Source organism: Candidatus Methanoperedens sp. BLZ2, assembly GCF_002487355.1.
Lineage (GTDB): Archaea > Halobacteriota > Methanosarcinia > Methanosarcinales > Methanoperedenaceae > Methanoperedens.
In genome coordinates this window covers 57,672-112,902 of the sequence record NZ_NTMG01000081.1, presented here as the reverse complement: position 1 = coordinate 112,902, position 55,231 = coordinate 57,672, and the positions used below count along the sequence as shown (strand labels likewise).

General features: G+C 39.7%; 69 protein-coding genes and 5 tRNA genes (1 of these 74 running past the window's edge). 32 read left to right on the top strand and 42 right to left on the bottom strand.

The features are described 5' to 3' along the window. Positions 1-56 precede the first annotated feature (56 nt). Positions 57-434 (top strand): hypothetical protein, encoded by a 378-nt coding sequence (locus tag CL181_RS17380; RefSeq protein WP_097300580.1) that lies wholly within the window; start codon positions 57-59, stop codon positions 432-434. A 4-nt stretch (positions 435-438) separates the two neighbouring features. Next, positions 439-786 (top strand): hypothetical protein, encoded by a 348-nt coding sequence (locus CL181_RS17375; protein ID WP_097300579.1) that lies wholly within the window; start codon positions 439-441, stop codon positions 784-786. Here the strand turns inward: CL181_RS17375 and CL181_RS19855 are convergent. From CL181_RS19855 to CL181_RS17355, 5 genes are all read right to left on the bottom strand, one after another. Beyond that, positions 739-969 (bottom strand): hypothetical protein, encoded by a 231-nt coding sequence (locus tag CL181_RS19855; RefSeq protein WP_141398955.1) that lies wholly within the window; start codon positions 967-969, stop codon positions 739-741. The genes CL181_RS17375 and CL181_RS19855 overlap by 48 nt on opposite strands. 88 nt (positions 970-1,057) lie before the next feature. After that, on the bottom strand, positions 1,058-1,546 hold the full coding sequence (locus CL181_RS17370; protein ID WP_097300578.1) for a hypothetical protein: 489 nt from the start codon (positions 1,544-1,546) through the stop codon (positions 1,058-1,060). After that, positions 1,539-1,760 carry a hypothetical protein gene (locus tag CL181_RS17365; protein WP_097300577.1) on the bottom strand — a complete coding sequence of 74 codons (222 nt, stop codon included), beginning with the start codon at positions 1,758-1,760 and terminating at the stop codon, positions 1,539-1,541. The genes CL181_RS17370 and CL181_RS17365 overlap by 8 nt, the downstream gene beginning before the upstream one ends. Positions 1,761-1,856: 96 nt before the next feature. Beyond that, positions 1,857-2,930, bottom strand: a complete 1,074-nt coding sequence (locus CL181_RS17360; RefSeq protein ID WP_176505297.1) for an ABC transporter permease — start codon at positions 2,928-2,930, stop codon at positions 1,857-1,859. After that, positions 2,923-4,770 (bottom strand): ABC transporter permease, encoded by a 1,848-nt coding sequence (locus CL181_RS17355; protein WP_097300575.1) that lies wholly within the window; start codon positions 4,768-4,770, stop codon positions 2,923-2,925. Before CL181_RS17355 ends, CL181_RS17360 begins: the two co-directional genes overlap by 8 nt. 88 nt (positions 4,771-4,858) lie before the next feature. On the opposite strand from CL181_RS17355, the gene CL181_RS17350 reads away from it, so the two are divergent. Next, complete coding sequence (locus CL181_RS17350; protein ID WP_097300574.1) at positions 4,859-5,740, top strand: ABC transporter ATP-binding protein; 882 nt, start codon at positions 4,859-4,861, stop codon at positions 5,738-5,740. A 49-nt stretch (positions 5,741-5,789) separates the two neighbouring features. After that, positions 5,790-6,698, top strand: coding sequence for an NAD(P)H-binding protein (locus tag CL181_RS17345; RefSeq protein WP_176505296.1), 909 nt, complete (start codon positions 5,790-5,792; stop codon positions 6,696-6,698). 234 nt (positions 6,699-6,932) lie between these two features. On the opposite strand, the gene CL181_RS21295 is transcribed toward CL181_RS17345, so the two are convergent. From CL181_RS21295 to CL181_RS17320, 6 genes are read right to left on the bottom strand one after another with little or no spacing between them, the layout of a single operon-like run. Further along, positions 6,933-7,067 carry a hypothetical protein gene (locus tag CL181_RS21295; RefSeq protein ID WP_255251623.1) on the bottom strand — a complete coding sequence of 45 codons (135 nt, stop codon included), beginning with the start codon at positions 7,065-7,067 and terminating at the stop codon, positions 6,933-6,935. Next, on the bottom strand, positions 7,064-7,429 hold the full coding sequence (locus CL181_RS17340) for a DUF86 domain-containing protein (RefSeq protein ID WP_096204417.1): 366 nt from the start codon (positions 7,427-7,429) through the stop codon (positions 7,064-7,066). The genes CL181_RS21295 and CL181_RS17340 overlap by 4 nt, the downstream gene beginning before the upstream one ends. Continuing rightward, entirely contained in the window at positions 7,426-7,722 is a 297-nt protein-coding gene (locus CL181_RS17335; protein WP_096204416.1) for a nucleotidyltransferase family protein, read from the bottom strand. Before CL181_RS17335 ends, CL181_RS17340 begins: the two co-directional genes overlap by 4 nt. Then, positions 7,719-8,039 carry a type I restriction-modification enzyme R subunit C-terminal domain-containing protein gene (locus CL181_RS17330; protein ID WP_097300572.1) on the bottom strand — a complete coding sequence of 107 codons (321 nt, stop codon included), beginning with the start codon at positions 8,037-8,039 and terminating at the stop codon, positions 7,719-7,721. The genes CL181_RS17335 and CL181_RS17330 overlap by 4 nt, the downstream gene beginning before the upstream one ends. 48 nt (positions 8,040-8,087) lie before the next feature. Then, positions 8,088-9,101 (bottom strand): DNA primase regulatory subunit PriL, encoded by a 1,014-nt coding sequence (gene priL / locus CL181_RS17325; RefSeq protein ID WP_097300571.1) that lies wholly within the window; start codon positions 9,099-9,101, stop codon positions 8,088-8,090. A gap of 2 nt (positions 9,102-9,103) precedes the next feature. Next, the gene (locus tag CL181_RS17320) at positions 9,104-9,841 is read right to left on the bottom strand and encodes a DNA polymerase sliding clamp (protein WP_097300570.1); all 738 of its coding nucleotides are present in this window, start codon (positions 9,839-9,841) and stop codon (positions 9,104-9,106) included. Positions 9,842-9,945: 104 nt separating this feature from the next. Here CL181_RS17320 and CL181_RS17315 point away from each other — a divergent pair, with 104 nt between their 5' ends. After that, positions 9,946-10,440, top strand: a complete 495-nt coding sequence (locus CL181_RS17315) for a hypothetical protein (protein ID WP_141398954.1) — start codon at positions 9,946-9,948, stop codon at positions 10,438-10,440. Between the two features lie 6 nt (positions 10,441-10,446). Here the strand turns inward: CL181_RS17315 and CL181_RS17310 are convergent, their stop codons facing one another. The 6 genes from CL181_RS17310 to CL181_RS17285 all read right to left on the bottom strand — a co-directional run bounded on the left by CL181_RS17310 (position 10,447) and on the right by CL181_RS17285 (position 14,335). Continuing rightward, entirely contained in the window at positions 10,447-11,373 is a 927-nt protein-coding gene (locus CL181_RS17310) for an ATPase domain-containing protein (protein WP_097300568.1), read from the bottom strand. Between the two features lie 122 nt (positions 11,374-11,495). Next, a tRNA-Pro gene (locus CL181_RS17305) sits at positions 11,496-11,570 on the bottom strand. A 46-nt stretch (positions 11,571-11,616) separates the two neighbouring features. Then, on the bottom strand, positions 11,617-12,480 hold the full coding sequence (sucD, locus tag CL181_RS17300) for a succinate--CoA ligase subunit alpha (RefSeq protein WP_097300567.1): 864 nt from the start codon (positions 12,478-12,480) through the stop codon (positions 11,617-11,619). After that, positions 12,464-13,567: an ADP-forming succinate--CoA ligase subunit beta gene (gene sucC, locus CL181_RS17295; RefSeq protein WP_097300566.1), complete on the bottom strand. Its 1,104-nt coding sequence runs from the start codon at positions 13,565-13,567 to the stop codon at positions 12,464-12,466. Before sucC ends, sucD begins: the two co-directional genes overlap by 17 nt. Positions 13,568-13,598: 31 nt before the next feature. Beyond that, positions 13,599-14,048 carry a hypothetical protein gene (locus CL181_RS17290; RefSeq protein ID WP_097300565.1) on the bottom strand — a complete coding sequence of 150 codons (450 nt, stop codon included), beginning with the start codon at positions 14,046-14,048 and terminating at the stop codon, positions 13,599-13,601. Then, positions 14,045-14,335: a hypothetical protein gene (locus CL181_RS17285; RefSeq protein ID WP_097300564.1), complete on the bottom strand. Its 291-nt coding sequence runs from the start codon at positions 14,333-14,335 to the stop codon at positions 14,045-14,047. Before CL181_RS17285 ends, CL181_RS17290 begins: the two co-directional genes overlap by 4 nt. Before the next feature lie 102 nt (positions 14,336-14,437). Here CL181_RS17285 and CL181_RS17280 point away from each other — a divergent pair, with 102 nt between their 5' ends. From CL181_RS17280 to CL181_RS17260, 5 genes are all read left to right on the top strand, one after another. Beyond that, positions 14,438-15,400, top strand: coding sequence for a replication factor C small subunit (locus CL181_RS17280; RefSeq protein ID WP_097300563.1), 963 nt, complete (start codon positions 14,438-14,440; stop codon positions 15,398-15,400). Further along, positions 15,397-15,909, top strand: a complete 513-nt coding sequence (locus CL181_RS17275; protein ID WP_097300562.1) for a small multi-drug export protein — start codon at positions 15,397-15,399, stop codon at positions 15,907-15,909. Before CL181_RS17280 ends, CL181_RS17275 begins: the two co-directional genes overlap by 4 nt. Positions 15,910-15,971: 62 nt before the next feature. Then, entirely contained in the window at positions 15,972-16,481 is a 510-nt protein-coding gene (locus CL181_RS17270) for an ArsR family transcriptional regulator (RefSeq protein ID WP_097300561.1), read from the top strand. Continuing rightward, the gene (locus CL181_RS17265) at positions 16,478-17,263 is read left to right on the top strand and encodes a winged helix-turn-helix transcriptional regulator (RefSeq protein WP_097300560.1); all 786 of its coding nucleotides are present in this window, start codon (positions 16,478-16,480) and stop codon (positions 17,261-17,263) included. Before CL181_RS17270 ends, CL181_RS17265 begins: the two co-directional genes overlap by 4 nt. 2 nt (positions 17,264-17,265) lie before the next feature. After that, complete coding sequence (locus CL181_RS17260; protein WP_097300590.1) at positions 17,266-18,588, top strand: DEAD/DEAH box helicase; 1,323 nt, start codon at positions 17,266-17,268, stop codon at positions 18,586-18,588. Between the two features lie 26 nt (positions 18,589-18,614). On the opposite strand, the gene CL181_RS17255 is transcribed toward CL181_RS17260, so the two are convergent. Next, positions 18,615-20,618 (bottom strand): DUF11 domain-containing protein, encoded by a 2,004-nt coding sequence (locus CL181_RS17255; protein ID WP_097300559.1) that lies wholly within the window; start codon positions 20,616-20,618, stop codon positions 18,615-18,617. A gap of 410 nt (positions 20,619-21,028) precedes the next feature. Here CL181_RS17255 and CL181_RS17250 point away from each other — a divergent pair. From CL181_RS17250 to CL181_RS17240, 3 genes are all read left to right on the top strand, one after another. Beyond that, positions 21,029-21,101, top strand: a tRNA-Asn gene (locus tag CL181_RS17250). Between the two features lie 43 nt (positions 21,102-21,144). After that, positions 21,145-21,219, top strand: a tRNA-Ile gene (locus CL181_RS17245). Between the two features lie 191 nt (positions 21,220-21,410). Beyond that, on the top strand, positions 21,411-21,647 hold the full coding sequence (locus tag CL181_RS17240; protein WP_097300558.1) for a ChaB family protein: 237 nt from the start codon (positions 21,411-21,413) through the stop codon (positions 21,645-21,647). 180 nt (positions 21,648-21,827) lie between these two features. On the opposite strand, the gene CL181_RS17235 is transcribed toward CL181_RS17240, so the two are convergent. Next, positions 21,828-22,088: a hypothetical protein gene (locus CL181_RS17235; RefSeq protein ID WP_097300557.1), complete on the bottom strand. Its 261-nt coding sequence runs from the start codon at positions 22,086-22,088 to the stop codon at positions 21,828-21,830. A gap of 145 nt (positions 22,089-22,233) precedes the next feature. On the opposite strand from CL181_RS17235, the gene CL181_RS17230 reads away from it, so the two are divergent. After that, positions 22,234-22,668, top strand: coding sequence for a cbb3-type cytochrome c oxidase subunit I (locus tag CL181_RS17230; RefSeq protein ID WP_097300556.1), 435 nt, complete (start codon positions 22,234-22,236; stop codon positions 22,666-22,668). Positions 22,669-22,707: 39 nt separating this feature from the next. On the opposite strand, the gene CL181_RS17225 is transcribed toward CL181_RS17230, so the two are convergent. Further along, positions 22,708-23,226, bottom strand: a complete 519-nt coding sequence (locus tag CL181_RS17225; RefSeq protein ID WP_097300555.1) for a metal-dependent hydrolase — start codon at positions 23,224-23,226, stop codon at positions 22,708-22,710. 570 nt (positions 23,227-23,796) lie between these two features. Between CL181_RS17225 and CL181_RS20660 the strand changes: the two genes are divergently transcribed. The 6 genes from CL181_RS20660 to CL181_RS20655 all read left to right on the top strand — a co-directional run bounded on the left by CL181_RS20660 (position 23,797) and on the right by CL181_RS20655 (position 25,630). Then, positions 23,797-23,943 carry a hypothetical protein gene (locus CL181_RS20660; RefSeq protein ID WP_176505294.1) on the top strand — a complete coding sequence of 49 codons (147 nt, stop codon included), beginning with the start codon at positions 23,797-23,799 and terminating at the stop codon, positions 23,941-23,943. 27 nt (positions 23,944-23,970) lie between these two features. Further along, positions 23,971-24,207 carry an AbrB/MazE/SpoVT family DNA-binding domain-containing protein gene (locus CL181_RS17220; protein ID WP_097300554.1) on the top strand — a complete coding sequence of 79 codons (237 nt, stop codon included), beginning with the start codon at positions 23,971-23,973 and terminating at the stop codon, positions 24,205-24,207. Further along, positions 24,204-24,581 carry a type II toxin-antitoxin system VapC family toxin gene (locus tag CL181_RS17215; RefSeq protein ID WP_097300553.1) on the top strand — a complete coding sequence of 126 codons (378 nt, stop codon included), beginning with the start codon at positions 24,204-24,206 and terminating at the stop codon, positions 24,579-24,581. Before CL181_RS17220 ends, CL181_RS17215 begins: the two co-directional genes overlap by 4 nt. 17 nt (positions 24,582-24,598) lie before the next feature. Continuing rightward, positions 24,599-24,910: a hypothetical protein gene (locus CL181_RS17210; protein WP_097300552.1), complete on the top strand. Its 312-nt coding sequence runs from the start codon at positions 24,599-24,601 to the stop codon at positions 24,908-24,910. Positions 24,911-24,998: 88 nt separating this feature from the next. Then, complete coding sequence (locus CL181_RS17205; protein ID WP_097300551.1) at positions 24,999-25,454, top strand: acylphosphatase; 456 nt, start codon at positions 24,999-25,001, stop codon at positions 25,452-25,454. Then, the gene (locus CL181_RS20655) at positions 25,454-25,630 is read left to right on the top strand and encodes a hypothetical protein (protein WP_176505293.1); all 177 of its coding nucleotides are present in this window, start codon (positions 25,454-25,456) and stop codon (positions 25,628-25,630) included. The genes CL181_RS17205 and CL181_RS20655 overlap by 1 nt, the downstream gene beginning before the upstream one ends. A gap of 86 nt (positions 25,631-25,716) precedes the next feature. On the opposite strand, the gene CL181_RS17200 is transcribed toward CL181_RS20655, so the two are convergent. Continuing rightward, positions 25,717-25,799 (bottom strand) — tRNA-Leu (locus CL181_RS17200). Between the two features lie 143 nt (positions 25,800-25,942). Between CL181_RS17200 and cca the strand changes: the two genes are divergently transcribed. The 3 genes from cca (at position 25,943) to CL181_RS17185 (ending at position 32,200) form a co-directional block, all read left to right on the top strand. Beyond that, positions 25,943-27,295, top strand: a complete 1,353-nt coding sequence (gene cca / locus CL181_RS17195) for a CCA tRNA nucleotidyltransferase (RefSeq protein WP_097300550.1) — start codon at positions 25,943-25,945, stop codon at positions 27,293-27,295. 20 nt (positions 27,296-27,315) lie between these two features. Continuing rightward, positions 27,316-29,061 (top strand): cytochrome c biogenesis protein CcdA, encoded by a 1,746-nt coding sequence (locus CL181_RS17190; protein WP_097300549.1) that lies wholly within the window; start codon positions 27,316-27,318, stop codon positions 29,059-29,061. Between the two features lie 82 nt (positions 29,062-29,143). Beyond that, entirely contained in the window at positions 29,144-32,200 is a 3,057-nt protein-coding gene (locus CL181_RS17185; RefSeq protein ID WP_097300548.1) for a tetratricopeptide repeat protein, read from the top strand. A gap of 41 nt (positions 32,201-32,241) precedes the next feature. Here CL181_RS17185 and CL181_RS17180 read toward each other — a convergent pair whose 3' ends face one another. Continuing rightward, the gene (locus tag CL181_RS17180; protein ID WP_097300547.1) at positions 32,242-32,901 is read right to left on the bottom strand and encodes a thioredoxin domain-containing protein; all 660 of its coding nucleotides are present in this window, start codon (positions 32,899-32,901) and stop codon (positions 32,242-32,244) included. Between the two features lie 446 nt (positions 32,902-33,347). Continuing rightward, positions 33,348-33,419: transfer RNA gene (locus CL181_RS17175), tRNA-Gly, on the bottom strand. 147 nt (positions 33,420-33,566) lie between these two features. Here CL181_RS17175 and CL181_RS17170 point away from each other — a divergent pair. The 4 genes from CL181_RS17170 to CL181_RS17155 are packed head-to-tail and all read left to right on the top strand — an operon-like array spanning position 33,567 to position 36,147. Further along, positions 33,567-34,955, top strand: coding sequence for an aspartate kinase (locus CL181_RS17170; RefSeq protein WP_255251622.1), 1,389 nt, complete (start codon positions 33,567-33,569; stop codon positions 34,953-34,955). A 21-nt stretch (positions 34,956-34,976) separates the two neighbouring features. Next, the gene (locus CL181_RS20650; RefSeq protein WP_097300545.1) at positions 34,977-35,159 is read left to right on the top strand and encodes a hypothetical protein; all 183 of its coding nucleotides are present in this window, start codon (positions 34,977-34,979) and stop codon (positions 35,157-35,159) included. A 42-nt stretch (positions 35,160-35,201) separates the two neighbouring features. Next, positions 35,202-35,774, top strand: coding sequence for an XTP/dITP diphosphatase (locus CL181_RS17160; protein WP_097300544.1), 573 nt, complete (start codon positions 35,202-35,204; stop codon positions 35,772-35,774). Between the two features lie 25 nt (positions 35,775-35,799). After that, entirely contained in the window at positions 35,800-36,147 is a 348-nt protein-coding gene (locus tag CL181_RS17155; protein WP_097300543.1) for an FAD-dependent oxidoreductase, read from the top strand. 29 nt (positions 36,148-36,176) lie between these two features. Here the strand turns inward: CL181_RS17155 and CL181_RS21390 are convergent, their stop codons facing one another. The 14 genes from CL181_RS21390 to CL181_RS17085 all read right to left on the bottom strand — a co-directional run bounded on the left by CL181_RS21390 (position 36,177) and on the right by CL181_RS17085 (position 48,731). Further along, the gene (locus tag CL181_RS21390) at positions 36,177-38,255 is read right to left on the bottom strand and encodes a HEAT repeat domain-containing protein (protein WP_097300542.1); all 2,079 of its coding nucleotides are present in this window, start codon (positions 38,253-38,255) and stop codon (positions 36,177-36,179) included. Between the two features lie 197 nt (positions 38,256-38,452). Then, the gene (gene fpoO / locus CL181_RS17145) at positions 38,453-38,803 is read right to left on the bottom strand and encodes a F420H2 dehydrogenase subunit FpoO (protein ID WP_097300541.1); all 351 of its coding nucleotides are present in this window, start codon (positions 38,801-38,803) and stop codon (positions 38,453-38,455) included. A 2-nt stretch (positions 38,804-38,805) separates the two neighbouring features. Next, complete coding sequence (locus tag CL181_RS17140) at positions 38,806-40,284, bottom strand: NADH-quinone oxidoreductase subunit N (protein WP_096205846.1); 1,479 nt, start codon at positions 40,282-40,284, stop codon at positions 38,806-38,808. Beyond that, positions 40,281-41,795: a NuoM family protein gene (locus CL181_RS17135; RefSeq protein ID WP_303740881.1), complete on the bottom strand. Its 1,515-nt coding sequence runs from the start codon at positions 41,793-41,795 to the stop codon at positions 40,281-40,283. Before CL181_RS17135 ends, CL181_RS17140 begins: the two co-directional genes overlap by 4 nt. Beyond that, entirely contained in the window at positions 41,795-43,804 is a 2,010-nt protein-coding gene (nuoL, locus tag CL181_RS17130; RefSeq protein WP_097300540.1) for an NADH-quinone oxidoreductase subunit L, read from the bottom strand. Before nuoL ends, CL181_RS17135 begins: the two co-directional genes overlap by 1 nt. A gap of 1 nt (position 43,805) precedes the next feature. Further along, complete coding sequence (gene fpoK / locus CL181_RS17125; protein WP_096205840.1) at positions 43,806-44,105, bottom strand: F420H2 dehydrogenase subunit FpoK; 300 nt, start codon at positions 44,103-44,105, stop codon at positions 43,806-43,808. 1 nt (position 44,106) lies between these two features. Further along, complete coding sequence (locus CL181_RS17120; protein WP_097300539.1) at positions 44,107-44,358, bottom strand: hypothetical protein; 252 nt, start codon at positions 44,356-44,358, stop codon at positions 44,107-44,109. A gap of 1 nt (position 44,359) precedes the next feature. Further along, positions 44,360-44,605, bottom strand: a complete 246-nt coding sequence (locus tag CL181_RS17115) for an NADH-quinone oxidoreductase subunit J (protein ID WP_097300538.1) — start codon at positions 44,603-44,605, stop codon at positions 44,360-44,362. Further along, complete coding sequence (locus CL181_RS17110) at positions 44,602-45,018, bottom strand: NADH-quinone oxidoreductase subunit I (RefSeq protein WP_097300537.1); 417 nt, start codon at positions 45,016-45,018, stop codon at positions 44,602-44,604. The genes CL181_RS17115 and CL181_RS17110 overlap by 4 nt, the downstream gene beginning before the upstream one ends. After that, a complete protein-coding gene (gene nuoH, locus CL181_RS17105) occupies positions 45,018-46,124 on the bottom strand; it encodes an NADH-quinone oxidoreductase subunit NuoH (protein WP_096205855.1) in 1,107 nt (368 codons plus the stop codon). Before nuoH ends, CL181_RS17110 begins: the two co-directional genes overlap by 1 nt. A gap of 4 nt (positions 46,125-46,128) precedes the next feature. Then, positions 46,129-47,277 carry an NADH-quinone oxidoreductase subunit D gene (locus tag CL181_RS17100; RefSeq protein WP_096205832.1) on the bottom strand — a complete coding sequence of 383 codons (1,149 nt, stop codon included), beginning with the start codon at positions 47,275-47,277 and terminating at the stop codon, positions 46,129-46,131. A 1-nt stretch (position 47,278) separates the two neighbouring features. After that, a complete protein-coding gene (locus CL181_RS17095) occupies positions 47,279-47,779 on the bottom strand; it encodes an NADH-quinone oxidoreductase subunit C (RefSeq protein ID WP_217993211.1) in 501 nt (166 codons plus the stop codon). Further along, positions 47,776-48,297 carry an NADH-quinone oxidoreductase subunit B family protein gene (locus CL181_RS17090; protein ID WP_255251624.1) on the bottom strand — a complete coding sequence of 174 codons (522 nt, stop codon included), beginning with the start codon at positions 48,295-48,297 and terminating at the stop codon, positions 47,776-47,778. Before CL181_RS17090 ends, CL181_RS17095 begins: the two co-directional genes overlap by 4 nt. 59 nt (positions 48,298-48,356) lie before the next feature. After that, positions 48,357-48,731 carry an NADH-quinone oxidoreductase subunit A gene (locus CL181_RS17085; RefSeq protein ID WP_097300534.1) on the bottom strand — a complete coding sequence of 125 codons (375 nt, stop codon included), beginning with the start codon at positions 48,729-48,731 and terminating at the stop codon, positions 48,357-48,359. Positions 48,732-48,874: 143 nt separating this feature from the next. Between CL181_RS17085 and CL181_RS17080 the strand changes: the two genes are divergently transcribed. Both CL181_RS17080 and CL181_RS17075 read left to right on the top strand, forming a co-directional pair. Next, positions 48,875-49,990, top strand: a complete 1,116-nt coding sequence (locus CL181_RS17080) for a methanogenesis marker 9 domain-containing protein (RefSeq protein ID WP_097300533.1) — start codon at positions 48,875-48,877, stop codon at positions 49,988-49,990. Positions 49,991-50,002: 12 nt separating this feature from the next. Continuing rightward, positions 50,003-50,635: a YkgJ family cysteine cluster protein gene (locus tag CL181_RS17075; protein WP_097300532.1), complete on the top strand. Its 633-nt coding sequence runs from the start codon at positions 50,003-50,005 to the stop codon at positions 50,633-50,635. Positions 50,636-50,847: 212 nt separating this feature from the next. Here the strand turns inward: CL181_RS17075 and CL181_RS17070 are convergent, their stop codons facing one another. The 5 genes from CL181_RS17070 to CL181_RS20645 all read right to left on the bottom strand — a co-directional run bounded on the left by CL181_RS17070 (position 50,848) and on the right by CL181_RS20645 (position 53,560). After that, a complete protein-coding gene (locus CL181_RS17070) occupies positions 50,848-51,597 on the bottom strand; it encodes an orotidine 5'-phosphate decarboxylase / HUMPS family protein (RefSeq protein WP_097300531.1) in 750 nt (249 codons plus the stop codon). 267 nt (positions 51,598-51,864) lie between these two features. Then, positions 51,865-52,302: a hypothetical protein gene (locus tag CL181_RS17065; RefSeq protein ID WP_097300530.1), complete on the bottom strand. Its 438-nt coding sequence runs from the start codon at positions 52,300-52,302 to the stop codon at positions 51,865-51,867. Between the two features lie 21 nt (positions 52,303-52,323). Continuing rightward, a complete protein-coding gene (locus CL181_RS17060) occupies positions 52,324-52,950 on the bottom strand; it encodes a hypothetical protein (protein ID WP_141398953.1) in 627 nt (208 codons plus the stop codon). Further along, positions 52,922-53,335, bottom strand: coding sequence for a hypothetical protein (locus CL181_RS17055; protein ID WP_141398952.1), 414 nt, complete (start codon positions 53,333-53,335; stop codon positions 52,922-52,924). The genes CL181_RS17060 and CL181_RS17055 overlap by 29 nt, the downstream gene beginning before the upstream one ends. Positions 53,336-53,398: 63 nt before the next feature. Next, positions 53,399-53,560, bottom strand: a complete 162-nt coding sequence (locus tag CL181_RS20645) for a hypothetical protein (protein WP_176505291.1) — start codon at positions 53,558-53,560, stop codon at positions 53,399-53,401. A 187-nt stretch (positions 53,561-53,747) separates the two neighbouring features. On the opposite strand from CL181_RS20645, the gene CL181_RS17050 reads away from it, so the two are divergent. The 3 genes in view from CL181_RS17050 to radB are tightly spaced (each overlapping or abutting the next) and all read left to right on the top strand, a layout consistent with a single transcriptional unit that may run on beyond the window. Continuing rightward, positions 53,748-54,392 carry a metallophosphoesterase gene (locus CL181_RS17050; protein WP_097300527.1) on the top strand — a complete coding sequence of 215 codons (645 nt, stop codon included), beginning with the start codon at positions 53,748-53,750 and terminating at the stop codon, positions 54,390-54,392. Continuing rightward, on the top strand, positions 54,392-55,156 hold the full coding sequence (locus CL181_RS17045; protein ID WP_097300526.1) for an AAA family ATPase: 765 nt from the start codon (positions 54,392-54,394) through the stop codon (positions 55,154-55,156). The genes CL181_RS17050 and CL181_RS17045 overlap by 1 nt, the downstream gene beginning before the upstream one ends. Beyond that, positions 55,153-55,231: the beginning of a DNA repair and recombination protein RadB gene (gene radB, locus CL181_RS17040; protein ID WP_097300525.1), read on the top strand. The gene runs 614 nt beyond the window's last position; 79 of the gene's 693 nt are visible here — the first part of the coding sequence; its start codon is at positions 55,153-55,155; the stop codon falls past the right edge of the window. Before CL181_RS17045 ends, radB begins: the two co-directional genes overlap by 4 nt.

The following is a 55,231-nucleotide window of genomic DNA, read 5'->3' as shown; positions in this document are numbered from 1 at the left end:
CAAAAATCCAAATTCATGGCGCGCATTTATATACAAAAACATACCTTTTTTATACGATGCCTGAGAAAGAACGATACAAGATAGCATATCTGGATATTAAAGAAAAAAGGCAAGTCCAGGAGCTTATTAAGAAACTGGCATCCGAAGAACATATTGGTTTAGATGAGCATATCTATAAAGACAACAGGGCGTATGATAGATGGGGAATAAACCCTTTTCAGTTGTTTGAATTCATACAACAGATTCTGAACAATCCAGAGATAATAAGAAAGGAAGTACATGATACTGAATATTTTTCAACAAGATACTTGTGTGAATCTGAATCGAATGACCACATCTATCCATATGTTATAGGTTTCCAGAAGTCCAATCAGGGGCTTATTGTAGTTATAACCATACTCAATCGAAAGAAGAAAATCAATTTAAAAAGGTGAAAATATGAAAAAGAATGACGAATTCAAGGATGTGTACGAAGATGTTGTAATTGAGAATTATGGCATCCCTGTAGTTATTACAGATGTTCTTGTCAGAAAGCACAAAACTACCGGCAGAAATATCTACATAAACCATCCGGATTCAATACCCAAAATAGAGAAGGGACTAAAAGCCGCGCTTGGAGTTGCCCCAAGAGGGCAGACTTCATACAAAAGAAAATTAAGTGAGAGCGGCGAAATATTGCTACTGAGACTGCCAAAAGAGCTTAGAGAATCATATCATATTGAAAAAGGTACGCATGCCCTAATTACTCCGATAGGAACTAAAAAAGCTATTATAGAGTTCGAGTGATTTCAGGATTTCAAGGTTCTCGATCTTGTTTTTCTCTGCTTCGTCTTTATCCTTTACATGCTCTCCAAGAAAATTGATTATGGCGCCAATGCCTCTGTTGTTTGCCTTTTTTGCAGTTATGATAGCGTCATCTAAGGTTTCACCAGCTATCCATTGGCGTGCAAACCTGATGAAGAAACTCATAACCCACATGAAAAATGGGATTTGGTGTACTTAAGGGCTGTGATGGTTTGGGATGGTTTCAATCGCGTTGGCAATTATGTCAATGATTTTATTTGATTAATTCTTTTATTCTTAAAATATCTTCAAGATTAAGTGCTCCAATACCTAATTTTTTTTGGCAATATTGAGATAATCCATAATCTCTTGTTAATATCTCGCCAACATTATTTTTAGCAGCTATTATCAAAGAAGTGTCTGTAAAACCAAATTTAAACAACTCTTCATTTGATTCGAAAATAATTTCTTTAGACACATAAAATTCTTTCATAGACATTAAATATTTAATGTTTTTTTCGAGTAAATCTGAAAAATGTCCACATTCAAAAGCAAAATTTGAAACTTCAGATAATACTCCTGGAGTGACCACAATTACTTTAGTACGAAAGAGGAATTCTTTAAGAATCGTAAAGTCTTCAAATGTATACTTATATGTTTTAAGTCTCTTGAATGTTAATATTAAATTCTGATCATAAGCTCCTATTAGGAATAACAAGAGTGGGATTGTATCGATTACAATTACCTTTGGAACTCTAATCATACTTAGTTATATCCAGAATAGCTCCATCATCATCATTAATATATATTATGTAACTTTTCCATTTTTCGTCCCCTAACATACTCTTTATTTGACAATCGACTTTCCATATTCCTTTTTCTTTTTCTACTTTGTTAGTTTCGAATAAAAAATATGCATTGCCGCTACTATCCAAAAAATATTTTCTTGCAATTATTCCTGCATCTCTTGCATCCATTAGAATCACCCATAAAGCAATTACTTTAAAGTACTTATTTTCTTGTACTCATTTGCTTATATCATTTATCCTGGAGCCTAATTCCATAATTAAATTTTATTCAGGATTTCCTGAATCCGCCCCTGATACCTGGAATCTCATCATACCCATATAAAGTACAACAGCCACAGCAGCATACGCCCCGCAATAAACCAGCGCCTGGGCGCCAATAGAATCGGCTGACAGCCTTGTCACAAGGTTAAAAGGAGAATTTGTGAATAGATATCCCATGAGGAACATCAAAATAAGCACAAGTGAATACAAATACTGTGATATCATTCTCTTTTTATATTTGACTGCTATGATCGCCCCGATAATAACAACGATCGCTCCAATTATTCCTGAGAGAAGCAGTATTAATCCGATGTTGTGAACCACTACACCATTTAACCTGACAAGAAGAAGCCATAAAAATGCCTGTGCCGGGACAATAATGATGGCAGTGATCATCTTGCCGCTCAAAATCTGGGAAAATGACACTGGTGTTACCAGCAGCAAATCCATGGTCTTACGTTCATATTCCTCGGTCAACATATCGATTATCAGTCCGCCTGATATGAATACCGGGGTGAAAACAAGAAGCGGGATAAGTATCCCGAATATGAATTCAAAATATGTTGAGGTTTTTTTCGGAATATTATCAACATAGAGTTTTATCGGTTCAAAGCCTATCCTTTCACCCCTTATATCCCGGACATAGCCTTCATATTCCTCCAGGGGTTTCTTCAGCTCCAGCGTTACGAAAGTGCCTCTTATATCTGATTTTGGGAGATATATCACCAGGTTGATAATTTCATTGCCACCCGATTCTTCTTTCGGGATGACAATAACCGCATCGATTTTATTATTATAAAAAGCAACAAGTGCCGAGTCAACATCCCTGTAATAATGCGGGTTTACCTGGCTTTTTTCAATGAATTGCCTTAATTCCCCCTGACCCACAATTCCCACATTTGCCCTGGGAGTGTCATAGTTGCTAAGAGAGGACGGGTCAAAAAATGAAGCAAGACCAATAACAATCAAAGATGAAAAAGAAGCAATTAACAATTGTACGATTATTGCCAGTATTAGTGTTTTTTCAAACACGAGGGATTTAACCTCCTTTTTCACAATAACCCCTGTATCAGCCAAAAACAACACTCCTTACCAGATAAAGATTATAAGCTGCATGAACGATCGATGCAAGGACAACACAGGCAAGATACTCCCGATACCCCAAGTATCTCATACCCAGTGATGCTACTGTTGTGGATGTAACATGCAAAAGCAAAGGAAAAACGAGTAGTCCGATCCCCATCACTGAACCGAACGCTGAGCCTGTGATACTGGCAATGACAACAAGAAGCAGGATCTTTTCACCTGCAAAAAAACCAATCCCTGATAATATCCCGAATTTTAAGGCATTACCAGTCGTGACATCAGACATTTTCCTGGAAAATACCGTATATATACCGATTGATTTTACCAGTTCTTCAACAAAAGCAGCAACAATAATAAATAATAATATCCCGATGCGAATTGGAAAATTAAACATCAAAACAATAAGCATCAACTGGATAGAAAATACAAGGGGAAGAAGGGCAATGCTGAATGAGAATAGCGGAGCTGGGACCCGTTTAATAAATTCCTGGATCGAATCAAGAAGTTTTTCCTTGATGGATTTTTGTGTGAACAGGTCTTCTTCCCTGTAAATGAAAATGCCGAATATGAAGATCAGGATGGATAACAGGTAAAACGGAAGTGTAGAAAACATGTAATCGCTTATCGAAACAGTCTCATTCTCAAGAAGCCTGACAACAAGTGTTATCGGGGAAATGATGCTAATGGCATGGATATTTGCAAACATCGCGGGAAAGAAAATATAGCCGGACAGGAAAACTGAAAGGAAAATAAGCACAAAACTGAGTTCTTTAAAACTGCGTGCAATTATTGCACCGAGGAAGGATGTTGAAAGGAACATCAGGGAAACAGGCAGGAGGGTCAGGATTATCCATGGACTTCCCCCCAGTTTAAATGTCATTATGGCCACAAGTGCAATTGAGCCCAGAAGATACGGTAAAAGCTTTCCAAGGACGATCTGGTAAGAACTGGCAGGTGTTACAAGCAAAAGTTCACCTTTTCTCTTTATTCTCTCATCCATAATGCTTGATGAAAAAAACTGCGCGATAAAAAAAATAGGAAAGATAAATATGAAACTCAGGACAACAGATTTAAAAGGGATCGATGGATTAAAATGAGAGGGTGTTGCCAGATTTTGTTCATTAATGGGTGAAATTATTCTATTTTCCGTTATTTCCCTGATAGAAGGGATTTGTATATTCTCAGTGGTTTTTTCCGGGATATTTATGTTTATATTTGTTCCCTGTTTTTCGGTGACGGGCACAGAACCATCCGGTTCCACGGGTTCCATGGATGATTTTATATCATGGGAATCCTCCTCCGGGACTTGACCTGCCCCTGTCTCTGGCGCCTGCGTTGTCATATTCATCGGAATTTTATTGATAGACGGCGCCTGGAAAGCCTGTTCACGGGCGATATTTTTTATGTTGATCCACACAGGAAAAGTATTATTCAGGTCGTTATATGACAAAAGCCTTGCTTCATCATATTTTTTTATGGCCTTGTCAAGGGCATCAAGAGCCGATATTGATTTTTCAGTATTGTGGTAATAAATTTTATCGCCGCTTATGAGAATATCAATTCCTTCGTTTTCAAAAAGAGATTTAGCCCCTCCTTCACCTGCAATGTAAACTTCGAATTTAGCATCGCTTTGTAAAACTCCTGCAAGGGATGCATCCGTCACCGCAACCCTGTAAATATTATCATTTATATGAAGACCGGACTGGGCTGCAAAAAAAGAAGCGGTCCCTATCAGGATCAATATTATGAAAGAAAAAAAACGGGTTTTAAGACTGAAACTTGATTTTGTCTTCCTTAGTTCCCATCTGGCTATTGTAAATATTCTACTCATATTTAGCTTATTTCTCTTATTTCTCTCGTTTCTCTCATGTATTCCATCATAATGCTTATTATGCTTATGAAATAAATAAGTATTTATTATGAATGAAATCGAAGTAACAGGGCTCAGGAAAGAATATGGAAGCTTTACCGCTGTTGAGTCCCTGGATTTTGATGTCCTGAAAGGTGAGATTTTCGGTATTGTCGGGCCAAACGGCGCAGGAAAGACAACAACTCTTAAAATGTTGAGCGGATTAATTATTCCAAGCCTTGGCAGTATAAAAATACAGGGGTTAGACATCAGGAAAAATTCCGGGAAAATTAAACAGAAACTTGGTTTCCTGCCTGAGGAAAGCCCATTATACGAAGGAATGACAGCAATCGATTACCTTATGTTTTTCTCAGAAATCTATGGGATAGAAAAGCAAACTGCCCTCACCAGGATCAGGGAACTCCTGGGTGCGCTTAAACTTGATGCGAGAGATAAAAAGATAGGTGAGATGTCAAAAGGTATGCAGCGAAAAGTGGCAATAGCAAGGGCTTTGATAAATGATCCCGAATACCTGATCCTGGATGAGATGACTTCAGGTCTTGATCCTACAACTTCCAAATATCTTTCTGATTTCGTATTAGAGCTAAAAAAACAGGGAAAAACCATAATTTTCAGCGCGCATAACCTGTACCAGGTTGAAAGCATATGCGACCACATCCTGATAATGAACCGGGGAAAAGTGGTTTCTACCGGGACCATGCCCCAGATCAGGAAAATGTGCGGGGCAATTGAATATTCAATCGAGTTTAATGTCAGGGATAACTTTGATTTTGCGGCCCGGAAAAATAACGGGAATTTTATCACAGTAACACATGACATTGATGAATTTAACAACATTACAGGCTGGGTGGCAAAACACAACGGGAAAATCATCAATATAAAAACAGTCGAGACATCACTTGAAGATATATTCCTTAAGCTGATGAATTGAAAATATTATCGATATGTTAAATACTATTCACCGCACACACAGTCCTGATATGATCTTACTCACAGGAGCAACGGGTTTTATCGGAAGTCGTGTTTTGCAGGCCTTATCCCTGAAAAACCTGCAAGTTAGATGCCTTGCCAGGAAACAAAAAACATCCGATAATCCGAACATCACATATATGACCGGGGACGCCCTTGATCGCAATTCGCTTGTGGCTGCGACAAAAGGTGTCGATACAGTATATTATTTCATTCACATGATGGGAAACCAGCCAAAAGGTGAACAGAAAAGATTTGATGTTCTTGACAGGACTGCAATAGAAAACATGGTAGAGGCATGCAAAATCAATGGTGTCAAAAGGATAATCCACCTCACAGGAATGAGAAATCCGAATGAAAAATTATCCCATCATCTTAAAAGCAGGAAAGAAGTTGAAGACATTATAAGGAACAGTGGCATTGATTATACGATTTTCAGGGCTTCTGTGATCATCGGGCGCGGCGGCGCAGCTTTTGATATCCTTGATACAGTCGTTAAAAAATTCCCTGTTATACCTGTTCTTGACTGGGAAGATACACAAGTGCAGCCGATATTCATTGACGACGTGATAAAATATCTTGTTGAATGCCTTGGAAAAAAAGAGACAGTGAACAAATGTTTTGATATCGGATGTTCCCAGGTTTTGACCTATAAAGAACTGATACAACAATATGCAGAAGAACTTGGGCTGAAAAGAACGTTCATTCGCATCCCCGGTTCGTGGCACCGGATATCGTCAATGGTACTGGGAAAGCTTTCGCCTGTAGATCCCAATGTTGTTTACTGGCTGATTGAGTCTTTGCAGAATAACATGGTGTGCGAGCTGAATGATCTCAATAAGATATTCGGGTTTGAACCAGTCTCTTTCAAGGAAAGCCTGAGGAGGTCAATTATTCGAAATAATGCTTTGATCAGGTAAGATTCATTCACCATTTATAGTTTCAACTATTTCCCTGAAACTTTCAAGTCCTGCTTCTACATTTTCAATAATTTGATAGACTATTTCTTTGATAAAACCCAGAGAAGCGCTGGATGTCAAAATTAACAAATCTGCGTTAGTCTACTTTTACCCGTGGTTCAGTATCTCTATTTCCCCTAACATCATGCCAGATAGTAATTTTTGCGTGCAATTTGCATGCAATTTGCGTGCAAGTTATCGCCTCTCTAATATCTGGTATTTTATCGCTCTTCCAACCCCTGTCCTTTCAATAAATCCAAGTTTTTCCATGACCTCAAGAATTGGCTTATTTTCTTTTAGTTTAGTTATAATGTGGTCAATTTTCTTCATGGTAAAGTATTTTCACCTTTATCCATATCTTCCAAAACCTTTGAAACTGGAACTTTCAATTGAGGCACATCTTCCGTTGCTGTTCCCCATAAAATTTCTAAATCAACCCCGAAATATTCATGAGCCAGCCTGTCTCTCATTCCAGCCATCTTTTTCCATGGAACATCTGGATATTTCTTTCTTATTTCTTCGGGCACATTCTTGGTAGCTTCCCCGATTATTTCGATGGCGCGAACGACACTATAAATAGTCTTTTTATCTTTTATAAAATCCTCAAAATCCATTCCTTCAATGAAATTTCTGACATCATTTATAGTATCAAGTATGTCTTGGACAAAATCTCCATATTCCCGTTTCTTCATACGTTAATTACCTCTTCAAGAATATGCTTGCCGATTCTTGGTTTTAATGCTTTCTTAGACACAAGATCAATTTTAACTCCCATTTTTGTTTCCAGGAAATCCTCCAGTTCCATAAATTCAAAAAGACCTACTGGTTGCTGAAACTCCACAAGAATATCAAGATCACTGGATTTTTTTTGTTCTCCTCTGACGTATGAGCCAAAAACTCCGAGCGTTTTGACTTTATATTTCTCTTCAAGAACTGGCTTATTTTCCCGAAGCTTCATGATAATCTGGTCAATTTTCTTTTTCATACCGCCAGCGCCTCATTCATTTCACTAATCACCGTATTCATTCCATTCCCAAAAAGCTTAAACATCATGCCACGTCCTCCCTGTGCATCAAAAGGTGTATAGTCAAGATTCTCCACTTCAATATGAAAACTTGTGGCAATATGTTCTTTCATCATCCTGAGCCAGTTCATCTGCTCTTCATTGAACTTTAATGCTCCGGCTTGTTTTTCAAACACCCATTTCTGGAAATTCCTGTCCACAGTTTTATCATAGGCTGTCAGTTTATCAATATTATCTCTTGCTGCCTGTTCAGGAAATTGGTTTATCGATCCATCCATATTATACACTTATTAATTTTTCTCATAGTATATAAAGTATAATTTATATCAATTTCCTTTCTTCAATATCCATGCTTTCTTCCGGTAATACGACAGCGGATGCGAGATCCTGTCGCAAAGCGTCTCTTTTCCATAACAATTCCCGTATGTTATCATGGTGGCGCATGAAGGGGATGTATATGTTGTACCTGTTGCGCCGTGGATATGATTGACCTGGTATCGTGTGCGCTCTTCATCAAAATCAGGCGAGACCTTAAAGAGTTCAATAATCCCATCCATGTTCATCCCGATATTTAGCAAAAAAGAGACAAGGGCAAAGCGCATCGAATGTGCAAGATTCACTCCGGCTTTGACATTTGAGAGAGCATGGAGAACACATGGAGGGAAACAATCTGGCATTATTTCCTTGAATTCCTCGATATTGAACTCGGATTTTCGTGTTGTCAGGGCGTTCCTGATATCCTCAAGCTGCTGCGCCAGGGATGTGCATATCTCTGGAGGAACAGCAAGCGGAAGACCATATTCAATACGTTTCCTGATGGCTTCTTCCAATATACGTGAGAAGTCTTCCCTTGAAAGTGACACCCTTCCATGGTCAATATTCCTGTTCACAAGCTTCCATTTGGGTTCATGGATCACATTCGCATAGCGTATGTAATCCGTAAAATGAATGACTGCTCCTTTCTCATTAAGAACTGCGTTTATATTAAAATCAAGCGCAAATTCCTTAAGCTCATCTTCCCGCAGTTCTTTTACCCTCTCAAAAGCTGATTTTGCCTCGGAAAGTGCATAACGCTTGATAAGATATCCGTCATTAATGCATGATACAAGAATTCTTGCAACAGGATAGGAGAGAAGTTCCTTTTCTGCGCTCACCCGGTCAGGAGATGCATTCCTGGTGATACCATCCCCGATAGCCTCAAGTACACGGTGTTCTCCGCGAACTCTAACCTGTTCAAATGCCCTCTCGGAAAAGAGTTCTTCAAGTTTGAAATCCAGTGCTTCTACATATTTTGCGGCAGCATTGACAAAAGGAAAATAAGCAAACCTGAAAACATCCATGCCTATTCTGATTCAACCCTGGGAGCCAGCATATAACTGACCTCTCCGTGACCTTCTGCGATCTTGATCCTGATCTTGAGCGGGAAATCCTTTCCAAGATCGATGTTGACTTCATTTGATTTCCCCAGGATCTTACTCATGTCAGAGAGATAATCAAGAGAGAATAATGATTTCGCATCAGTTCCCTGGAGGTCTATTAACTGGCTTTTTCCTAATTCCACATGTACCTTATCCGTATCTCCTTCCGCTTCCATGAAAAAAACATCTCCTTTTACTCCCATGGACATGTAATCGCTCACTTTTTCAGCAGCTTTTACAGCCCTTTTTATATCTTCTCCTCTGATAACGATATGCGCCGGAAGATCAAGCGAAGGAACTTTTGGTTCTTTGCGAATGGATGAAGGGTCAAGCAGGGACATGGTATAGGCAAGCCCGCGCATCCTTACAATGAGCTTATGGCTGGCCTCATCAAGCTCAAGCTCGATGTTATCGCTCTTTTCTGCCATCTCCATTACCCCGATCAATTTTGTGAGATCAATACCAAGTTCACCTTCTGTTGCATCAAAAGATTCAAAAGCATCTTTTGAAAGCTCAAAACTCACCATGGCGACATTGGCAGGGTCCACGGCCTTTACTGACAGACCCTGGGACGTAAGCCTGAATCTTGCTTCATCAACGAGTGTGGATATTGATTCTATTGAATCTTTCAGTTTTTCTGCGCCTATTAATGCCTTAAACATAATATGTATCCTCTACTAAACGATAATCAACTTTAATAGGTAATTCTATCTATTTTATTCTATCTATTAAACTTCGATACTTTCATATCTATCCTCCGCATTAAATGCAAAACATGACAGGCCGTTCGATCGATATTGCCCTGACCCAGGCCGAGGCAGGAGAAAAAACAGAAATAGTATATGAAAATGTATGCACGCTTTCAACAGAGCCTGAATTATGCTTTAATTACGCAACAACGCATGACCTTAAGAAATGGGGTTTCTCGGAAGGATGTTTTAGCTGTTTATTAAAGGATAAGAAGGACACGATCATACAGGTGATTACAACATACAGGGATAATGAAGGAGCAAAAGAGGCTTATGAAGCCGATGCCAGATATTTGAAACGGCATGGATATGGGAAGCCGGTAATAACAAAAACCATCGGTGAATCGTCTTTTATGATTATGAAAAAGGATTCAGAAGGGATCACATATAATCTCCTCTTTTTAAAAAATAACATTTTTGCCGCGATCAGCGCCAAATATAAAAAAGAAAATCCCGATAATCCTGGGCATCTTACCGGGCTTGCTGAGAAAATAGAAGCGAAAATAAAGTAAGGATGTCTAGGTAGAATTAATATTAATATCAACAGGCTTGATAGAAGGATTTGAAGTTTTTTGTGTTTGTGTTGCAGGCAGGGTTCCTCCAAATATTTTAGCGAGTCCCTTATTGCCTATAAGTTCCAGCCCATGCCCGGCAAATATAAATGGATGTGGCATCTCATTTATTTTGGTAATTCGCAATTTCTGGATCTGGAGATAATATGTAGGATATGGATCCAGGTCATACCTCTGGTTTTTGTCGAAAAACATAATGCCATCGCCCATAAAATCAAACTCGTCATATTCCTTTACTTCAAGGCCATGTCTTTTTTCAGTGATCGCAAGACATGTTATTTTCTTATCCCTTATTTCTTTTAATATGCTTCTCCACTGTGATGACCGTCGGAATTCATGTATATCGAAAAAAGTGTTGAGTGAATCAAAAACAATTCGTTTCGGCTTGAAAACATTGATTATTTCAATGATCTCTTCAGTTGAAAGCATTGTGAACCCGAAAATTTCCAGATACCCCTTGTCGATATACTCACCTATGTCCCATCCGAACCTGATGGACTGCTTTATAAGATGTTCCACTTTCTCTTCAAATGAAAAAAAAATACATCGTTCGTCCCTTTTTAAACCTTCCATTAGATACTGCAATGAAAAAGTGGTTTTTCCCGTGCCAGGCGGACCTGTAACTACGACTACAAAACCCTCCGGTATTCCGCCTTCTATCAGGTTATCAACACCAGGTATCCCTGCATTTACCCTTTTTATCAACCTGCTGATAGTTTGAGCGTCTACTTTTTCCTTGAAACGCAGTTTATCCATCCCGAGAAGCGCGCGCTCAAGCACTGTGTTCTTCGCACCAAGTTCTTTCTCGTAACGTTCAAGTATCCTCAATGCTTCGGTGCTTATGGTTGTGTGTATGGGATGTTTGTCGTTCATGAATTTGAGATTGGATAATTTTGATTCAAATTAGTGTTTGAACGCACAATATATTAATAAGAGGTGTGAGAAAAGTGTCACACCATTAAATATATAATCCTAAAATTATATAATATAAAAGATGGGATAGCGCGGATTTGAACCGCGGTCTAAGCGTCCCAAACGCTCAAGGATGGACCAGGCTACCCTACTATCCCGTGGGGCGTCTCAATAACAGCCTTATAAGATAAAAACCTTGCTGAACTATAAGCTGTTCTTTACCAGCTGCACAATATCAGAAGGGCTTTTTGCTACAGTGATCCCTGCTTTTTCAAATGCCTGGATTTTTTCAAGTGCTGTCCCGACGCCCATTGATATAATAGCGCCTGCATGGCCCATGGTTTTTCCCGGAGGCGCAGAAACACCCACTATATAACTGATGACAGGTTTGCTCATCTGCTTTATGAAGTCAATGGATTCCTCTTCCGTAGTTCCCCCGATTTCACCTACCATTACAACAGCATGGGTTTCGGAATCATCTTCAAACAATTCCAGTATGTCCACAAATGAAGTCCCGTTCACGGGATCTCCGCCAATACCGACAGACGTTGACTGCCCGATGTCATTTTTTGAAAGCATATCAACTATCTCATAAGTCAGGGTTCCGCTTCGTGAAACAACTCCGATATTACCGGGTTTATGTATATGATTTGGCATTATCCCGATCTTTGAAGCAGAAGGAGTTGTTATGCCCGGACAATTAGGCCCTAACAGCCTTGAAGATGACGTTTTAAGGTATGACCACACACGCATCATATCATGCACGGGGATACCTTCCGTGATGCATACTATCAATTCGATCCCGTTATCTATGGCTTCAAATATCGAATCGGCTGCAAATTGCGGCGGGACAAAAATAACGGATGCGTTTGCATCTGTTTCTTTGAGGGCTTCATTTACTGAATCAAAAACAGGCCTTTCATGAACCAGGCTCCCTCCTTTTCCTGGAGTGACCCCTCCAACGATATTAGTTCCAAAATCGATCATCTGTCCTGTCTGTAATGATCCCTCATGCCCGGTAATTCCCTGTACCAGCACACGCGTATTTTTATCAATTAGAATGCCCAAGCCCAACAACTCCTTTAGCCGCTTCTTCTGTCGATGATGCCATCTGTATCCCGTATTTTCCAAGCATTGCCCTTCCCTCTAACTCATTTGTTCCTGAAAGCCTTACAACAAGCGGTATTTTTATTTCGGGGAAAATTTCAATAATACCTTTTGCGACTTCATCGCATTTTGTGAGACCCCCGAAAATATTAATGATTATTGACTTCACATTCTTGTTGGATGATACTATCTCAAGTGCGGTTTTTACCTGCTGTGCATTAGCTCCTGCACGAACGTCCATGAAATTCGCAGGTGTTCCCCCATAGTGTTTTATCATATCCAGTGTTGCCATTGCAAGACCCGCACCGTTTACTATGCACCCGATTTCACCATCAAGCCCCACATAACTCATACCGTTTTTCCTTGCCAGTTCCTCAAGAGAGCCGGTTTCCTCTTGCGAAAAATCCTGCCTGAATAAGGCGTTATCATCTATAACCATTTTTCCATCAAGCGCAATGATCCCATCTTTAGTCCGAGCAAGTGGATTTATCTCAACAAGCTGGCAATCATTGTCTATAAAAACACAATAGAGTTTTTTTATGATATTAATAAGTTCCGGGGATTTGTTCCTGTCAAGTGAATTTGCAAGCATCCTTGCCTGGTATTCATGGATACCGGTAAGAGGATTGATATGCATCATTGTGATCTGTTCCGGGGAATTTTTTGCTGTTTCTTCGATATCTATTCCGCCCTGGGGGCTTGCCATTATGACTGGACTTTTTTTCGTCCTGTCGATGGTGATCCCCAGATACATCTCTTTTATGGGTTCCCTGTATTCCTCAATAAGCACTTTTTTCACTGGAAATCCTTTTATCGACATCCCGAGTATCCGCTTTGCCTGGATATTTGCCTCCTCAGGACTTGATGCCCGTGCAATTCCCCCTGCTTTTCCCCGCCCACCTGTTAAGACCTGGGCTTTTATGACCACCTCTCCCATTTTCCGTGCTGCCTCTTCGGCGCCATCTGCATCAGAAACAAGGGTACTTGCGGGGATGGGGATATCATATTTAGAAAAAATCTCCTTTGCTGCGTATTCATACAGTTTCATGAACAAACCTCACCTTTGGTAAAGTATTGAATCAGATCATTCTACGATGAAATCTTTTGCATACATCCCCAAAATCACCATAGTTGAAGGTTATGAAATAATCTATTTTCAAATCTGGTTCTGACAACATATTTCTAATCACTCGGTCTGTTAAACTTAATCCTCTATAGTGACGGGGATCTCGCAAGGTTTCCTCGAAAGATTCACTTATAGCTTTCTCTCTAAAAGGTTTATCATCTAACAATTCAAGTCTCTTTTGACTATAGAGGTTTTTCCAATCTCTATAAAAAATTTCCATCCTTTTTCTGTTTTTTGACATTCGTGTAGAAACACTTTCAAAGAGAATTGGCCAAGGAACAATTAATTGGTTTTGAACAGACTCAAAATACTGAACAAAAATCTCTTCGGCTCTATAATGATATTGATCTTTCTCATCGTAAAGACCAATAAGAAATCCTGAATCAACACAAATAGTATTCATACCTCTTGTTCAACCTCAACCATAGCCTCACCGTAACCAGCCCATGGTGCTGCTACCTTTCTTTTTCCAAATATGAATTGTCCACCTTTTTTTCTATCTATTAGATATATTCTGGCTTTTTCGTCCAATATTTTTGAAAGCTCTTCCTTTATTTGATCTCGAGTTTTTGTTGTAATAAAGGTGGCGATATTATCACCGCATTCCTTTGCTTCAATGGCATCAAGCCATTCGTAAAGTGATTCATAATTGCCTCGAAGGCCAAGGTCAAAGGATAACCAGTATCTCATAATTTTCCTCCATTCAACTAAGCATTGCCATAGTATAAATACCCAATCTTCATAAACCCATACAGGAAACTTAAATAATACCTTCTTCTTAATAAGACTGGAATGATAAAAGAGGAAATCTGGATCGAGAAATACCGCCCCAAAAAACTTGAGGATGTTGTGGGGCAGGTCGAAGTAATAAAGCGCCTTAAATCCTATGTACAGTCCAGGAATCTCCCGCACCTTCTTTTCTCGGGGCCTCCCGGTGTCGGGAAAACAGCCTCGGCAATATGCGTAGCGCGGGAACTTTTCGGAGAGAGCTGGATGAATAATTTCACCGAGCTGAATGCCAGTGATGAGCGCGGCATTGATGTTGTCAGGACAAAGATCAAGAACTTTGCAAGAACTTCGCCCCTTGGTGAGGCGGAATTCAAGATAATATTCCTTGATGAGGCCGATGCGCTGACTTCTGATGCACAATCAGCGCTGCGGAGGACAATGGAAAAATACACAAGTTCCTGCCGGTTCATCCTATCCTGCAACTATTCTTCAAAAATAATCGAGCCCATCCAGTCAAGATGCGCAGTCTACAGGTTCAAACCCATATCAAGCGCAGCGGTTGAGGAAAAGGTGAAGCAGATCGCTAAAATAGAGGGAGTAAACCTGACAGATGACGGCCTGGAAGCCATACGATATGTGGCAGCCGGGGACATGAGGCGCGCCATTAATGCTTTGCAGGCGGCTGCGATGCTTGATAAGACCGTTGATCTTGATGCTATTTATAAGACTACTTCTACTGCCAAACCCGAAGAAATCATTGAATTGATAAAACTTGCGCTTGATGGGAATTTCATGAAAGCCCGCGCAAAGCTGGATTATTTATTGATCGAGCAGGGGCTCTCGGGCGAGGATATAATTGGACAGATATTCCGTGCCATGTTTGATATGCAGATCCCTGATAAGCTGAAGGTTGATCTGATAGACCGCATTGGTGAGATCGATTTTCGGATGGCGGAAGGAGCTAACGAGCGTATCCAGCTTGAGGCATTGATCGCACACTTTATATTATGCGGTTCTAAAAAATGACACTTGAAGCTTTTCTCCTGGATATATTCAGTTCGATCCCACCCTGGCTTGCGGTCATAATTATGGCAGCTCTTCCTGTAGCGGAATTAAGGCTTGCGATACCTATAGCAATTCTGAAACCCCCCTATGGATTCGGGATGGATCCTGTTTCAGCCTTTTCTTTTGCAGTAATTGGCAATATGCTGCCAGTTATTCCTCTTCTCCTTTATCTTGAACCGGTGTCGAACTATTTGCGCCGTTGGAAAACCTGGGACAGATATTTTACCTGGCTTTTTGAAAGAACTCATAGAAAACATAATGAAAGCTTTGAAAAATACGGCTCGATCGGACTTGCGATATTCGTTGGCATACCTTTACCAGCGACAGGCGCATGGACAGGTTGTGCAGCGGCATTTGTTTTTGGATTCAAGTTCAGGAATGCTCTTCTTACAATATTTGCCGGTGTTTTATTAGCCGGGGTTGTGATGACTCTCCTGACAGTAGGAATAAATATATTTAATGGTATATAGTTACTTCAAAACATTTATCCTTTTATAAAACAAATATAGACTGCTATAAAGAGAGATCACCCATGGGAAAAAGAATTCGAATTATTAATGAGCCTTCAGATATTGTTCCGCTTTTACGTGCCTTTGGCATTGAGTCCCACAAGAAAGTTTTCGATTGCATCCAGACTGGCTGGAAAGCCATTGATGAGATCGAAAAGGAAGTTGGTTTTGACCCGACTGAAAGTCTTAGTATTTTGAAGAAAAGCGGATTTGTTGAAAGTAAATGGAGAATGCCCCTGCCAGGACAAAAACCTGAAAAAGAATTTCATTCATCTTATTCAAGAGTACAGGTCAATTTTGAGTGCTCTGTTGAAGATCTGAGCGATATGATAATGGTTACATTCAAGAGTGACAGCGAATTGCGCGACTATCTTGATCTGATAGAAAAGGAAGTAAAAGCAGGAAACCAGTCAATGAACGGTCTCCAGAGGGTCATTGATAAGAGTATTATGTATATCCGCGCAGTAGCAAGACGTTCTCCGATCCTTACAGTTAAAGGGCAGAGGATTGAGATATTCGGGGAAACCGAATGATATTGCGGAGCAAAAAAGAAATAACCCGATTCCAGATCCTTGTTGAAATCGCAGCGCATCAGCCCGATGTCATGCAAAAGGAGATCGCCAGCAGGATAGGCATAACACCCCAGGCAGTTTCAGAATATATAAAAGACCTGGTACTGGAAGGATTTTTATATTCTGATGGGCGCGTGCGCTATCGTGTTACAAAAAATGGAATTGAATGGGTTCTTGAAAGGGCGATAGAGTTAAAGAAATATGCCCGTTTTGTCATGGAAGATATCGTTAGCCATATATCCGTGGCTACTGCTATCGCCAGGGAAAATTTCACCAGGGGAGAATCAGTTTCTTTAATGATGGAAAACGGTCTTTTATATGCAGGAAAAGACGGGGAAGTTACCGGGATTACAATTTCGGACGCAATGGATGGAGAGGATGTGGGAGTAACAGAATTAAAAGGGATGATAAGTTTTCCGCCTGTCAATATAACCATCTGTAAAGTCCCGCGAGTGGAAAAAGGCGGTTCACGGAACGTGGATTATGATATGTTAAAGAAACTGGTGCAGGAAAAGCCGTATATTGCAGCAATAGGTGTTGAAGCTCTCATATCCCTTCACAAGATCAATATCAAGCCAAACACTCTTTTCGGTGCAAAAGAATCCGTGGTTGAAGCTGCTTATCACGGCCTGTCATCGATTGTGGTTTCAGTTGATGAGGAAGTTCCTGGCCTGCTTAACAGACTTGAGTCCGAAGGGCTTAACTATGAAGTCGTGGATTTGAGAAAAATAAAAAGAGAATGAATATGGAAACATCAGGATTTAAAGAATTACATTTATCAAAAGAGATACAAAAAGCAATAACGGATATGGGATTTGAAGAACCCACCCCGATCCAGATACAATCGATTCCTCATATGCTGGAAGGAAAAGACGTGATCGGACAGGCGCAAACCGGCACAGGAAAAACTGCTGCCTTTGGAATTGCCACCCTTGAGAAGATAGATCCGAAAAGTCTTGCAGTACAGGCCGTAATTTTATGTCCCACAAGAGAGCTGGCTATCCAGGTATCAGAAGAACTCAAAAAGCTCTCAAGATATAAAAAAGGCGTTGAGATCCTGCCTGTTTATGGCGGGCAACCCATTGACCGCCAGATAAGAGCATTAAAAAAAGGCGTACAGGTAATTATTGGCACCCCGGGGCGCGTAATGGATCACATGGAACGGCGCACGTTGAGACTTGATGGCGTGAAAATAATCGTTCTTGATGAAGCTGATGAAATGCTGGATATGGGATTCAGGGAAGATATCGAACTTATTATGAAGAAGACCCCGAAGGAAAGGCAGACCATTCTTTTTTCAGCGACCATGCCAAGGGCTATTCTTGACCTGACGAAAAAGTACCAGACAAAACCGTACATGATAAAATTGGAACATAAGGAAATGACTGTTCCTAAAGTTGAACAATTTTATTATGAAGTTAAATCCCAGGCAAAACCAGAGGTTTTGTCCCGTTTGATCGACATTAACGACCTGAAGTTATCACTTGTGTTCTGTAATACAAAAAGAATGGTGGATGAACTGGTCGATAACTTAAAATCGCGGGGATACATGGCTGATGGGCTGCATGGTGATCTGCAGCAAAGACAAAGAGACATTGTTATGTCAAAATTTCGGAAAAAAGAGATCGAGGTCCTGGTTGCGACTGATGTGGCAGCCCGTGGTATCGATGTGGGGGATATTGAGGCTGTGTTCAATTATGATATACCCGCGGATGATGAATATTATGTCCACAGGATCGGAAGAACAGCAAGAGCAGGGAAAGCCGGGCGGGCTTTCAGCTTTGTGACAGGAAGAGAAATATACAGGATAAGACAAATCCAACAATTCACAAAGAGCAGGATCATTCCGCAGAAAGTTCCTTCTGTCAGTGATATGGAAGAGATCAAGACAGGCCTGATATTAGAAAAAATCACAGGGATCATTGAAGCAGGGCACCTTGGAGAATATAGTAACATAGTTGAAAAACTCACACGGGAAGATTATACTTCCCTGGAGGTTGCATCAGCTTTGTTAAAGATGATGATGGGCGAAGGGAAAAAAGAAGAGAAACCTAAATTCAAGAAATAATGCAGATGCAGGTGTTCCTGTTTAACTCATTTTTCATGTATTCTAAAGTATTTTTTCTTCAGAAGCAAAAGCAGGAAAATTCCGGATAATAGTGTAATTATTAGTGTAATTATCGAAATAGCCCCCTCAAGCCATGGAAATTCCTCATTTATCTTCTGGACAATTCCCTTAAGAGGAACTTGTTCAGGTACCTGTTCCGGAACTTTAACACCCATATCAGGGGCTATTGTTGGAATAACGGCTGGTACAGGAGAATATTCTGAAATTTTTTTAGATGGAAGAGCTTCATACCATTCAAATCCCTGGTTTTTTGATGTTATTTCAGGTGCTTTGAATTCAATTATATTACCATCAGCTATGACAGTATAGGCGATCCGGGCCTTCTCACGGGGTCTTAAGAAACCGGAAAAAGATAACGTGCCTGAAATGAACGTTGCATTTCGGGGCACACTATCATTAACAAGGATATTTGTTGGTATATCACCATTGTTGGTTAATGAAAGAGAAACTGAAAGTGTCTCTCCAATGCTAATATTACTTTTATTGAAACTCCTTTCCATAACAATATATGGGCCTGATACAGATGTTCTTGGGCCATTTGATTCCAGACGTAAAAATTCTCCCCATTCGTCCCAGGTAAGTTCTGCTTTTGGAATATTATAAATCCCCTGTCTTTTTGCTGTGATCGCATAAGTAAATTCTTTATGATCATTTGAATTTATATCAAAATCCCATGACACAGAAGTCCTGTTCGAGTTATCCATAAAATTAAAACCCGGTGGAATCATGTCTCTGAGTGTTACATTATGCACAGGATAATTCTGAAGATTAACCACACTGATAGTAATATAGGTAATATTTTTAAGTGCTCCAATATTCCTGACTCTTGAGTATTCAGGATATAGATTCTCCCCAAGGATCGAGTTTGAAATGATCTTTTTTATATTAAAAGTATTCTGCAATAAGACTGTGGTTGTTGCGCTTTTTACGTGATTATTTCCTTCTCTGTCTTTTCCACTCGCTATGACTGATATTTTATACATTTTTCTTGAAGATCCCGGTATTTTAAATCCCAGATTTATGGATTCATTGCTATCTCCAAGGATAACCGGATATCTTCGCTTCAGGCTATTTTTTACAGGGACCTGCAATACCAGTTCTGCTGCATCATTTGAAATATGGATACCAAGTATTTTTATCCCTGTATATTCATTTTCCCTGGTGTAACCAAATATTATAGAACCACCCTCCATAAGTACATCACTTTTCATTGATCCATTGTAAGAGGTATTTATTATGGCAGTTTTATTTGAAAAATTTAATACTTGTATATTGTATCCATTTTTGATTATGCCGGAGTTTGTTGGTGTAAGCTTATATGAACTTACATTTTCCCATTTGATTTCAGGGCCTGATGCAGTTATTTCATTCATGGAATTTTCTTCAAAATCAAATTCATTCAGTTCAAGACCATCATAGATTATTCTTACTTGCGTTTCTATAAGGTCTGAATCCCCTGAATTTTGAATGGTTATATTAGCTGTAATTCCAGGAGATTTTTTGGTTTCATTTTCTGCGATGATCGATATTTCAAGAGTGGGCTTTTCCTTTTCTTTTGGTATAGATAGCTTGAATGAAATTTTTGCCTGTGGATCTGATGGAAATGTTCCTATATTTGATGGAAAAGAATTAATATTTGACACCTGGTCTGCAATTATTTTAATTCCATTAAAAGTAGAATTATTGGAAAAATCGAATAAATAATATTCACCTTCGGATAACACTCCTTCTTGTATGGCCCCGTTTTTGGTTACCCTGATAGAAATTGAGCCCAGCCAATTAAAATCCCTTGCCTCTATCAGATATTCTCCTGATGTAATCCTGGGGTTTGTCCAGCTCAGTGTTGTACTGGAGTTGCTGCCCCAGCAAATTTTTTGTTCATTAAGGTCTTCACAATCATCAGCAAGCACCGAATCTACAGTAAATGAAACTACAATTGTTATAGCTAAGAGAAAATATATATATCTCATGTTCTCATGGGTTTAGCATTATAAATCCTATAAATATCAGCAATATTCCGGCATTTTTCCGTCTTAGAGCCTATCCGAAAAGTTGAAACCACAAAGAACACAGAGAGCGCAGAGATTTTTAAACCTGTCTCTGTGTTCTCTGTGACCTCTGTGGTTCATTCGGAAATGTAATATTTGATTTTTCGGATAGGCTCTTATATGACCGGCTATATTACAGATATAAATATGCTTATTATTATCATGATACAACAGTTTTTATAGAAGAAATAGCTTTCGTTTGACCGGAAACAAATTAATAACATAAAATACGTAAATAGTGAAATGTTATTGGTAATAATATAAAACTGCAAGGCCCATATTATCAAAAAGCTTAAATCAAAGTATGCGCCTTTAAGGGTTCGCTTGATAATGCCGCCATAACTCAGCTGGTAGAGTGCCTGGCTGTTAACCAGGATGTCACAGGTTCGAGCCCTGTTGGCGGCGTTTTAATATTTAATAGTTAATTAAAACCATAATGCACTTTTGAGGGCCTGTAGCTTAGTCAGGTTAGAGCGCCCGGCTCATAACCGGGCGGTCACCGGTTCAAATCCGGTCAGGCCCATAACTCAAATTCCGCCTTCCGACACCGGGCGCTCTAACAATTTTTGTCAAAAAATAATAATATATTTGAAAATTTATACGTTTGAAATATTTACGTTAAAACTGTGGCGTTAAAACACGAAGCGCACCATAATCCTTTTATAGACTTATTATTAATAGTAATTATGTTAAAATCTAATGGGAGTTGAGCAAATGCCATATTATAGCAGCTTAAAAGATTTACCTGAACGAGTGAGTGGGAACCTGCCTGAACATGCGCAGCACATATTCATGGAGGCGTTCAACAACGCATGGGAACAGTACAAAGAGCCGGAGAAAAGAAGAGGCGGCACAAAACAATCGCGCGAGGAAGTTACGTTTAAAGTAGCATGGGCAGCGGTTGAAAAGGAGTATAAAAAGGATGAATCCGGAAAATGGGTAAAGAAGTAGGCCAAAGATTTTTATCTGGCTTCGTTACCCCAATGTCCTCTTTCATTGAGACTATCATCCCGGTGTGGGAATCCAATATCTCTTTGATTGAGTTGTACTGCTCGCCAATAAGCTTGATTTGGGAGTTGAATTCCTCTGACAATTTTCAATAAAATAAAAAAAAGGGGGAAGTAATTCTGTCTATTCGTGCGACGCTCTTATTTCTTCCGGAGTAAAAATTCTAACTTCATGGGCACGGGCTTTATCTCTTAAGAATTCCGGCACTATTTCCAGTGCTTCTTTTTCACTGTCCGCATCCACATAAGCCCATCCTTTATGCTCGCCGGATTTACAGCCGAAAGCAAACATTTTAAGCGTTTCTTCCCCTTTCTCAAGCGTTTTATCCAGCGCCTGCAAACACTCTTCGGGAGTGTGCGGTGATTCCACTACATATTTTGTCATAAATTTATCTCCTCACTCATTTGGTTTAACAATTTTGTCTTCAGGATACATCACTGTATCTCATAATTTGTTGGATCTTGTTGCTATTTATAATTTGGGGAGGGAAATAGTATAAATAAAAGTATAAAGATAATAAGGCATAACAATGGGAAAGACATTAGGCGTAAAATTCTTAAAAGTTTCATTGATATATTTTATCATAGGTGTTACTATGGGAGCTATTATGACTATAGGATCAATCTATGATTTTGTCATCTTATCAAAACTATTTGAAAGAGCTCATGCTCATATAAACCTTATTGGATGGGTGAGTCTCTCAATAATAGGGTTTATATATTTGATATTAGGAAATCTTGGCAAACCTTTATACAACGAAAAGCTAGGAAATATGGGTTACTGGCTCATTAATATCGGTATATGTGCAGAGTTTGTTGCATTACTCATAGGGGGATATGCGCAAGCATCTTTGTTCCAAGCTGGAAATTACGTTATTAAGATGTTAATAGTAATCTTCGCTTTTGTAATGATGATAGGAGTTTATTTTTCTGTATATAATATATATAAGACATTAAATCGCTAATTCAAATAATTGAGGTAATAGATTTCTGGAATGGTAGTTCTACCTCCTGCGGTATTCTTTAAAATATAGCCTTGCAGCAGCAAATATGGCTATTGCTGCGATAAAACCAGCCATAATTGTATAGCTTTCTTCATTCAAGGTTATGGAGAACTTCTCATTACTGAATGGATAGAAAAGCATGATTCCATCAGCAGCTATATATCTCGTTATATTCTCCTCAATATTATTGGCCAGACTATCATTCGTTACAACCTGATTTGCCAGGTTTTTAATTGTATGATTAGAGTTATCGAACAGGAAAATATCCAGGGTGGAATGCGACCAGAAGCCAACTAGTAATGGGGCAAAAAGAGCACGATTTCGGATTACAGTTAGCAGTGCCAATGTGAGCAAAACCAGTGGTGAATGCAGTCCACTACGATGATGCCAGAGGATATCTAAATCGGGCAGGAGACTGGCAGTTGCTACGAGTGCCATTTTCTGCCGGGACCTGTCTTTTAACAAGATTGCGCCAAGCATAAGGCCAAACAACAGATGCGAGATCCAGTCCATATCCATAATATGGCAAGGAATAATAAATTTTATTCCTTACAGTTCTGTCAAACTCATAAAGCGTGAATTTGGGATGTATTATCAGGCATCCTCATTCTATCCCCGCTTCAAACCACTCTTTAAAACTGCTTTTCTTCAATATCCGAGTATTCAAAGCTTTTTCGGATTTTTTCGATTATTCGAAGGTTCAAATCCCTCCCGCCCATCAACAATCATACCATTTTATCTGTCAGCCTCCACTCCTTTGGCTTCGAGATGGACTTATATAGCTCCTAAGCCGCTGCACACTTCACAACGCTTTTTAGCTGGGGAACCCAGCCATTTAACAAGCTGGACATAAGCAGGTTTGTATTTCCACCCTTTGCCATCGCAGCTCGAACACTTTCTAAATGATCTATGTGTGTTAAACATTCTTTCTAACCTCCAAACTTACAGATTGTACGGCCTATTATATAAATTTTTTCTGAAGCGCGAGCCCATCCAATAAATCATAATATAACAATCACAGGAAAAGTTCAGGACATTGGTTTCAGAAATACCATAGAGCATATTTGGCGGTTGTTTGGTCTACCGGACATGGTTTTTAATGCAAATGCAGATATCAAAGAACAAACATTATCTGTATATGCTGAACTTCCAGACAATTTCACAGAAGTATCCTCTGATGATGATATCGATATTGGAAGAAAGCTGGATAAGCTACCGAAAGGCTATATCCTTTGAGAACACATATACTTTTGTGATTATCAAATGCTAAGTGAAACACTGGTTTCAAATGGATATCAAACCGTAGTGCCTGCAAAAATAAGGAAAGCACATAATATAACGCCGGGTGATGTTCTTGAGTGGAAAGATACGGAAAAGGGAATAATCGTACAGCCACGCAAAAAAAGAACCCTGCTCGATATTACAGGACTGATAACCACAAAAGGTTTACCCGATGCGGTCGAACTTAAAAGGAAACTACAACGGGGAGAAAAAATATGATTTTTGTGGATTCCTCTTATTTTATTGCCCGATTAAAAACAGACGACAGATGGCACAACGAAGCTCTGAATCTCAAAATTACTGACCCGCTTATTTCCGAGCTTATCATGAGTGAGAGTATAACAATGGTCGGCGCTTTTAATGGGGGGAAGGCTGGAAAAATATTATACGAATTTTTTCTGGACAATTGCAGAATAGAATATCTGGATGAAGAGATGATGGAAAAATCAATGGACACATTTCTAAAATATAATGGAACTATATCTTTGGCAGACTCATGCTCCATTGAGATAATGAGTAAATACAGTGTGAAGAAGATCGTTTCATTTGATAGTGATTTTGATAAGATCAAAGGAATAGAGCGAATTTTCTAACTTTTCTTTCAGGCAACTTGATAGATTGCTCATGCCCGCGCCCGAAGAGATCATCAAGAAAATCTGGAAAAGATAATGTGGAAGAACTAAAACCGGGAGCAGAAATACCGACACCCGCAGGAATCCGGTTTTATCCCTGCGAAAATTGCATTTTCTATAACTGCGAGGTCTTTCTTAGCCCGGATATTGACGAAAATGATATGAAAAAAATCGGGACAATAGCAGCCCGCGCGGATCTTGAGCGGCGTTTACGGGAGCTTTGGGATGAGATAATCTCGATTCAGGATGAGATCAAATTCATTGATCGGAATGGATTTTTTCAGGAATGAGTCCCATTCCCGTTGCGGAAATCGATATTTATAAAAGTGGTCACCATACCCAAAATATAAATACTTTTAGGCATTACATATATTCGATATGGCAACTTCAACTCATAGCATAACAATCACAGGAAATGTTCAGGACATTGGTTTCAGGAACACCATTGAGCATATTGGAAGAGCGTTTGGTCTGCCGGGCATGGTTTTTAATGCAAAAGACGGCAGCGTTAAAATCCTTTGTTCAGGTGAGGATACTGTTATAAATGATTTCACGCGGGAAATAAAGGTACGGGGAACGGAGAGTGGCGCTGAAATTGCAGGTATCAAAGAACAAACATTATCTATAAATATTGAACTTCCAGATAATTTCACAAAAGTATCCTCTGATGATGATATCGATATCGGAAGAAAACTGGATGTGGGAATCGAAGTATTAAGAAACATAAAGGGGGATACCTCAGCACTTGTTATAGAAATGCGAGAGCATAACAAAGAGCAGAGGGGGCATAATACCCGTCTCGAAGCAATCCTTGAAAAGCTGGCGGAGAAATAATGTTCGAGCGCATCAAAAAAATAAACGGCCATGAATATCGCTATCTTGTGAAATCGGTAAGGGTAGATGGAAAAATAAAGCAGAAGGTTATCAAATATCTTGGAAAAGTTATTCCAAATCAAGAAGATCCGAAACTTCCAGAAATAAAAGCGACCCTTGAACAAGAGAAAAGGTAATTCGCTATTGAATTAAATATTATGGCAGTTCTGGAAGAGAGTTCATTATATTGCGCCCGATGCTACCGCGCCGGAGTGAAAGAGTATGCGGGGGAAGGGATTTGAACCCTCGAACTCCTGCGAGAATAGATCTTGAGTCTATCACCTTTGGCCGCTTGGTTACCCCCGCAATTAGGGCATGCAGAATTATCCTTATCTGACTTAAGGATGTCGTTGGTCGAAAAAATATTAGGTAAAATACATGTATGCCAAAGTCCTCTTATAACAAAAAAAATAATTTAAATAATCATATCTACAATTTACTATAATTCAATGACAGACCTAAACACGATCAAAGCTTCGATAATTTCATCAATAAGACCCTCCGATGAGGAGAGGAACAGGTTAAAAACACTCGCAGAGAGGATAATCGAGCGCATTAATTCTATTGGCAAAGCCGAAAACATAGACGTCAATGGTATTCTTGTGGGCTCCTCTGCACGGGGAACATGGATATCCGGGGAGCATGACCTTGATATTTTCATCATGTTCCCGCCCGATACCCAGCGACAATTTCTTGAAGAAAAAGGGCTTTATATTGCACGAAAAATTGCGGCAGAGGGCGAAAGTTTTGAGGAGCGATATGCTGAGCACCCATACATTCATGCTGTTATTGATGGTTTTGAAGTTGACCTTGTTCCGGCTTTTAATGTAGAAAGTGCAGGAGAGATCAAATCAGCAGTGGACAGGACTCCATTTCATAATAAATATGTAATTTCAAGGATAAAAGGGCTTAAAGATGATGTACTGCTTCTGAAACAATTCCAGAAAGGTATAGGTGTATATGGCTCTGAGTTAAAAACCCACGGGTTTTCCGGCTATCTTGTGGAACTTCTTGTAATACATTACGGTTCTTTTGAAAAGGTGCTTGAAGCCGCATGTGACTGGAAATTCGGACTTGTAATTGATATCGAGAAACATGGCACTATTGTCCATAAAGATCCGATAGTTGTAATCGACCCGACCGACCCCGGACGAAATGTCGCTGCGGCGCTATCTCTTGATAATATGTGTATTTTCATGGATAAAGCATGCGATTTTCTCAAAAATTTTGATGAATCATATTTCCATCCGAAAATTCCCCAACCTCTCAGGGATACGGATTATGAGAATATCATTCGCGCAAGAGAAACTTGCCTTATCGCTGTTGAATTTGATGCCCCTGATGAAGTTGAGGATGTTTTGTACCCGCAGCTTTATAAGCTTGAAGAATCATGCCATGAGATGCTGGAACGATATGACTTCAGGGTTTACAATAGCGGAGTATGGGCTAAAGAAAAAGCCGTTGTTCTATACGAACTTGAATCTGCAAATCTTCCAAACGTAAAAAAACACACAGGACCCGTAGTTGGGACAAAAGAACATGCATCGGCATTCAAATCTAAATATGAGACCACAAATAAGTTTTCTAACGTGTATATCCGTAACGGGAAGTATGTGGTTGAAATCCCGAGGAAATATTCCAATGCGAGAAAACTTGTTGAATCTGAAATACTCAAATGCAGTCTTGGAAAGCATATCGGTGTTAGCATGAGAAAAAAGTTCATTGTAATGGAAAATCTGGAAATAATGAATATCAGGGATGAGGAATTCAGGAGATTCCTGAGAAGATTTTTCGATAAATAAAGGAGAATCAGAAAGAAGTTATGAAATATTTACCCATAATTCTTGTCATATTATTTGTTTTTTTTTTGATCCCCGGATGTCTCGAATCCTCTGCTTATAAAGATGTTCCAAGATCGCAATTATTATCGGATCCGGCTGTTTTTGAAGGGAAAAAGATCTGTACTGACCTGATATATGAAAATAATGGTTTTCCAGGAATAAATGTCATAAGGAATCAGAATTTTACAACGGAGCTGAAAAATGCAACTCTTGTAACAGTGTGCGGAATATATAGATCCGGCCGGATTGAACCGAATTCAGTAAACCCTGTCCTGGCCATAGCAACTGAAAAAAATGTTTACTATTCAAATGAGACATTAAGAGTCCATATTGACTTTTATTCCCGGATAGATGGAGATGGAAACGGAAAGCTCGGGGTATCAGGAATAAGAAATGATTTTGACCGGCCTTTGATCAACAAAACACAGGATATTACTTTTATTAAAGGGATCAATGGTTTTGATCTTGAATTCACGACTCCGTCATGTGAAGAATGTTCTGCGCTGTCACCAGGTGAATATGCGATCAACGCCACGGTGACTGTTAGTGGAAAAACATTCGAAACATACAAAAAAATCACTCTTGCAAGAAATGATTCTAATATTTCGAAGAACGGATCGGAGATCTTGCAGTCAAATAATACGACAAATCAGCAATTTAATGATACGCGGATTGCACTCACAAATGAAACAAGTGAAACAAATAAAATTCCACAATCAGATGGCACGATTTTAGTCGAATACTTTTATATTACGGGATGCCAGAAGTGTGAACAGGCTACTCCTGTAGTTGAAGCTTTAATGAAATCCTATGGCAGCAGGGTAAGCTTTGTAAAAATTAACGCCAAAGAGGAAGGAAGGGATCTGGCTATCCAGTACAGAATTCCCGGCACTCCTTCTATTGTTATTAATAAAGATAGTAAAAATCTGATCTCATATGAGAGTTACAACGGTGATACTGCAAAACTTGAAGATATCTTAAAAGAAGCTATTGATAAAGCCCCAATTTCAAAAAAAACTCCTGAAATTGCACAGAGTGATAATGATAAGCTCATCCTTTCTGTTCCATCCGTTTTTGTAGTAGGGTTCCTTGCAGGTTTTAATCCTTGCCTTCTTGCCATCCTTGCTTTTATTGCATCAGTGACACTTGCGACCACGGGAAAAAGGCGAAATGTCCTTCTGATCGTACTCATGTTCACCCTTGGAATTTTTGTAACATACCTTATAGTCGGGATCGGCCTTTTGAGGATTGTAGATGAAGCCCCTGGTTTGCAGGCCGGTATCAAGAATTTCCTGGTTGTTGTTATCGGCATCCTGGGACTATGGCATGTTTATGATGCGAATCATCTCAGAAAAAATACGGAATCCTCGTTCTACACACCGAAAGCTTTTATCCGCCTCACAGAAAGCGTGACCAAGAAGGTCAGCCTTCCAGCATCGTTCTTCATGGGCGCGCTGTTCTCGCTCATAAAAGCGCCATGTGTTGGCGCCGTATATTTCCTGATACTTGATATGGTAAGAAAGGGAGAAGGCACAGGATATTTATATCTTGCTGCTTACAACTTTGGCGTTGTGCTTCCGGTTCTTGTTCTTGGCGGTGCGATAGCGTTTGGTCTTGATCCTGGGAAAGTCGAGAAGTTCAGGAAGGATAAAAGGGTAATGATGAGGCTTGTAACCGGAGTAACGCTGCTTACTATTGCGGTTTTGATGTATATGGGGATAATTTGACTTGAATAACATTCATTTTTTCCCCTTGACCTTCTTATAATTTATCGACACCTATTTATTATTTGGTACCGTCACTTGTTTGATGTCTCGTCAGTTAAAGGATAAAGCTTTGAGATTGTTTAAAGCAGCGAAATCTGAATTTGATCGTGGTTTATTTGAAGATTCGCTTAAAAATTACCTTTTTTCTCTGGATATTCAAGAAAAATTGTCAAAATCCGACCCTTTTCTTAATATATTGATTGCAGCGACGCTCTACAATCTCGGAGTACTTCTCAGTAAAATGGGAAAACCAGAAGAGGCAAAAAATAGCTATGAACGCGCAATTAAAATGTATGGGGGGCTGCTTGCGGGCGACCCGGGTAACGCCAAGTATCAGTTACAGATCGCAGGAGCGCTCAACAATCTCGGAATCCTTCTCAGTGACATGGGAAAACCAGAAGAGGCAAAAAATAGCTATGAGCGCGCACTTAAAATATATGAGGCACTGCTTGCGGGCGACCCAGGGAATGTCGTGTATCAGTCAGATGTCGCAGGATTGCTCAACAATCTCGGAGTCCTTCTCAGTAAAATGGGCAAACCAGAAGAAACAAAAAATAGCTATGAACGCGCACTTAAAATGCGTGAGGGGCTGCTTGCGGGCGATCCGGGGAATGTCGAGTATCAGTCAGATGTCGCATCGGTGCTCAACAATCTCGGAAACTTGCTCAGTGACATGGGAAAACCAGAAGAGGCAAAAAATAGCTACGAACGCGCACTTAAAATGCGTGAGGGGCTGCTTGCGAGCGACCCCGGAAATGTCGTGTATCAATCAGATGTCGCATCGGTGCTCAACAATCTCGGACTCTCATTGGAACAAACAGGATATTTCCTTGCTGCAAAAAAATGTTATGAAGATTCACTGGTGATATTAAAAGAGTCTTTGGATTACATGACAATAAAAGTAAAGTCAAGAGCGATTATCAATTTGATCCAGCTTATTGCAAAAAAGGCAGGCAGGGAAACTAATAACATAAAAAAATCAAGCAATTTTAAAGAAATATATGAAAAATATCTTCTTTTCCAATCATTTTTTGATAAAAATAAACTGGATTATGAGAAACAGATGATAAAAGAAGCAGGACTTACTGCTCATATCCATTATCTAATGCTTTCTGCGAGAAATGAGGACGATCCTGACCAGCGCATTAGGGAATATGAAATTTGTATTCAGGAAGTTAAGAAAATTTTTCAGGATGAGAAAGATGAAAACTTAAAGGAATTATGGTCATCGATGATATATTATCTCGAAGGCAGGATTCTTATCAATAAATCAATAAAATCCGAGGTACCGGATAAAGAACTCATTCGATTGGCCGTTGAGAAATTTGAGCGAGCAAAAGAAAGATACAAAAATGCACAGGTTTGCTATTACATTTATTCCATTATACTGGAAATTGAAAGCGCAAAAGTGCTTGATGATAATAATATTCCAAATTTGAAAGAAAAACTCAAGACCGCTATCGGAAGTCTTCCGGCAAAAATGAATCCTAATGTGGTATCTGCGTTTAAAGAGATAGATTCGATCCTTGACCTCAAAAAACCAAAATACGATCCTGAAAGCTTTAGGAAGATCAACAGGTGCATAACAAAGATCGATGGCGCTCTCGGAGATATTTTTTATCACATAATAGAAAAACTGGAAACTTATTCGAAAGAACCATTCAATCCGAACGTATCCTATAGTAACTGGGAATTAAATTTTAGATTCGATGAACCTGAAAAGATACAGGGCAAACTTACGATAAAAATAGGAGATAACATACTGTTCGACGAACCGCTCGGAAAACGCTATGAGATCCCACCAATAGAAAATTACGTTCCTGTTACAAAGGATGCTACAGTCGTTTTTGAGACACAGAATGGCAAAATAGTAACAAGACAAATAAATTTCTGCGATAAAATCAAGTGCGGTGAAGGTCGTCTTGATGTTCATACTATCCTTTATGATTGCAAGCGCAAGATATCAAGTCCCAATTTCAACATCGCAATAGTCCAGTTGAAATATCATCTCTTCCAGGAAAATCATGCTCTAATGATAGAGGATGATGAAAAATATAGGAACAAAGTTACCGTGATTATGGATGAAATATTAAAGAACAAAACCGATCTTATTATATTTCCTGAGTTTTCAATACCATTCGAATACCTATCAACTTTGAAGAAATATTCAGATGATTATGGACCAACCATTATTGCAGGTTCTCATTATGTTACGGAAAATAATCTAATGCAACATAATGAATTATTCGCAGATAAATTCGACGATAAAGACCTTTTGAAAAATATCTCACCCATCATTATTTCTGGCTCTTTGATATTACACACTGAAAAAGTTCTCGGTGCCAAGATCGAACGCGCCTGTTTTTCGGAGGAAGGTATGAAGCATGGAACATTGAACCGGATATTCAAATTACGTGATGATGTGACATGTGGTATAATGATCTGTTATGATTATATGAACACCCCTCTGAGATCACGCATATCAGAAGTATGCAATTTGATTGTGGTGCCGCAAACAAATCCAGGGACAAAACGATTCCATGAGATCGGAAAAGGAGAGATCATTAATCCATCAGGCGCAGGAATGAAGGCATATGTTATGGCAAGCGGTCTTTTCACTTTTCCAAAAATATATGGAATTATGGGCGGGGATTCAGGAGTGATTCCCACACTCGATTCTGACACGTATAATGAAAAGCAAGATTCGATCATCCTATCAGAAAAAGATATTGATGATCAGCCTGTTAAAGAACAATTCATTCAACTTGCAAGCCTGAAAATGAATTTTAATACAGCGAGAGATACTCAGGTATCTCCAGTTCCAATAACATATAAATTGATTCATATTTTTGAAAAAAATGAAATAGTTGGATCTAAAAAAGAAAAACCAGAATTATTCTTAGAGCTGATTGAAAATATAAAATCGTGTACGGATAAAGAGATATTGAAAGAACTTCTAGGAAACAATAAGTCGCTAATCCAGACCTTCTCACCTTTGTGGCACAAAGAAATTTGGGGCACCAAAGAAAAACCTAAGAATCTGATAAATCTTGACCTTGATAAGATGAAAGATAAGTGTCTATCAATAATCATTGGATAAAATCTTTGTATCTTGAAACCGCCATTCAAAAAGAGAAGTGATTACTGCTCTGAAAGAAGCGATCCGATCACTGTATCAAGATTTGTTACTGTTGGCACAACCATCAGATTCCCGTTGACAATAACTGTAGGAGTCCCTTCAACGTTATACTCCTTCATCAAATTGAGATTCTCATTTGCTGCATTCTTTGCCGCACCGCTTTCAAGTTTCTGGTTGAATTCCGTCCCAAGCCCTATGCTTGCAGCAACGGTTTCAAGGGCAATATTACTTTCCATTACCTCCATCCCCTGTTCGAATTTGGCCTTAAATAATGCATCACGCATCTCTTCGCCCTTTCCCATCTGTTCTGCGATGGTGTAAGCTTCAATGCTCTTTGTAGATTGTTTGGGAAATACGATTGAAATGTATTTGATTTCCACTTTATCCCCATATTTCTTTAGAAGCTGCGGCATCTCTTTATGCAGATCATAACAGTGTGAGCAATCGAATTTCATAAATTCCATGATCTTTACCTTACTTGGCGTAATATCTGCGGGTTTACTCAATTTCGAATAATCACCTGCTGGCAATTTCTCCGTACTCTTTTCTCCTGAATTCAGGAAATAAATTGCCAGTGCCGAAATCACAAGTAGTGCAAGTATGATATGAATTGTTTGGATACCTGATTTTTTTTCAGGTATTTTTTGTTTCTTTTTTGCCATTAAATTAGATAAATATGTTTATTATTCATAAATATTGTGTTTTGAAGTGGATGTAAAATCTTTCTGTGTTCTCTACTTTGAACGCAGTAGCTGCTAAATTATTGAAGATAGCTTACTATATTTTGAAAAATGAGTATCAAACACAAATAAATTAAGTTAATCTGTTGAATAGGGAACCAACCAAACAAAATAATATCTGATGCTATTTATTTTCTCAATATCTCTTGCAAGTATGGATTGATGTTTATCCTTTAACCGTTTATATAATGTTAAACTCCGCCATCGGCGGCGCCTCACCGCTCATCGGGGTCTGGGGTCGCAACCCCAGCGCAATTTCATGATAGCACCCAGACTTTTTGATAATATAGTTTTGGCAACCTCGTTTTGAAACTATGGCGTTAAGCTGGGATGAAAAAATTATTTTATCCATAAAAAATCACAGAAAATGCGCTGGTCGGGAATCGAACCCGAGTTTAAGCGTTGGCAACGCCTAGTGATAGCCGCTACACTACCAGCGCAATCCGAAAGTTTTGCGGGTATCCTCTTAATATTTCAATCCATATTAATAGTTTTTCTAATCTCACTAACTACCTGGATTTCCCTGTTAGTTTTAGTAACCTTTAATAGAACCTCTGACGATTGAAAAAGCCTATATGAGATTAGTGATGAAATTCGGAGGCACATCTGTCGGCGACGGCATCCGCATAAGACATGTCGCAGAACTGGCAAAAAAATACCGCGATGAAGGAAATGAGATCGCTCTTGTGACATCAGCCTTAAGCGGAGTCACGGATGCCCTCCTGAAAAACGCAAAAGATGCCTCAGAGACCGGGAAAACATCAGGTGTAAAAGAATTCATCGCTGACCTCACAAAACAGCACCATAAGGCTGTAAAGGATGCCATCGGCAATTCAGGGATCGAAGAAAAAGTAACGCATCACCTTGACCAGCGAATTGAGGAACTTGAAAAGGCTCTTATTGGAATCTGCTATCTGGGAGAACTGACCCCAAGGTCGATAGATTACATATCCTCCTATGGAGAGAGGCTGGCTGCGCCGATCATCGCGGGGTCATTTAATTCCCTCGGTGTAAATTCATGTTCATTCACCGGAGGCGAGGCAGGAATAATAACAACAGATGAATACGGGAATGCCAAACCTCTTGAGGGATCATATTCATTAGTAAAAGAACGGATAGAACCACTCCTTAATGAATGTATTCCGGTGATATGTGGTTTTATTGCCCAGAACGAAGCAGGTATTATCACAACCCTGGGGCGCGGAGGTTCTGATTTCACAGCATCGATTGTGGGAGCAGCGATAAAAGCCAATGAAATATGGCTCTGGAAAGAAGTGGACGGGATAATGACAACCGACCCCAATATCGTTCCCGAAGCAAGACCTATCCCCGTTATTTCCTATATTGAAGCAATGGAGTTATCATATTTCGGGGCAAAAGTGCTGCATCCAAGAGCGATCGAACCTGCGATCAGGCATGGGATACCTGTGCGCGTAAAGAATACATTCCATCCTGAGGTTCCGGGGACGATCGTAGTCAAAGACCAGAAACTGAGCGCGGATATAGTAAAAGCCGTAACTGTAATTAAAAATGTAGCTCTCTTCAATATTTCAGGCGCAGGAATGGTAGGAACGATCGGTGTAGCAGCACGCGTTTTCACTACACTTGCAAATGCAGGCGTAAATATTGTAATGATAAGCCAGGGCTCTTCTGAGGCCAACATCTCACTGGTGGTGGACGCCTCGCATCTTGATAAGGCTGTAAAGGCGATAAAAGCTGAATTCAAGAACGGAATCATTAAAGAGATCACCCCTGACAGGAATATTTCTGTTGTAGCAGTTGTAGGTGCAGGCATGGCAAACACTCCCGGCGTAGCAGGGAGAGTTTTCGGGGCGCTTGGAAAAGCAAAAGTAAATGTGATTATGATAAGCCAGGGTTCGTCGCAGCACAATATCTCGTTTGCAGTCAGTGGAGATGGAGCAAAAAAGGCTGTGTCCGTACTCCATAAGGAGTTTGGCCTTGATCAGGCGAAATAACATTTATGATTAATAGCATTTATGATTGATTTTAATAGCCTTCCATTATTATCCAAGATCATCCTTGTTATAGGTTTCACTCTGGGCATCATATCATTGATAATATTCCTGCGCTATCCGATAATGCTTATATTGATGAAATACAACCCGAAGTATCGGGAATTCATAAAGAAAACTCTCGTAACAAAAAAAACAAAAAAATAATCCAAAAAAGTCAAAGATAATGATCCAAAACATGAGTGAATCATGAGAAAAATAATTTTTGTGACTGGCAATTCCCATAAAGTAAGTGAAGCAACCCGGATCATGGCGCCTCTGGGTATGGAGATAGAGCAAAACAATTGCGGATATCCTGAATTACAGGAAGATACCCTAGAAGCTATCGCAGGTTTCGGCGCAAGATGGGCAGCGAATAAACTGAATTGCGAGGTCATGGTGGATGATTCCGGGATATTTATCGATGCTCTTTCAGGATTTCCTGGGCCTTATTCTGCATACGTTGCCAGGACTCTTGGGAATGAGAGAATATTGAAACTTCTTGATGGGGAAACGAATCGCTGCGCTTACCTGAAATGCGTGATAGGATACTGCCGCCCTGGTTATGAACCAATGGTTTTTGGAGGAAAAGTAGCCGGGGTAATCGCAAAAGATATCAGGGGAAACCTGGGTTTCGGGTACGATCCTATATTCGAAGTCAGTGGAGTGACATTTGGTGAAATGGCTGATGAGGAAAAGAACAGGATATCCCACAGGTACAGGGCGCTGGTTATGTTTGCAAAGTGGTTAAAAGAAAAAAATAATATCAATAAAATACTTTAAAAGGACTCCGTGCAGGGTGATTTGTATGAATAAATATGATTGTATTATTGTTGGCGGAGGCATCAGCGGGTTATTATCAGCTCTTGTATTATCAAAAGAAGGGAAAAAGGTTCTTGTTTTTGAAAGAAACGATAAATTAGGGAACAATTGCAGCAGCTATATGGTTGATGGTTACCAGGTAACAACACCGGAAAAAGCTTCTGTAACAATAGATGGTTTTATCGCAGATACGAAAACTCCAATTGAGAACCTTTATGTGGTTGGAACTGATGCAGATGATAGAAGTATGGGAGTGACGAGAGCCGCTTATTCTGTGGTTAAGCTGATCAAAGTATTAAAAAAAGAAGGGATCCTGGCTGATCAAGTCGACTAGGAAAAACAATATAAATTTCTGTATAAATATTAAATGAGCTTTGTAATTATAACGTCAAAAGATTTGGGGTCAACCAGCATAATCAAACGGCCAATTCTGTTATTTCCGAATTCAACATTGGTCGCAAGGGCAAACTCCACTTTTCCGGTAATATCTTTCAATACGGATTCTGCTACCTGTGAAGATTGGCCTGTCTTGAATGAGGGGGCTTTTAATGATAACGGAACTCCAATATATTCGGAAATTGCGCTGACATACTGCCCTCCGTAAATATTGGCAGTTTCTTTCAATGTGGAAATAATATCATCATTGAATTCCTTTATTACAGCATCCGAAGAGTTGCAAAGGAGTTCGTTAGCTACTTCAAGCGCATTCTGGCTTGAAACATACATTTGCATTTCGCCTTTCACATCTCCCTCAGGTCCATTCCCATGAAGTTCAACACTGATCATCACAATACTATCACCAAGACCTGTTATTTCATCATTCATTTCTTCAATTGGAATCGTACGCAGTTGAGAATGTTTCGATTCTGCTTCTTCTCCTGCTAACTGGGTGACAGTTGAAGCTGCATTCGTCATACCTGACATACCAATATTACTTAAGAGATGGACTGCGGAATCCACATTTCCATTCGGAGTTGATATGCTTGCAGTTTTTGCTGTTACAACTTCCACAGGCGGCTTTACTTCCTGAGGTAACTTATCTTTGATAGTTTCGGTCTTGATTTCTTTTGCTTTTGGTTCAGGTTTTGGCTGCTCAGGTATTTTTGGTTTTGGAGGTGCAGCCTGGATAGGTTCCTTAACAGGCTTAACCTGAGGCTCAGGTTTTATCTCTTTGGGTTTTGGTTCGGGTTTTGGCTGCTCAGGTATTTTTGGTTTTGGAGGTGCAGCCAGAGGTTCCTTAGTTGGCTTAACCTCAGGCTCAGGTTTTATCTCCATGGGTTCTGGTTTGGGTCTGATTTCCTTAGCTTCCAGTTCAGGTTCTGGTAATTCAGGAATTTCCCGGGTTTCTTCTTCATACCCGTATTCTTGTTCTTGTTCTTCAGGTATTTCCCTTACTGGTCTTGGTTTTTTATCCCTGCGAGAAATAATCTTTCTGGTTATAACCCTCTCTTCCGGGACTTCAACGTCAGTTTCATCAATTTCAGAAGGGTATTTCTCGGATTGATCTGATCCTGTTTCTTCAGGTATATCATATTCAACCGGCCTTGGCTTTCTTGAATGTTTTATTTTCGCTTTTTTCTTTGTACCTTCGGTTCTCTTAATATATTTTGGCCCCGAATCAATCCTTTCTATTTCACGTTCAGTTTTGTTGTTATTGCTATTGTTATTGTTATCCCCATTTGTCCCTGCACTTGCCATTTGCAGCCATACAGAACTTGACTTTCGTTCACCATTTGTGTTATCTTTATACTTGAATATAATATCGACTGATACAAGACCTTTGGAATCGTCTTTTAATCCCAATACGATCTTTCGTGTATCATCTTCTGATAATGGGTCACCTGTATCTCTTACCTGGACATTTCTTGAGAACCTGGCTATATTCTCATAATCTGTCTGGGTGTCAGCATCTTCTACTCTTGATATATAATTGCACTCCATATACGATGGAACTTCAATTTCAATCAGGGGAATGTCCACAATATCAGGAATGTCAGCATCTTCACAGTTTCGCCATTTGTCATTTTCATTGGATTCTATTCTTGCTATTGCTTCCCGTGCATGTTTTCGAAGTTCTGTCGAACCGTTCTTCCTGGCAGACCTTAATACCGTTAAGGCACGTTTATCACCAATGCGCCCCAGTGACCAGGCCGCATTTATCCTGACATTTTCAATCGGGTCGTTCAAAAGCCCGATCAGAGGAAGAACAGCTTTCACATGTCCTATTTCACCAAGAGCCCATGCAGCGTTTGAACGGATTTGAACATCATCTGTCTCAAGAAATCCTATTAGAGGAGATATTGCCTTCCTGGTCCTCAGTTCCCCCAGCATGCGTATCGCTTCACGGCATTCCTTTATATCGCCGGTTTCAAGAATATTCAGCAACCCTTCAATATCCTGGCGCTTTTTCATATCTCTTAAATCAGTATAATCTAAAGGCAATTTAACTCCCTCTCTGGGATAATAATCGATTATTTATCATCATTGATACGCTCAATTCTTAAGACATATTTCCCTTCACACAAATATAAATGAGGGTGTGAAGTAGGGTATCAAAAAATAACTATTAAAAAATAAAATATAAATCCAGACCTGAACCCGTGTGTCATAATCTGGTTTATTTTAACGTTAAAACTAATTTAATGATGAGGTGACTCTTCTTTTTCGGTAGCTCTTCGTTTTATCGTATCTTCACAGGCTTCAAAACAACTTTCACATATTGCTTTGTTTGAATCCCTGTGATAGGGTTCCTGGAATATGGGTATCTGGACTATCACCTGGAATAAAGGCACATTCCTTGTGCCGCATAGATCGCATTTTTTTGCCTTTATGGGAACACGATTAACGTTCGCCTCATGACACCTGTCAAGACATTCCTCGTTTATACCTCGCCATGTACCTTTCGGATAAGCGAGTATCACACTCTCATCTCTTACTTTTACCGGACAAAGGGTTGGTCTTGCTGCACCACATAATTCACAATCTGCCATAATTATCGCACTCCTAGAACTTGAGCCGCATTGATCGCCATCTGGATGAACGGTTCAGGATACAGGCCTATTCCGATTGTACCTATTACTGCAAGAAGGATTGCAATTACATAAGGAACAGGTTCTTTTATTCTTTCGCCATTTGGCGGCAGCACATACATATATCTTATGACCCTGGCATAATAATAAATGGATAATGCGCTGTTTAAAATTGCAATGGTCACAATAATTAAGAGCCAGCTGCTTGCCTGGCTTGCTGCTTCCACCATTACTGAATAGAATAATACGAATTTCCCGATAAATCCTGCTGATGGCGGTATTCCTGCCAGGGCCAGGAAGAATATGAACAGGGACAATGCGGTTATTGGTGCGCGTTTTCCAAGCCCTGCAAAATTGCCTAAATCATCTGTGTTCTTAGCATTCTTATTATCATTCAAAACCATATAGCTGACAACTGCCACTGCAATGAATGCTCCTCCTTTCATGAGGGCATGGCCAAGCGCAAGAAGGACACCACCGGCGACTGACATTTGTGTCATCACCACAAAAGCAAGCGAAATATATCCGGCCTGGGCGATGGATGAATATGCAAGCATCCTCTTGATGCTGCGCTGGGAGATTGCGACAACATTACCGTATGTCATGGTTATTATTGCAAGTATTGCAAAAGTGTATTGAATATCCACTTTGATCGCCACTAATGCCAGGATAAGAACCCTGAATGCTGCAACAAATCCCATCTTCTTTGAACCTGCTGCAAGCAGGGCAGATACTACGCTGGGTGAACCTTCGTATGTATCAGGAGCCCACATATGGAATGGCACGAGCGCCATCTTGAAACCAAATCCTGCAACAAGGAAAATCATTGCCAGTATCCCAAGAGAGCTTTCTGCACTGAGATGAGTTATCCTGAAGAACTCAACTATCGCAGGAATGTTTGTTGAACCTGTTATTCCATAAATAAGCGACATGCCGAACAACATCAATGCAGATGATATTGAACCTATTATGAAATATTTCAAAGCAGCTTCAAGTGAAGCAGGGTTCTTTTTCTCAAAACCTGCAAGCACGTATGTTGACATGCTTGCAAGTTCAAAACCTACAAATAACGCTATCAGGTCATTTGCCGATGCTACTACCATCATTCCGACCGTTGACAGGAGAAGGAGTGCATAATATTCATCCTGATTGCGGTTATTCTTGAAATATTCAATAGAAGCAATGACTGCTATTAATGAAACTATTATGAATATTAACTTGAAAATCTGGGACAATGGGTCAATAACCAGGGAATCATAGAAAAAATTCGTCTTCCCGGTCATCCCGTTACCAAGAACATACACAAGTGAAGCCAGAAGTCCTGCTGCGCTTAAGTATCCAAACATATTCTTGGATTTATCGCTTATCAGTAAACCCATCAGTATAATAACAAAAGCCAGTATGGTCAGCAGTATTTCAGGGAGAAGTAAAGTAAAATTCATGTTATCACACCTTTCATTCCGGTAACAAACTGAAGTAATTGGGTTGCACTCGCAGTCATCATATCAAGCACAGGGTTCGGATTCAGTCCGAAGTATATGACCAGGAGGACAAGAATGGCCATGGAAGCTATTTCATAGTTCGCCCCATCATGGATATGCCCCAGTTTTTCATTATATGTACCAAATACCGCCCTTTGCATGGCCCAGAGATGGTATCCTGCTGTGAAAACGATACCAAAGAGTGCAAGTATCACAAATGTTGGAAGCGTAAAATACGAGTTCACAAGAATGAGGAATTCAGCAATGAACCCGCTCATACCTGGTAATCCCAGCGAAGCCAGGAACCCTGCAAGCATGACAAACGTCAGTTTTGGCATATATTTAGCTATGCCTCCCAAATCGTGGATTATCCTTGTTCCTGCAGAATGCTGGATCACACCACATGACATGAACAGGATACCTGTTATAAGACCATGCGAGAACTGCTGGTACATCGCCCCGCTTACGGAAAGTGGGATAAGTGCAGCAGCCCCAAGGGTCACATAACCCATGTGGCTTATACTGGAATAAGCAACCATCTTCTTGAGGTCACGCTGGGCAAGGGCCAGGAAAGTTCCGTATAGTATACTAAGCACTCCGATTATAGCCATGATCGTGATCATTTTTCCTGGTGAATCAGAATATGGCAGGATTGGAAGGATCACCCTGAAAAGGCCATAACCACCCATCTTGAGCAGCAAAGCAGCAAGTATGACACTGCCCGCTGTTGGGGCTTCAACGTGTGCATCAGGCAGCCAGGTATGGAAAGGCACAGCAGGCATCTTTACAAGAAAACCAAACAATAATCCTAAGAATACCGCATCTTTTAAAGAAATTATATCTTTCAACAGCCATCCATTCATAACCTGGTAGGATTTCAGGAGTTCAAAGATGTCAAAACTCGGTCTTCCGGTTATATGTAATGCATTGAAGTATAGCGTAAATATCGCAAGCAGCATAACCAGGCTTGCCACATGCGTATATATGAAGAACTTAATTGCAGCGTAGTCTTTTCTCGGCCCTCCCCAGATACTTATCAGGAAGTACATTGGTATAAGGACAATTTCCCAGAATATATAGAACACAAAGAAATCAAGTGAAGTGAAGACTCCCATCACACCTACCAGTTCAAGGAGGATCAAACCGTAGAACTTGTTTGCCTGTTGTGTTTCACCCCATGCAAATATGACAGTAAGCGGGATAATTATATTCGATAACAGCACAAGCGGCATACCGATCCCATCAACACCGAACTTTAAGTTCACTCCGATACTTGGTATCCAGGAGTATGTTTCAAGGAACTGTATTGCGGATATCTTACTATCAAATCCCGAGAATAATATCAATGATAAAGCAAATGATGCCAGTGATGTTACCAAAGCGATCGTACGTGCCTGCTTACGGGTTTTTGTTAAAAATGTTAAGATCGCTCCAAGCAGAGAGATAACGATCATTAATGAAATTAGAGCCATTATGTCCCTCCAGATTTAAGCTTGAGCAAAACTAAAAGCAACGCTACTCCAAGTATTGTGACTGAAGCATAATTCTGGACTACGCCTGTCTGTAATTTCCGGATTATTTCACCAAGCTTAAACAGTGTATTGCTGATAATATTGTCTATTATAAGCCAGTCAATGATCTTTCGGTCAACGAACTCTCCTGACCGGGCTACAACATCATGTGTCAATTTGACACCGATCAAGTCTGCACCTATCTTTGGTTCATAATATCTGTTATATAACAGTTTATAAAGTGGATTTCCTGATGAAACGATCTTACTCATATCGATCATTCGTTTGTTGTATATCGAATATGATATTAAGAAACCCAATACACCCACGATCACGGGCAACAGTACTAAAAATGCTGATGGGTGGAATGCCTCACCTTCATGAACAGCTATATTTACGTCCATCAATTCAAAATTTTTCTCAAGATATCCATTGAAATCAACATGTGAGAATCCAAAGAATAAAGCAAATAAGGCAAGTATTATTAATGGGCCTGTCATTACTCCCGGTGATTCATGGGAGTGCCTTTCAGAACGTGGTTTTCCTGTAAAAGTCATGAACCACAGCCTGAATATGTATATCGATGTCAAAAGAGCTGCAATAATTGCAAAGCCGTATGGGATCATATCATGTGTCACTTCCCCATACTCCAATGCCCCTTCTATTATGGCATCTTTGCTGAAGAAACCTGCAGTCCCAATATTCATAATGGGCATACCCAGACTTGCAAACGGAAAACCAATGCCTGCCAGGGCAAGTGCAGCTATAAACATTGTAGTTCCAGTTATTTTCATCTTTTTGAATAATCCACCCATTTCACGAATGTCGTTCGTGCCAACTGCATGGATCACACTTCCTGCACACAGGAAAAGCAGTGCTTTGAAGAATGCATGACTCAAAAGATGGAACATGGATATTCCTACGGCTTCAGCTCCAAGAACAGTTCCGGCTGTCCCGAGTGCCAGCATCATATACCCAAGTTGGCTGACCGTTGAATAAGCAAGCACTCTCTTAATATCATTCATTACAAGTCCCATCGTTGCTGCAAAAATGGCAGTAAAACCGCCTACATAAGTAACAATCAGAAGCGCATCCGGCACACCCGCAGATATTGTTGACGGGGTTGCGACAAACATCGGGAATGTTCTTGCAACAAGATAAACACCAGCCGTTACCATTGTTGCTGCATGAATAAGTGCAGACACCGTTGTCGGGCCTTCCATGGCATCAGGCAGCCAGCCATGAAGAGGGAACTGGCCGCTCTTACCTATAGCTCCGCCAAAGAAGAGAAGTGCGATATATGTTAATTGTGTCCCATCTATCAACGGAATTGCTTCAAACATTTTCTTGAATTGCAGTATGTAACTTTGCGATTCGACAACAAGAGTTCCATTATCTACAAGCAATTTCATATTTACATAGAGCAGTACAATCCCTGCAAGGAAGAGCACATCTCCTACCCTTGTAACAAGGAAAGCCTTCTTAGCTGCTGCCGCTGCTGATGGTTTATGATACCAGAAACCTATCAGGAGGAATGAACACAGGCCCACAAGTTCCCATGAAACGAAGAACTGGAGGATATTATCAGATAATATTACGCTTAACATCGCTGCTGTGAACAATGATGTTTCTGCAAAATACCGCGGTCTTGCAGGGTCATGCGCCATGTACCCGACAGCATAAATGTGAATCAGCAGGCTTACAAATGAAACCATCATCAGCATTACTACAGCCAGTGGATCAATTAAGATCCCAAGATTCATTCCAGCAAACCATGGCAATGATTGCTGTACCATACCATCTGTTGGATATATTTCAAGGAATATCCCGAGCGAGATAATGAAGGATCCTGCTATAGCCGCTATTGGGAGCAATGCCCCGCCTGAATAGAGCTTCTTTCCGAAGAAAAGCGTAAGAACAAACGCTATAACCGGTAATAATACTATTAGCGCTGCATAATCACTGAACATATTACCACCTCAAGATATTGATATTGTCAAGATTGATCGTATCCCGTAACCTGAACAATGCAACAAGTATCGCAAATCCAATGGCTGCTTCTGCTGCTGCTATGGCAATTGAGAATATTGCAAATACCTGGCCTGTCGCATTGCCATTGTAACTTGAGAACGCAACAAGGTTAAGATTTGCTGAGTTCAAAAGCAGTTCTATGCACATCAGGATTTTGATTCCGCTTCTTTGTGTAATTATTCCATATACACCTATGGTGAATATTATTATCGAAATTAAGAGATATGAATATAACGACATTTTATGCCTCCTTTTTTGCGATATACAGGGCACCGATCAGTGCTGCCAGCAATAACAGTGAAAGCAATTCAAAGGAAAATATAAAATCGCTGAAAATCCCGCCCCTGATATCGGGACTTCCTGCAATATCCTCGATACTGATTGCAGTTATTTCCTCCTTCTTTGCCAGATCCGTATAACTGTTATCCAGGGCCATGAACAATACAGCAAACAACAATAATGCGATCAATAAATTGAATGTCTTGTTGATCATTTTATTCTTCCTCTCCCTTCTTGGTCAACATAATAGTGAATAACATAAGGGTTATTACGGCCCCAACATAGACCAGGACCTGTACCCAGGCAAGGAATTCTGCTTCCAGGAGTATGAATAGACCAGCGGTTCCGATGAACGTACCTGCAAGATATATTGCACTGTGGACTAATTTATTTGACCTGACCACCATGATCGTTGATATGATCGTGAGAACAGAAATAACAAGAAATACAATGTCTATCATTGTTTCACCTCTTTGTTGAATAATAATCTATCAGGACCATACACAAGACTCTCACGTGTGTAATCCGCAAGTTCATAATTCCCGGTCATTTTCATAGCATTCATGGGGCATACGTCCACACAAAGGCCGCAAAACAGGCACATCCCGATATTGACCTGAGGGTACCATCTTGTTTTATGCTTGACTATCTGGATAGTCCCATTCGGACAATTTACTTCACATATCCCGCAACCTATGCAGGCGTCTTCATCTACTGCATGCAGTCCCCTGAATCTTGGTGACACTTTCATTTTCTGGTATGGGTACTGAACGGTCACAGTCGGCCTGTTACCGACCCGTAATATATGTTTCATTGTAACAATGAGCCCTTTAATTATTCCAACCATTCCCCAGTTCTTTGTTATCCAGGCCATTAGAACACTCCTACGGTCAAAAGGAAACCAGTGACCAGTAAATTAAGTAAAGCCAGAGGTATCATGATCTTCCATCCCAGGTTGAGGAGTTGATCTATCCTTACCCTGGGTACTGTATCTCTCAACCACATCGCAAAGAATATTACTGCGTAGGTCTTAACCAAAAATACTCCCAACGATACCAGTGGAACCAGTGCCGCCGGAAGTAATGAAATGTATGGAAATGACCATCCACCAAGGAACAGCGTGACAACAATTGCAGAGACTGAGAATAAATGAGCATACTCTGCAAGGAAGAACATTGCAAATTTCATTCCACTGTATTCAGTGAAGAATCCTGCAACAAGTTCCTGTTCGGATTCCTGGAAATCAAAGGGTATGCGTCCCATTTCAGCAATAGAAGCAATAAGGAATAAAATGAAACCCAGAGGCTGCAGGAATATGAACCATTTTGGAATAAAGCCAAACCATGTGCCATTTTGCGCGGTTACAATATCAACAGTGCTCAGGGAGCCTGTGAACAAAACAATAGCAATCGCAGAAAGGGCCAGTGGTATTGTATAGCTTATATCCTGGGCTACGGCCCTCATCGCTCCCATCAAAGAATATTTATTATTTGATGCCCAGCCTGCCAGCAAAATCGCAATTGGTGATACGGCAGAGATAGCAATAATATAGAGAAGCCCAACATTTAGATCTGATATTATTAGTGACTCGCCAAACGGCAGTGGAATAAATATAAGGAGCGCTGGTATGAATACAAGAAAAGGCGCAAGCGTAAAAACCCACCTGTCAGCTTTTGCAGGAATTATATCTTCTTTTCCAATGAGTTTGACACCATCCATGACTGGCTGGAGCAATCCTCTTGGGCCTGTTACCATCGGACCGTATCTTGCCTGCACCATAGCGACAACCTTACGTTCCATCCATGTAAGGAACATGATCGTCAGAAGTGCGAAAACAAATAGTACCGCAATCTCTACGAATACTATAATGATCCTCAAAACGTACTCGATTCCTAATGTCTTGAATATGTTATTTATAGGTTCATAAATCCCTATGAAATTCAAGATGAACACAATAAGTTCGTAAGCATTTGCAAACATTATATCACCGGTCCACATCGCCAAGAACAACATCAATGGTCCCGAAGGCCGCTATCAGGTCAGGGATCATAAGCCCTTCTACCATTTTAGGTATAGCTGTAAGATTACAGAAAGAGGGTGAACGTATTTTGATCCTGTAGGGTTTAATGGTTCCATCACTTACAATATAAAAACCTAATTCACCTTTAGGCGCCTCGATCCTGCTGTAAACCTCACCGGGCGGCGGAGTGAATATTCTCGGGAAATATGTAGAAACTGCTGTTGGAACGCCGGTCATCGGAGCTATCCCATATTTAGCCAGGCTTGCTGGTTTTGCCGGAGGCATAGCATCAACTACCTGTCTTAAAATATGCAGGCTTTCTCTCATCTCATCTATTCTTACCATGTATCTGGCGAAGCTGTCACCTTCATTGCGCACACATACCTTGAAATCAAGGTCAGGATACACAGAATACGGCTCTAATTTCCTTATATCGTAATTCACGCCATGACCGCGAAGTGACGGACCTGTCATACCATAATTGATAGCATCCTGCGCGCTCATTACCCCTATACCTTTCATTCTCCCCATGAAAATCTCATTACCGCTGATAAGCTGCTCGTAATCATCAATGCGTTTATCCATATCATTTATGAACTCGTTGAGTTTTGGTATGAAGCCCTCAGGCATATCTTCCCTTACTCCTCCGGGCTTGATATAATTAAAAGTCATCCTTGCGCCGCATAACATATCAAATAACGCCAGGGCATTCTCTCTTTCCCTGAATCCGTACATTATCATAGTGGATGCACCAAGATCAAGAAGAAGAGAGCCGAGCATTACGAGATGGTTCACTATCCTGTTCAGTTCAAGCGTGAGAACACGTATGTACTCTGCCCTCAATGGAACCTCTATGCCTGCAAGTTCCTCCACGGCCTTAACGTAAGCGTAATTATTGGGAAAGGCTGAGATATAATCGAGCCTGTCTGTGTAAGGAACGAACTGCATATACGTCTTCATCTCTCCCAGCTTTTCTGTCCCCCGGTGGAGATATCCCATGACGATTTCGCATTTCTTGATTATCTCTCCGTCCATGGTTAACTTAAACCTCAATACACCGTGTGTACTGGGATGAACAGGACCCATGTTAATTAGAAGTTCATCTGTTTTCATTTTATCTCCTCAGCAGGTTCGTCCCGTCAGTGCTCACGATATCTTCCCCATCCTCCCCGACAGTAACGAACTGATCAACATTCATATCATAATCCTTTCGCAGGGGGTGGCCGATCCAGCCATCAGGCAGCAGTATCCTTTTAAGATTTGGGTGACCTCCGAACGTGATCCCGACAAGGTCATATGTCTCCCGTTCAAGCCAGTCTGCAACTTTCCAGATAGATGCAAGCGAAGAAACTTCCGGATTATTATGGTCAAGTATAACCTTTAAAACAAGGTTCTGTTTTTTGGTATAAGAAAAGAAGTTGTAAACAACCTCGAACCTGTCCCTGTAATCAATTCCCGTTATAACCGAAAGATTGTCAAATCCCATTTCTTTCACTTTCTTTGCCACATTTAACAGATCTTCTTTTTTAATGATCGCAAGAGGTTTTTTTATCTGAAACCCTACACTTACGACAGAATCCGGAAATAACTGCTTTAGCTCTTCGGCCGGGTTCATTTGTTCAGCCCCCATTTTGCTCCATATCCCTGGTTCTTGATCTTTTCTCTCAACTGGATGATCCCATATATCCATGCCTCTGGCCTGGGAGGGCATCCGGGAATATAAACGTCCACCGGTATTATCAGGTCAACGCCTTTTAATACACAATATGATTCAATGTAAGGTCCTCCTGTATTTGCACAGCTGCCCACAGAAATGACCCATTTGGGGTCAGGCATCATTTCATAAAGTTTTTTTACTCTGGGGGCCATGCGTTTTGTAACAGTTCCTGCCACGAACATAAGGTCAGCCTGTCTCGGACTTGCCCTGAAAATTTCCATTCCAAAGCGCGCCACGTCATGATGTGCCATGGCTGTGGCCATCATTTCGATAGCGCAGCAGGCAAGACCGGATGTGACAGGCCACAGGGAGCTCAAACGCGCCCAGTTAAAAATCTGGTCAATTGTTGAAAATAATATTAATCCTTCTCGTTCCCTGGCTGCAAGGACTGTGCTGATAAGGCCGGTATCGTTCAGTTTATCAAGCGCAGTCACAGGCTGCTTCTTTGTAAATTTGATCTTTGTAGTATCAATTGTTAATGGATCCACTCTAAAGCCTCCTTTCTCCATGCATAAGCCAGGCCTATTATAAGTACTTCAATAAAAACTATCATTTCAAAAAATCCCAGCGGTCCGAGGTTCTTAAATTGCACTGCCCACGGATACAGGAAAAGGACTTCAACATCAAATACCAGGAAAACAATAACGATCAGGTAATATTGGATGTTAAAATGTATCCTTGCATCGCCTACAGGGGTCTCGGCGCATTCATATGTAGAAAGTTTTACTTTTGTTTTGTTGCTTGGCCTTACCATCCTTGACATGAATAGTGAGATCGCTACGAACACAACACCGACGATCGTAAGAATTACGACAGGTAAATAATTATCTAGAATTTCATTTGTGACCATTTGACCACCGTTTATATTTTGCTTAAACGTTTATATTCTGCTTAAAAAAGGATTATTGCTATAAAAAGCTTATGAAATTGTTTTAGCGTAAAATTCTTTAATGATTCCGACAACTGAAGGCAAATAATTAATCAGGCTAAATCATGACAGAAAAATTATTTGACATCAAAATAGGTTATGCATCACCCAAAAATCCAATTGCAGTTGCTTCAATGGCAGGTATAACCGATAGCAAATTCGCAAATGGTTTTGCGAATGCAGGATTGATCATTCTTGGCGGATATAACCTCGATAAGCCAACAAATGAAGCTGCCCGGAAAGAGGTTGAGAGGGGCAGGACCGAGTTCATATCAGATAAACCCCTGGAATTCCTCAAGTCAGAACTTGCTGCTGCAAAAGGATACACAACGATCGCAGTCAATGTGCGCGCAGCATCCATTGAACCGTTTTTAGAAGCGGCTGTTCTTGCAAAAGAACATGGCGCCATTCTTGAATTAAATGCGCATTGCAGACAGCCTGAAATGGTTGAACTGGGAGCAGGCGAGGCATTATTGAAAGATATACCGCGCCTTTGTGAATATATCAAAGAGATCAAAAAAACAGGCGTTGTGCTCTCGGTCAAAACAAGGGCAAATGTTGTGAATGATGTGGAACTTGCAAAAGCTATCGAAAAGGCCGGGGCTGATATTATACATATAGATGCCATGCATCCGCAGGGTATGGATATCGGGGTGATCAAAAGGGTCAGGAACTCAACAAATCTATTCATAATAGGCAATAATTCGATCACTGATTTTGAAAGCGCCAGGGAAATGTTTTCCCATGGCGCAGACATGGTCTCGGTTGCCCGCGCGGTCCGGAAAAATCCCAGGATCATCGACCAGCTTGTTTTTGAGGTGACATCTTTCCAATCCATGACCGGATGGTATAACGCCCCCAAGCATATTTGCGGCGGCGGCGACCTGAGAGCGCTTGCTTTTTGCTGCCTTCCCGTAAAACCCTGCGCACTTCACGGTGCGCTTAGACAGGCAGGTATCAGCGCTGAAGAATTCATGAAGATCAAGACTGATTTTGCACGAAAAACGCCTATTGAATATGGTGAAGGAACCTGTTTTGGAAGCATGACATGGTGCTGCAAGATCACAAAACCCTGTTTTTTAAGGGATTCTGCTCTTGAATCCAGCGGCCTGTCAGATGTGGAATATATGAGGATCAAGAAGAGATTGTCGGAATATATATTGAAACATGTGAAAAAATAATAAATCTTGAAGATGGCATCACAAAAACAAAGAAAAATCTCAAATCTTAAAAAAGCGCTTGGTAAGCTTGATAAAGCCCTGTTAATAGATGAAAAAAAGATCGCTGGCCAGATAAAAGCAGCAGGTTTCCTGTGTAAGAAATGCGCCCAATGCTGCAGGGCTGAATTTGGCGATAATACTGTGATGATTTTTCCGTCGGAAATAAATTGCATTTGTGAAAAAACAGGACTTTCCCGTGATGATTTTGCAATACCAACACCTTCAGGGGACAGGGATACGAAAGGCAATATCCATACCTTTGAATGGGTCATGAAGAAAAATGGAGATTGCATTTTCCTGAAAAATAACCAGTGTGAAATATACGAATGCAGGCCGCATATATGCAGGACATATCCGTTTTTTCTTCTTGACGGGAAGCTTGAGATTTCAGAATGCATCGGGCTTGGAGGCAATATCAATGATGAAGAGAGCCTGATGCTGGCAGCTCTTCTTAAACAAAGATATATTAAAGAAATAACAGAGTCGATCGCTCTTCTTGAAAGGTTCAATGGATTCATTCCAGGCGGCAGCGGCAATGTGTGTGTGCATGACAGCGAAGGCGAACACTGGTTAGTGACTGATCTGGATCAGGCTAATTCAGAATAGTCTGATTCAACTTTTTTTAAATCACATAATGACAGCTTTGCACCTAAAGTACTGATTTTGAGCTACTTTAGGTGAAGTGCGGTTTTGATGAAACCCTCATTCAATTTTAAATTAAACCATATATAAAAATAAACTGCGGACAATATTCGATTTTTGATTTTGTTTCAAAAAATTTATTTGGATAAAATATACCCTAAATAGCAGAGTTGAGGTTAAAAACTTAAAGCAATGTCACCCAATTTTTTAGCTGTATTATTAATATTATCTGACTTGTAAAGTTCCCTTCCAACAATTGCATAACCGTTGAATGGATTTACTGCTTCAAAAGCATTAACAATATCACCACCTTGATAATCTTTTCCAATTCCAGGAAACATGAATTTTGGTGATTTAACGAGTTTTTTTAGTTGATTACAATATTTTTTCATTTTATCAATTTTTGTCCCAGGAATTACAAAATATTCAACACCCAATTTAGCAGCATCGTTATACATTTTTTCTGGTGCATCATCTGATATAAAACCACCATCACTAACTAAATATCTCTTATGCGTCATATCTCCACCTACAATTGGTGTCAGTCCATAACCATTGCAACCTCTTATTGGTTCTTTTAAATTCGAATCTTTTGAACCTTCGATAGTGACCTTTAATGTTTCAGGTCCTGCCTGTGGAAAAATGATAATTGAATTAATACCAGCATCTTTACAGACCTCTAAAACTCCAGAACCACAAATCTCAGGTATATCAGTTCCATATTTTTGGTGATCATAAATGATTGGAAGATCGCTATATCGAATAATAACTTTTACAACATTATGTAAACCATATTTTAAACCAAGAAGAGCACCTATTTTAAATCCTACAATACCATCAACATCATAAGTTTCTTTGATTAATTTTTCTAAATCTTTTAATGTTGTGACATCACATGCCGGGATAATACCATGCCTTAACTTCAAGAAATTAATATTATCTCCCCCATATTATATTATATAGGTAATTAGCGATTAGTCCAATCGCAATGCCCGAAACAAAACTATAAATCGTTGTATTTGGATTAATTTCTTTGAACATAAATCCAAATGGGCCATTAATTTCACCTTGATAAGAATAAATAATTTTCACATTTCCTTTATCATTTATGTCAATAGTTGGCGTATCAGCGTATGGAATTATCTCATAAGGATATCTCGTATTTTTTCGAATTTTTTGATAAAATAATTTAATTAAACTATTTTTTGAGGCAAAAAATATATTAATTGTGATTTTGTTGATTTTAGACGAGTGATAAAATCGATTTTTATATCATTCATGCCCTGATTTTCTTTAATTATGGGGTATTGTAAAAATTGAATTTTTAAGTCGAATGAGTTCCTGCTAAGAAGGTCAAACTTGTATTTACTCTTAAATTTTACAAAATCTAATTTTATATGGCTATTTTCCATAAAATCATTGCCATTTTCAAGGGTCAACCCTAAATCTTCTGGGAAAAACAATTTTGCAGATTTTATATCTATATCAATTTTATTTAAATCTATATATAAATAATTAGCTGCTATTGGATTAATCTCAAAGGGATTAACGAAATTAATATCAATTGTATGTTCACCTTTATTATCCGAGGTAATTTTAACTGTCCATTTGGTAATTATCTGATAAGTCAAAAAGTATTCTCCACTTTTTAATTAAGCAGTGATAGCTTTTGAAATTGAAATTCCAACTCTATTAAGATCTAAAGGAATCATCTTAATAGTATGAAAATGAACTCCAATATCTTCTATATTCTTCACGTTTAAAGTATCTTCTGATGTATAAGTTACCACATCAGTAACTATTCCACCATTTTCTTTAATTGCTTTGATTGCATTCAAAACTTCTTGTCCACCTGAAACATGATCGGTAATTAAAATGTATTTAAGACCATTTCGATAGCTATTTTCATAAGGAAGCTTTAATTTTTCACTGGGCCGTTCTTTTCCCATTCTTAAAATGGTAGTAGGTATTTTAGTTTGCATAGAGATCGCACCAGATATTTTAATCGCGCCTACTGTTCCTCCATCTGCTTTGTCGATGAAAACTAAAAAATCGACAGAATTTTGTTTAACAATTTCATTAATATAATAACTGTATAAATAAACTATATCTTCTGTTTGATAAGGGTCAATTGTTATATTATCAAAATCTATGTAATGTGTACTTGTACGACCTTCTCTTTTTGCTTTGATGCATTGCTTAACACTACCAGGACTCTTAAAATACTCATTTGATCTTTCATTTATGATATTAATTTGTTTCATTGATTGCGGAGCCACAAAATTCACCTGAATTCTCTACTAATAATAAATTGATATAATATTGATTTATTGTTTCAAATAAATATCTGCATGAATCTTTATCACCTTTAAATGATATCTTAATGAAATTTCCTAAGTTCTCACAATATTCATTTGCAAGATTTGTTATTGGGAAATCACACGAGGAATCAGTTCCCAGATTTATGTACAGATCATTTATTAATTTTTTCAATAAGTACAAAATTGGCAACATACTATCACTTTTATATTTAGTTGCTATTTCAAAAACTTCTAAGTTAAGAATTTTAGACCTTAAAGCCATTAAGCTTTCTGAACGAATACTTCTATCGTCACTTAATAAATCCTCAGAAATTTTTACAAAGTCTTCTTTAAGTTGTTTCAATTCGTTCTCGGTCGTAAACTCACCTTGCCGTCTTGAGGATATTTAAGTTTATAATTCTTTTCATTACTCCTTCATGGTTAACAAAAACTCTTTTTCGTGTTTTTTGGTAAAATTTATCAAATAATGAACAATTTCTTTCATATTAGGTATCTTCTCTGCAGGTGATTCCTTTCTTAGTTTCTCCAAGTATTTTTTATCATCTTCGCCGACGTATATTGAAGCCATTTATAATCATCTCATTTTATTATCAAATAATTTTATGATTTTTAAATTTTGTAATTTTCTAAGATTATGATAATATTATTAGATGTTTAATAGTATATAATATTATCCATTGAGTATTGAAGCGATTATAGGTGAAAAGCTCATACTGACATTACCATTATAAACATTAAACTAAATATGACGTGATATGAAACTGCTCGCTTTATCGGACCTTCACGGCGATTATTCACATGTAGGATCTATTCTTGATAAGGCAGGCGATATTGATGCTGTCCTGATAGCAGGCGATATAACCGATTTCGGGCCTGATGAAAAGGCGCTTGAGGTACTGGGAATGTTCAAGGTTCCTGTACTTGCAGTGCCTGGAAATTGTGATAACCCCTCATTGCTCAAGATTCTTGATGAGAATGAAAATACCATTAATCTGCATAATTCTTCCCATACAATTGGAGATTTGACATTTATCGGGCTTGGCGGCTCAAACCCAACTCCTTTTAACACACCATTTGAATTATCGGAAAAAAAGATCGGTGAATATGTAGGAACATTATTGAGCAGATCAAAAGGAAGACTGATTTTATTATCCCATGCCCCCCCGAAAAATACTACAGACAAATTACCGCATGGAAACGTCGGAAGTGCTGCGCTTGAAAGATATCTGAAAAGATTTGACCTCATCGTTTGCGGGCATATCCATGAAGCGAGGGGAATTGTACGTGTTAATAGTACCCAGGTAGTGAATCCGGGCATGGCATCAAAGGGACAGGGGGCTGTAATTACGATAGATGAGAAAATAAATATAAAGATAAATATAGAATTAATTGATGCATAATGATCAAAATAGCAATATCGGGTAAAGGTGGAGTGGGAAAGACCACGCTTTCAGGCACACTGGCGCGGCTTTTTGCAAGAAAAGGATACGATGTTCTTGCAATAGACGCAGATCCCAGCATGAACCTTGCCTCCGCGCTTGGAATAAAAAATCCGCCAAGACCCCTTACAGAATATAAAGAATTGATCGATGAAAGAGCTGGCGGCCCTGCAGGAGTTTTCAAGCTGAACCCAAAAGTGGATGATATTGTCGATAAATTCGGGGTAACAGGGCCTGATAATGTGAAATTGCTGGTAATGGGTACAGTTGAAAGAGGCGGCAGCGGATGCATGTGTCCTGCAAGCTCATTCCTTAAGGCCCTTATGCGCCATGTAATCCTTAAATTGAACAGCGTCGTGATACTTGATATGGAAGCAGGTGTAGAGCACCTGGGGCGCGGCACTACAAAAGGAATAGACTATATGATAATTGTCGTGGAGCCCGGCACACGGTCAATTGAAACAGCAGGGAGGATTGCGGAACTCGGGCGCCAGATCGGGATAGACAAATTCGGCATTGTCATAAATAAGGCGGGTAATGAAGTTGAAGTGCTGGATATCGAAGAAAAATTAAAAGTCTTTGATTTACCTGTTATTGGTTCGATCCCCTTTGATAATGATCTTATCAGGGCTGACCTTGATAACATTTCGCCGATCGAAAGAAATGGCACAGCAATTTCTTCGATAATAACGATCTTTGAAAAATTATCTAATAAAATGGAGTGAGGAGCATAAAAAAACCTGAGTCGATTCCAAGCGGATGCGCACCCCTTGATGAAATGCTGGGCGGCGGTTTTGAAA

Coding starts and splice junctions, on each gene's coding strand:
- CL181_RS17380 (WP_097300580.1), top strand. CDS start 57: ATGCCTGAGAAAGAACGATACAAGATAGCATATCTGGATATTAAAGAA.
- CL181_RS17375 (WP_097300579.1), top strand. CDS start 439: ATGAAAAAGAATGACGAATTCAAGGATGTGTACGAAGATGTTGTAATT.
- CL181_RS19855 (WP_141398955.1), bottom strand. CDS start 969: ATGAGTTTCTTCATCAGGTTTGCACGCCAATGGATAGCTGGTGAAACC.
- CL181_RS17370 (WP_097300578.1), bottom strand. CDS start 1,546: ATGATTAGAGTTCCAAAGGTAATTGTAATCGATACAATCCCACTCTTG.
- CL181_RS17365 (WP_097300577.1), bottom strand. CDS start 1,760: ATGGATGCAAGAGATGCAGGAATAATTGCAAGAAAATATTTTTTGGAT.
- CL181_RS17355 (WP_097300575.1), bottom strand. CDS start 4,770: ATGAGTAGAATATTTACAATAGCCAGATGGGAACTAAGGAAGACAAAA.
- CL181_RS17350 (WP_097300574.1), top strand. CDS start 4,859: ATGAATGAAATCGAAGTAACAGGGCTCAGGAAAGAATATGGAAGCTTT.
- CL181_RS17345 (WP_176505296.1), top strand. CDS start 5,790: ATGATCTTACTCACAGGAGCAACGGGTTTTATCGGAAGTCGTGTTTTG.
- CL181_RS21295 (WP_255251623.1), bottom strand. CDS start 7,067: ATGAAGAAAATTGACCACATTATAACTAAACTAAAAGAAAATAAGCCA.
- CL181_RS17340 (WP_096204417.1), bottom strand. CDS start 7,429: ATGAAGAAACGGGAATATGGAGATTTTGTCCAAGACATACTTGATACT.
- CL181_RS17335 (WP_096204416.1), bottom strand. CDS start 7,722: ATGAAAAAGAAAATTGACCAGATTATCATGAAGCTTCGGGAAAATAAG.
- CL181_RS17330 (WP_097300572.1), bottom strand. CDS start 8,039: ATGGATGGATCGATAAACCAATTTCCTGAACAGGCAGCAAGAGATAAT.
- priL (WP_097300571.1), bottom strand. CDS start 9,101: ATGGATGTTTTCAGGTTTGCTTATTTTCCTTTTGTCAATGCTGCCGCA.
- CL181_RS17320 (WP_097300570.1), bottom strand. CDS start 9,841: ATGTTTAAGGCATTAATAGGCGCAGAAAAACTGAAAGATTCAATAGAA.
- CL181_RS17315 (WP_141398954.1), top strand. CDS start 9,946: ATGCAAAACATGACAGGCCGTTCGATCGATATTGCCCTGACCCAGGCC.
- CL181_RS17310 (WP_097300568.1), bottom strand. CDS start 11,373: ATGAACGACAAACATCCCATACACACAACCATAAGCACCGAAGCATTG.
- sucC (WP_097300566.1), bottom strand. CDS start 13,567: ATGAAACTGTATGAATACGCAGCAAAGGAGATTTTTTCTAAATATGAT.
- CL181_RS17290 (WP_097300565.1), bottom strand. CDS start 14,048: ATGAATACTATTTGTGTTGATTCAGGATTTCTTATTGGTCTTTACGAT.
- CL181_RS17285 (WP_097300564.1), bottom strand. CDS start 14,335: ATGAGATACTGGTTATCCTTTGACCTTGGCCTTCGAGGCAATTATGAA.
- CL181_RS17280 (WP_097300563.1), top strand. CDS start 14,438: ATGATAAAAGAGGAAATCTGGATCGAGAAATACCGCCCCAAAAAACTT.
- CL181_RS17275 (WP_097300562.1), top strand. CDS start 15,397: ATGACACTTGAAGCTTTTCTCCTGGATATATTCAGTTCGATCCCACCC.
- CL181_RS17270 (WP_097300561.1), top strand. CDS start 15,972: ATGGGAAAAAGAATTCGAATTATTAATGAGCCTTCAGATATTGTTCCG.
- CL181_RS17265 (WP_097300560.1), top strand. CDS start 16,478: ATGATATTGCGGAGCAAAAAAGAAATAACCCGATTCCAGATCCTTGTT.
- CL181_RS17260 (WP_097300590.1), top strand. CDS start 17,266: ATGGAAACATCAGGATTTAAAGAATTACATTTATCAAAAGAGATACAA.
- CL181_RS17255 (WP_097300559.1), bottom strand. CDS start 20,618: ATGAGATATATATATTTTCTCTTAGCTATAACAATTGTAGTTTCATTT.
- CL181_RS17240 (WP_097300558.1), top strand. CDS start 21,411: ATGCCATATTATAGCAGCTTAAAAGATTTACCTGAACGAGTGAGTGGG.
- CL181_RS17235 (WP_097300557.1), bottom strand. CDS start 22,088: ATGACAAAATATGTAGTGGAATCACCGCACACTCCCGAAGAGTGTTTG.
- CL181_RS17230 (WP_097300556.1), top strand. CDS start 22,234: ATGGGAAAGACATTAGGCGTAAAATTCTTAAAAGTTTCATTGATATAT.
- CL181_RS17225 (WP_097300555.1), bottom strand. CDS start 23,226: ATGGATATGGACTGGATCTCGCATCTGTTGTTTGGCCTTATGCTTGGC.
- CL181_RS20660 (WP_176505294.1), top strand. CDS start 23,797: ATGGTTTTTAATGCAAATGCAGATATCAAAGAACAAACATTATCTGTA.
- CL181_RS17220 (WP_097300554.1), top strand. CDS start 23,971: ATGCTAAGTGAAACACTGGTTTCAAATGGATATCAAACCGTAGTGCCT.
- CL181_RS17215 (WP_097300553.1), top strand. CDS start 24,204: ATGATTTTTGTGGATTCCTCTTATTTTATTGCCCGATTAAAAACAGAC.
- CL181_RS17205 (WP_097300551.1), top strand. CDS start 24,999: ATGGCAACTTCAACTCATAGCATAACAATCACAGGAAATGTTCAGGAC.
- CL181_RS20655 (WP_176505293.1), top strand. CDS start 25,454: ATGTTCGAGCGCATCAAAAAAATAAACGGCCATGAATATCGCTATCTT.
- cca (WP_097300550.1), top strand. CDS start 25,943: ATGACAGACCTAAACACGATCAAAGCTTCGATAATTTCATCAATAAGA.
- CL181_RS17190 (WP_097300549.1), top strand. CDS start 27,316: ATGAAATATTTACCCATAATTCTTGTCATATTATTTGTTTTTTTTTTG.
- CL181_RS17185 (WP_097300548.1), top strand. CDS start 29,144: ATGTCTCGTCAGTTAAAGGATAAAGCTTTGAGATTGTTTAAAGCAGCG.
- CL181_RS17180 (WP_097300547.1), bottom strand. CDS start 32,901: ATGGCAAAAAAGAAACAAAAAATACCTGAAAAAAAATCAGGTATCCAA.
- CL181_RS17170 (WP_255251622.1), top strand. CDS start 33,567: ATGAAATTCGGAGGCACATCTGTCGGCGACGGCATCCGCATAAGACAT.
- CL181_RS20650 (WP_097300545.1), top strand. CDS start 34,977: ATGATTGATTTTAATAGCCTTCCATTATTATCCAAGATCATCCTTGTT.
- CL181_RS17160 (WP_097300544.1), top strand. CDS start 35,202: ATGAGAAAAATAATTTTTGTGACTGGCAATTCCCATAAAGTAAGTGAA.
- CL181_RS17155 (WP_097300543.1), top strand. CDS start 35,800: ATGAATAAATATGATTGTATTATTGTTGGCGGAGGCATCAGCGGGTTA.
- fpoO (WP_097300541.1), bottom strand. CDS start 38,803: ATGGCAGATTGTGAATTATGTGGTGCAGCAAGACCAACCCTTTGTCCG.
- CL181_RS17140 (WP_096205846.1), bottom strand. CDS start 40,284: ATGAATTTTACTTTACTTCTCCCTGAAATACTGCTGACCATACTGGCT.
- CL181_RS17135 (WP_303740881.1), bottom strand. CDS start 41,795: ATGGCTCTAATTTCATTAATGATCGTTATCTCTCTGCTTGGAGCGATC.
- nuoL (WP_097300540.1), bottom strand. CDS start 43,804: ATGTTCAGTGATTATGCAGCGCTAATAGTATTATTACCGGTTATAGCG.
- fpoK (WP_096205840.1), bottom strand. CDS start 44,105: ATGTCGTTATATTCATATCTCTTAATTTCGATAATAATATTCACCATA.
- CL181_RS17120 (WP_097300539.1), bottom strand. CDS start 44,358: ATGATCAACAAGACATTCAATTTATTGATCGCATTATTGTTGTTTGCT.
- CL181_RS17115 (WP_097300538.1), bottom strand. CDS start 44,605: ATGATAGACATTGTATTTCTTGTTATTTCTGTTCTCACGATCATATCA.
- CL181_RS17110 (WP_097300537.1), bottom strand. CDS start 45,018: ATGGCCTGGATAACAAAGAACTGGGGAATGGTTGGAATAATTAAAGGG.
- nuoH (WP_096205855.1), bottom strand. CDS start 46,124: ATGTTTGCAAATGCTTACGAACTTATTGTGTTCATCTTGAATTTCATA.
- CL181_RS17100 (WP_096205832.1), bottom strand. CDS start 47,277: ATGAAAACAGATGAACTTCTAATTAACATGGGTCCTGTTCATCCCAGT.
- CL181_RS17095 (WP_217993211.1), bottom strand. CDS start 47,779: ATGAACCCGGCCGAAGAGCTAAAGCAGTTATTTCCGGATTCTGTCGTA.
- CL181_RS17085 (WP_097300534.1), bottom strand. CDS start 48,731: ATGGTCACAAATGAAATTCTAGATAATTATTTACCTGTCGTAATTCTT.
- CL181_RS17080 (WP_097300533.1), top strand. CDS start 48,875: ATGACAGAAAAATTATTTGACATCAAAATAGGTTATGCATCACCCAAA.
- CL181_RS17075 (WP_097300532.1), top strand. CDS start 50,003: ATGGCATCACAAAAACAAAGAAAAATCTCAAATCTTAAAAAAGCGCTT.
- CL181_RS20645 (WP_176505291.1), bottom strand. CDS start 53,560: ATGGCTTCAATATACGTCGGCGAAGATGATAAAAAATACTTGGAGAAA.
- CL181_RS17050 (WP_097300527.1), top strand. CDS start 53,748: ATGAAACTGCTCGCTTTATCGGACCTTCACGGCGATTATTCACATGTA.
- CL181_RS17045 (WP_097300526.1), top strand. CDS start 54,392: ATGATCAAAATAGCAATATCGGGTAAAGGTGGAGTGGGAAAGACCACG.